The sequence below is a fragment of the Aeromicrobium sp. HA genome (genome assembly GCF_027171405.1).
GTDB lineage: Bacteria > Actinomycetota > Actinomycetes > Propionibacteriales > Nocardioidaceae > Aeromicrobium > Aeromicrobium tamlense.
On sequence record NZ_CP114372.1, the window covers coordinates 675,258 to 731,859 of the forward strand.

The 56,602-nt window shown below is 72.0% G+C and carries 52 protein-coding genes (2 of these 52 only partly in view); 33 read left to right on the forward strand and 19 right to left on the reverse strand.

Annotated features, from left to right (window positions below):
- Positions 1–713, forward strand: the 3' portion of a protein-coding gene (locus O3S82_RS03285) for a lipase family protein (protein ID WP_269305494.1). The gene continues 478 nt to the left of window position 1, outside the view; 713 of the gene's 1,191 nt are visible here — the last part of the coding sequence; the start codon falls outside the window, past its left edge; the stop codon is at positions 711–713.
- A 3-nt stretch (positions 714–716) separates the two neighbouring features.
- Here the strand turns inward: O3S82_RS03285 and O3S82_RS03290 are convergent, their stop codons facing one another.
- Complete coding sequence (locus O3S82_RS03290; RefSeq protein ID WP_269305496.1) at positions 717–1,790, reverse strand: LCP family protein; 1,074 nt, start codon at positions 1,788–1,790, stop codon at positions 717–719.
- 130 nt (positions 1,791–1,920) lie between these two features.
- On the opposite strand from O3S82_RS03290, the gene O3S82_RS03295 reads away from it, so the two are divergent.
- Together O3S82_RS03295 and O3S82_RS03300 are read left to right on the forward strand one after the other, a co-directional pair.
- Positions 1,921–3,363: an LCP family protein gene (locus tag O3S82_RS03295; RefSeq protein WP_269305499.1), complete on the forward strand. Its 1,443-nt coding sequence runs from the start codon at positions 1,921–1,923 to the stop codon at positions 3,361–3,363.
- Between the two features lie 109 nt (positions 3,364–3,472).
- Positions 3,473–4,918 (forward strand): LCP family protein, encoded by a 1,446-nt coding sequence (locus O3S82_RS03300; protein WP_269305501.1) that lies wholly within the window; start codon positions 3,473–3,475, stop codon positions 4,916–4,918.
- A 57-nt stretch (positions 4,919–4,975) separates the two neighbouring features.
- On the opposite strand, the gene O3S82_RS03305 is transcribed toward O3S82_RS03300, so the two are convergent.
- From O3S82_RS03305 to O3S82_RS03315, 3 genes are all read right to left on the reverse strand, one after another.
- Positions 4,976–5,728 (reverse strand): ABC transporter ATP-binding protein, encoded by a 753-nt coding sequence (locus tag O3S82_RS03305; protein ID WP_269305503.1) that lies wholly within the window; start codon positions 5,726–5,728, stop codon positions 4,976–4,978.
- Positions 5,729–5,732: 4 nt separating this feature from the next.
- Positions 5,733–6,596: an ABC transporter permease gene (locus tag O3S82_RS03310; RefSeq protein ID WP_179426156.1), complete on the reverse strand. Its 864-nt coding sequence runs from the start codon at positions 6,594–6,596 to the stop codon at positions 5,733–5,735.
- Positions 6,597–6,684: 88 nt separating this feature from the next.
- Positions 6,685–7,353 carry a TIGR03089 family protein gene (locus O3S82_RS03315; protein WP_269305505.1) on the reverse strand — a complete coding sequence of 223 codons (669 nt, stop codon included), beginning with the start codon at positions 7,351–7,353 and terminating at the stop codon, positions 6,685–6,687.
- 103 nt (positions 7,354–7,456) lie between these two features.
- Between O3S82_RS03315 and O3S82_RS03320 the strand changes: the two genes are divergently transcribed.
- The 3 genes from O3S82_RS03320 to O3S82_RS03330 are packed head-to-tail and all read left to right on the forward strand — an operon-like array spanning position 7,457 to position 11,890.
- Positions 7,457–7,708 (forward strand): WhiB family transcriptional regulator, encoded by a 252-nt coding sequence (locus O3S82_RS03320; RefSeq protein ID WP_179426152.1) that lies wholly within the window; start codon positions 7,457–7,459, stop codon positions 7,706–7,708.
- 55 nt (positions 7,709–7,763) lie between these two features.
- Entirely contained in the window at positions 7,764–10,571 is a 2,808-nt protein-coding gene (locus O3S82_RS03325) for a glycosyltransferase family 2 protein (protein ID WP_269305507.1), read from the forward strand.
- On the forward strand, positions 10,568–11,890 hold the full coding sequence (locus tag O3S82_RS03330) for a DUF5719 family protein (RefSeq protein WP_269305508.1): 1,323 nt from the start codon (positions 10,568–10,570) through the stop codon (positions 11,888–11,890). The genes O3S82_RS03325 and O3S82_RS03330 overlap by 4 nt, the downstream gene beginning before the upstream one ends.
- Before the next feature lie 13 nt (positions 11,891–11,903).
- Here the strand turns inward: O3S82_RS03330 and O3S82_RS03335 are convergent, their stop codons facing one another.
- Positions 11,904–12,356: a metallopeptidase family protein gene (locus O3S82_RS03335; protein WP_179426146.1), complete on the reverse strand. Its 453-nt coding sequence runs from the start codon at positions 12,354–12,356 to the stop codon at positions 11,904–11,906.
- Between the two features lie 48 nt (positions 12,357–12,404).
- Here O3S82_RS03335 and O3S82_RS03340 point away from each other — a divergent pair, with 48 nt between their 5' ends.
- The 5 genes from O3S82_RS03340 to ettA all read left to right on the forward strand — a co-directional run bounded on the left by O3S82_RS03340 (position 12,405) and on the right by ettA (position 18,150).
- The gene (locus tag O3S82_RS03340; protein WP_179426144.1) at positions 12,405–12,755 is read left to right on the forward strand and encodes a DUF3499 domain-containing protein; all 351 of its coding nucleotides are present in this window, start codon (positions 12,405–12,407) and stop codon (positions 12,753–12,755) included.
- Positions 12,752–12,928 carry a Trm112 family protein gene (locus tag O3S82_RS03345; protein WP_179426142.1) on the forward strand — a complete coding sequence of 59 codons (177 nt, stop codon included), beginning with the start codon at positions 12,752–12,754 and terminating at the stop codon, positions 12,926–12,928. Before O3S82_RS03340 ends, O3S82_RS03345 begins: the two co-directional genes overlap by 4 nt.
- A gap of 83 nt (positions 12,929–13,011) precedes the next feature.
- A complete protein-coding gene (locus O3S82_RS03350) occupies positions 13,012–14,739 on the forward strand; it encodes a dynamin family protein (protein WP_269305512.1) in 1,728 nt (575 codons plus the stop codon).
- Positions 14,740–14,818: 79 nt separating this feature from the next.
- Positions 14,819–16,417 (forward strand): GTPase, encoded by a 1,599-nt coding sequence (locus O3S82_RS03355; protein WP_269305514.1) that lies wholly within the window; start codon positions 14,819–14,821, stop codon positions 16,415–16,417.
- 50 nt (positions 16,418–16,467) lie between these two features.
- The gene (gene ettA, locus O3S82_RS03360) at positions 16,468–18,150 is read left to right on the forward strand and encodes an energy-dependent translational throttle protein EttA (RefSeq protein WP_179426130.1); all 1,683 of its coding nucleotides are present in this window, start codon (positions 16,468–16,470) and stop codon (positions 18,148–18,150) included.
- A 78-nt stretch (positions 18,151–18,228) separates the two neighbouring features.
- Here ettA and O3S82_RS03365 read toward each other — a convergent pair whose 3' ends face one another.
- Positions 18,229–18,876, reverse strand: a complete 648-nt coding sequence (locus O3S82_RS03365) for a hypothetical protein (RefSeq protein ID WP_269305517.1) — start codon at positions 18,874–18,876, stop codon at positions 18,229–18,231.
- Between the two features lie 123 nt (positions 18,877–18,999).
- Here O3S82_RS03365 and O3S82_RS03370 point away from each other — a divergent pair, with 123 nt between their 5' ends.
- On the forward strand, positions 19,000–21,099 hold the full coding sequence (locus tag O3S82_RS03370; protein WP_269305518.1) for a TolB family protein: 2,100 nt from the start codon (positions 19,000–19,002) through the stop codon (positions 21,097–21,099).
- A gap of 85 nt (positions 21,100–21,184) precedes the next feature.
- Here the strand turns inward: O3S82_RS03370 and O3S82_RS03375 are convergent, their stop codons facing one another.
- The gene (locus O3S82_RS03375; RefSeq protein WP_179426124.1) at positions 21,185–21,673 is read right to left on the reverse strand and encodes a MarR family winged helix-turn-helix transcriptional regulator; all 489 of its coding nucleotides are present in this window, start codon (positions 21,671–21,673) and stop codon (positions 21,185–21,187) included.
- A gap of 109 nt (positions 21,674–21,782) precedes the next feature.
- Here O3S82_RS03375 and O3S82_RS03380 point away from each other — a divergent pair, with 109 nt between their 5' ends.
- Together O3S82_RS03380 and O3S82_RS03385 are read left to right on the forward strand one after the other, a co-directional pair.
- Positions 21,783–22,319: a YceI family protein gene (locus tag O3S82_RS03380; RefSeq protein WP_179426122.1), complete on the forward strand. Its 537-nt coding sequence runs from the start codon at positions 21,783–21,785 to the stop codon at positions 22,317–22,319.
- A gap of 136 nt (positions 22,320–22,455) precedes the next feature.
- Positions 22,456–23,679, forward strand: coding sequence for an MFS transporter (locus O3S82_RS03385; RefSeq protein WP_269305521.1), 1,224 nt, complete (start codon positions 22,456–22,458; stop codon positions 23,677–23,679).
- A gap of 12 nt (positions 23,680–23,691) precedes the next feature.
- Here O3S82_RS03385 and O3S82_RS03390 read toward each other — a convergent pair whose 3' ends face one another.
- The gene (locus O3S82_RS03390; protein ID WP_179426118.1) at positions 23,692–24,294 is read right to left on the reverse strand and encodes a TetR/AcrR family transcriptional regulator; all 603 of its coding nucleotides are present in this window, start codon (positions 24,292–24,294) and stop codon (positions 23,692–23,694) included.
- Positions 24,295–24,383: 89 nt separating this feature from the next.
- On the opposite strand from O3S82_RS03390, the gene O3S82_RS03395 reads away from it, so the two are divergent.
- From O3S82_RS03395 to O3S82_RS03415, 5 genes are all read left to right on the forward strand, one after another.
- Positions 24,384–25,601 carry an acetyl-CoA C-acetyltransferase gene (locus tag O3S82_RS03395; RefSeq protein WP_179426116.1) on the forward strand — a complete coding sequence of 406 codons (1,218 nt, stop codon included), beginning with the start codon at positions 24,384–24,386 and terminating at the stop codon, positions 25,599–25,601.
- Positions 25,598–26,353 carry an SDR family oxidoreductase gene (locus tag O3S82_RS03400; protein WP_269305525.1) on the forward strand — a complete coding sequence of 252 codons (756 nt, stop codon included), beginning with the start codon at positions 25,598–25,600 and terminating at the stop codon, positions 26,351–26,353. The genes O3S82_RS03395 and O3S82_RS03400 overlap by 4 nt, the downstream gene beginning before the upstream one ends.
- A 272-nt stretch (positions 26,354–26,625) precedes the next feature.
- Positions 26,626–35,610, forward strand: coding sequence for a type I polyketide synthase (locus tag O3S82_RS03405; RefSeq protein WP_269305527.1), 8,985 nt, complete (start codon positions 26,626–26,628; stop codon positions 35,608–35,610).
- Positions 35,601–36,017, forward strand: a complete 417-nt coding sequence (acpS, locus tag O3S82_RS03410; RefSeq protein WP_269305528.1) for a holo-ACP synthase AcpS — start codon at positions 35,601–35,603, stop codon at positions 36,015–36,017. The genes O3S82_RS03405 and acpS overlap by 10 nt, the downstream gene beginning before the upstream one ends.
- 133 nt (positions 36,018–36,150) lie before the next feature.
- The gene (locus O3S82_RS03415; protein ID WP_269305530.1) at positions 36,151–37,116 is read left to right on the forward strand and encodes an NAD-dependent epimerase/dehydratase family protein; all 966 of its coding nucleotides are present in this window, start codon (positions 36,151–36,153) and stop codon (positions 37,114–37,116) included.
- A 78-nt stretch (positions 37,117–37,194) separates the two neighbouring features.
- Here O3S82_RS03415 and O3S82_RS03420 read toward each other — a convergent pair whose 3' ends face one another.
- From O3S82_RS03420 to fabG, 3 genes are read right to left on the reverse strand one after another with little or no spacing between them, the layout of a single operon-like run.
- A complete protein-coding gene (locus O3S82_RS03420) occupies positions 37,195–37,818 on the reverse strand; it encodes a TetR/AcrR family transcriptional regulator (RefSeq protein ID WP_269305531.1) in 624 nt (207 codons plus the stop codon).
- A gap of 20 nt (positions 37,819–37,838) precedes the next feature.
- Positions 37,839–38,876, reverse strand: a complete 1,038-nt coding sequence (locus tag O3S82_RS03425; protein WP_269305533.1) for a phosphotransferase family protein — start codon at positions 38,874–38,876, stop codon at positions 37,839–37,841.
- A gap of 1 nt (position 38,877) precedes the next feature.
- The gene (gene fabG / locus O3S82_RS03430) at positions 38,878–39,633 is read right to left on the reverse strand and encodes a 3-oxoacyl-ACP reductase FabG (protein ID WP_179426104.1); all 756 of its coding nucleotides are present in this window, start codon (positions 39,631–39,633) and stop codon (positions 38,878–38,880) included.
- A 132-nt stretch (positions 39,634–39,765) separates the two neighbouring features.
- Between fabG and O3S82_RS03435 the strand changes: the two genes are divergently transcribed.
- The 3 genes from O3S82_RS03435 to O3S82_RS03445 are packed head-to-tail and all read left to right on the forward strand — an operon-like array spanning position 39,766 to position 42,233.
- Positions 39,766–41,274, forward strand: a complete 1,509-nt coding sequence (locus O3S82_RS03435; protein WP_269305536.1) for an acyl-CoA carboxylase subunit beta — start codon at positions 39,766–39,768, stop codon at positions 41,272–41,274.
- The gene (locus O3S82_RS03440) at positions 41,271–41,498 is read left to right on the forward strand and encodes a biotin/lipoyl-binding carrier protein (protein WP_179426100.1); all 228 of its coding nucleotides are present in this window, start codon (positions 41,271–41,273) and stop codon (positions 41,496–41,498) included. Before O3S82_RS03435 ends, O3S82_RS03440 begins: the two co-directional genes overlap by 4 nt.
- 33 nt (positions 41,499–41,531) lie before the next feature.
- On the forward strand, positions 41,532–42,233 hold the full coding sequence (locus O3S82_RS03445; RefSeq protein WP_269305539.1) for a thioesterase family protein: 702 nt from the start codon (positions 41,532–41,534) through the stop codon (positions 42,231–42,233).
- Here the strand turns inward: O3S82_RS03445 and O3S82_RS03450 are convergent, their stop codons facing one another.
- Both O3S82_RS03450 and O3S82_RS03455 read right to left on the reverse strand, forming a co-directional pair.
- Positions 42,234–42,626 carry a globin gene (locus O3S82_RS03450; protein ID WP_179426096.1) on the reverse strand — a complete coding sequence of 131 codons (393 nt, stop codon included), beginning with the start codon at positions 42,624–42,626 and terminating at the stop codon, positions 42,234–42,236.
- Positions 42,623–43,525 (reverse strand): mechanosensitive ion channel family protein, encoded by a 903-nt coding sequence (locus tag O3S82_RS03455; protein WP_269305543.1) that lies wholly within the window; start codon positions 43,523–43,525, stop codon positions 42,623–42,625. The genes O3S82_RS03450 and O3S82_RS03455 overlap by 4 nt, the downstream gene beginning before the upstream one ends.
- A gap of 56 nt (positions 43,526–43,581) precedes the next feature.
- Between O3S82_RS03455 and O3S82_RS03460 the strand changes: the two genes are divergently transcribed.
- The 4 genes from O3S82_RS03460 (at position 43,582) to O3S82_RS03475 (ending at position 45,620) form a co-directional block, all read left to right on the forward strand.
- Entirely contained in the window at positions 43,582–43,908 is a 327-nt protein-coding gene (locus O3S82_RS03460; protein ID WP_179426093.1) for a hypothetical protein, read from the forward strand.
- Between the two features lie 2 nt (positions 43,909–43,910).
- Entirely contained in the window at positions 43,911–44,132 is a 222-nt protein-coding gene (locus O3S82_RS03465; protein ID WP_179426091.1) for a hypothetical protein, read from the forward strand.
- A 127-nt stretch (positions 44,133–44,259) separates the two neighbouring features.
- Positions 44,260–44,616: a histone-like nucleoid-structuring protein Lsr2 gene (locus tag O3S82_RS03470; protein ID WP_179426089.1), complete on the forward strand. Its 357-nt coding sequence runs from the start codon at positions 44,260–44,262 to the stop codon at positions 44,614–44,616.
- Between the two features lie 113 nt (positions 44,617–44,729).
- Positions 44,730–45,620, forward strand: coding sequence for a hypothetical protein (locus O3S82_RS03475; protein WP_269305545.1), 891 nt, complete (start codon positions 44,730–44,732; stop codon positions 45,618–45,620).
- Here O3S82_RS03475 and O3S82_RS03480 read toward each other — a convergent pair.
- Positions 45,610–46,641 carry an SGNH hydrolase domain-containing protein gene (locus tag O3S82_RS03480; protein WP_269305547.1) on the reverse strand — a complete coding sequence of 344 codons (1,032 nt, stop codon included), beginning with the start codon at positions 46,639–46,641 and terminating at the stop codon, positions 45,610–45,612. The two genes, O3S82_RS03475 and O3S82_RS03480, sit on opposite strands and share 11 nt — an antisense overlap.
- A 42-nt stretch (positions 46,642–46,683) precedes the next feature.
- Positions 46,684–47,298 (reverse strand): DUF2510 domain-containing protein, encoded by a 615-nt coding sequence (locus tag O3S82_RS03485; protein WP_269305549.1) that lies wholly within the window; start codon positions 47,296–47,298, stop codon positions 46,684–46,686.
- 104 nt (positions 47,299–47,402) lie between these two features.
- Between O3S82_RS03485 and O3S82_RS03490 the strand changes: the two genes are divergently transcribed.
- Both O3S82_RS03490 and phoA read left to right on the forward strand, forming a co-directional pair.
- On the forward strand, positions 47,403–47,549 hold the full coding sequence (locus tag O3S82_RS03490; RefSeq protein WP_179426083.1) for a hypothetical protein: 147 nt from the start codon (positions 47,403–47,405) through the stop codon (positions 47,547–47,549).
- Between the two features lie 74 nt (positions 47,550–47,623).
- Entirely contained in the window at positions 47,624–49,033 is a 1,410-nt protein-coding gene (phoA, locus tag O3S82_RS03495; RefSeq protein ID WP_179426082.1) for an alkaline phosphatase, read from the forward strand.
- A gap of 57 nt (positions 49,034–49,090) precedes the next feature.
- On the opposite strand, the gene O3S82_RS03500 is transcribed toward phoA, so the two are convergent.
- Positions 49,091–49,333, reverse strand: a complete 243-nt coding sequence (locus tag O3S82_RS03500) for a hypothetical protein (RefSeq protein ID WP_269305552.1) — start codon at positions 49,331–49,333, stop codon at positions 49,091–49,093.
- Positions 49,334–49,494: 161 nt separating this feature from the next.
- On the opposite strand from O3S82_RS03500, the gene prfB reads away from it, so the two are divergent.
- From prfB to O3S82_RS03525, 5 genes are all read left to right on the forward strand, one after another.
- Positions 49,495–50,607 (forward strand): peptide chain release factor 2, encoded by a 1,113-nt coding sequence (prfB, locus tag O3S82_RS03505; protein WP_179426080.1) that lies wholly within the window; start codon positions 49,495–49,497, stop codon positions 50,605–50,607.
- A gap of 8 nt (positions 50,608–50,615) precedes the next feature.
- Complete coding sequence (gene cofE, locus O3S82_RS03510; protein WP_269305554.1) at positions 50,616–51,293, forward strand: coenzyme F420-0:L-glutamate ligase; 678 nt, start codon at positions 50,616–50,618, stop codon at positions 51,291–51,293.
- Positions 51,293–52,234: a 2-phospho-L-lactate transferase gene (cofD, locus tag O3S82_RS03515; RefSeq protein WP_269305556.1), complete on the forward strand. Its 942-nt coding sequence runs from the start codon at positions 51,293–51,295 to the stop codon at positions 52,232–52,234. Before cofE ends, cofD begins: the two co-directional genes overlap by 1 nt.
- Before the next feature lie 172 nt (positions 52,235–52,406).
- Positions 52,407–52,802: a hypothetical protein gene (locus O3S82_RS03520; RefSeq protein WP_269305558.1), complete on the forward strand. Its 396-nt coding sequence runs from the start codon at positions 52,407–52,409 to the stop codon at positions 52,800–52,802.
- 99 nt (positions 52,803–52,901) lie between these two features.
- Complete coding sequence (locus tag O3S82_RS03525) at positions 52,902–53,306, forward strand: hypothetical protein (RefSeq protein WP_179426076.1); 405 nt, start codon at positions 52,902–52,904, stop codon at positions 53,304–53,306.
- Between the two features lie 3 nt (positions 53,307–53,309).
- Here the strand turns inward: O3S82_RS03525 and O3S82_RS03530 are convergent, their stop codons facing one another.
- The 3 genes in view from O3S82_RS03530 to cofG are tightly spaced (each overlapping or abutting the next) and all read right to left on the reverse strand, a layout consistent with a single transcriptional unit that may run on beyond the window.
- Complete coding sequence (locus tag O3S82_RS03530) at positions 53,310–53,897, reverse strand: NTP transferase domain-containing protein (protein ID WP_269305560.1); 588 nt, start codon at positions 53,895–53,897, stop codon at positions 53,310–53,312.
- Positions 53,890–55,329: a flavin-containing monooxygenase gene (locus O3S82_RS03535; protein ID WP_269305561.1), complete on the reverse strand. Its 1,440-nt coding sequence runs from the start codon at positions 55,327–55,329 to the stop codon at positions 53,890–53,892. The genes O3S82_RS03530 and O3S82_RS03535 overlap by 8 nt, the downstream gene beginning before the upstream one ends.
- Positions 55,326–56,602 carry the 3' portion of a 7,8-didemethyl-8-hydroxy-5-deazariboflavin synthase CofG gene (cofG, locus tag O3S82_RS03540; protein WP_269305563.1) on the reverse strand. Its footprint extends 919 nt past the window's final position, so only the last 1,277 of its 2,196 coding nucleotides appear in the window; its start codon lies off the right edge, out of view; the stop codon is at positions 55,326–55,328. The genes O3S82_RS03535 and cofG overlap by 4 nt, the downstream gene beginning before the upstream one ends.

The following is a 56,602-nucleotide window of genomic DNA, read 5'->3' on the forward strand; positions in this document are numbered from 1 at the left end:
CCCCCGGCGACCACCCGTACCTGATCGGCGCCTCGCAGGGCCGGGCCGTGCTCGACATCGTGCGCGCCGCCCGCCAGCTCGATCCCGACCTCAGCGATCGGGTGATGACCGCCGGCCACTCGCAGGGCGGTCACGCGGCGCTGTGGGCCACCTCGATGGCGCCGCACTACACGCGCGAGCTCGACGTCGTGGGCACGGTCGCCTTCGCCCCGCCCTCGCACATGTCGCTCGCGGCCGAGGTCGGCCTGTCCGGCGAGGTCGCCGTCCCCGCCGCCCTGGTCGCGATGATCCTGCGCGGCCTCGAGGTCGCCTACCCGGGCAAGATCCCGGTCGACGAGCTGCTCAACGCGAAGGGCGTGAAGCTCTACCCGCAGGTGCGCGAGGAGTGCCTCATGGACCTGCTCGGCCCCGACCGCTTCGGGCTGGCGCCGATGAACCGGTTCGCGGCCAAGAACGCCGACGCCGACCTCGTGCGTGGTCCGCTGGACGCGAACGACCCCAGCTTCCCCGAGGTGCGCGGCCCGATCCTGGTCGTGCAGGGCACCGCCGACAGCGTGGTGCCGCAGGTCCTCACCGACTCGCTCGCCAAGGCCTACCGGGCGCGCGGGCTGGACCTCACCTACACGACGTACCGCGGCGCCGAGCACACCGACGTGCTCGACCGCTCGGCGAAGCAGGTTGCGGCCTTCACGGCCGAGGCGTTCGGCGGCTGACAGCTACTTCCGCAGCCCGTCTGGGGTGCACAGGTCGCCGAGCTCGTCGGTCGTGCCGTCCTTGAGGTGCTTGAAGTACTCGACCGCGCGCTCGCGGTCCCACTGCACCGACATGTCCGCGATCGGCACGGTGCAGGAGCGACCGTCGCCGCCCATCGCCTTGCCGAGCTTCCACGCGAAGCGGCCGAACGAGAACATCGAGACGTCGTCGCCGACGGCGAGCGACTCCGCGGTCGTCGTGGCCACACGGGTGAACTTCCACGGGTTGAGGACGGTGGAGGGGGACAGGGCCGCGTCGCCGATCGCGCCGATGACCTCGCGCTGGTTCTGGCCGCGCGCGATGTCGCCGCTGGCGAACGCCTTGCGGGAGCGCGAGTACGCCAAGGCGGTCTTGCCGTCGACCTCCTGGCAGCCCTCCTTGATGTTCAGCTTCGCGTCCTTGTCCTTGATGTCGTCCTTCGGGCAGACCTCGATGCCGCCGAGCGCGTCGACGACGTCCTCGAGCCCGGTGAAGCCGATCTCGACGTAGCCGTCGACGCCCAGGCCGGTCTCGCTCTCGATCGTCTCGACGAGCAGCGGCGGGCCGCCGAACGCGTACGCGGCGTTGATCTTGGTCCGGCCGTTGCCGGGGATGTCGACGATCGAGTCGCGCGGGATCGACGTCAGCACCGAGGGGCCTCCACCGCCGTACGTCAGCAGCAGGATGGTGTCGGTGCGGCCCCGGGACTTGTCCTTGGGGCGCTTGTCGGTGCCGGCGAGGACCCACGTGGTGGTCTCGTCCTGGGGGCGCTCGCCGTCGGGCGTGGCGTCGACCTTGGTGATCTTCGACCAGGCGACCACCGGCACGAGCACGAGGAACACGATCCAGGCCACGAGGACCAGCCACAGCAGCCGCAGTCGACCGCGCGGCTTGCGCTCCTTCGGGGGCTTCGCGCCGCGCTTGCCGGAGCCCGGCGGGGGCAGGTTCGGCGGCGGGATCGAGGAGCCGGACGCCGCGGGGCGCGCCGAGGACCGACCGGGCTGATCGTCGTACAGCCAGTCGTATCCGTCCGGATCCTTGGGACCTGAGGGGGGCATGGGGTGAAGGTACCCCGTCGGACCTCGCTCCGATTCCCTTGCCCGGCCTCCGGCGCGTCATCCCGAGGGATCGGGAGCGGCGCTCGATACTGAGGGAACCTTCGGACTCTTCCCCACCGTGAGGACAGCGATGCACGACGACCGCACGAGCGCTCTGGGCGGCACCTACGCCGACCCGGCCAGCGCCACCGCCCGGATCCGCTTCCGGCGCGCCCTGACCCTGGCCGCCATGACCCTCGTGATGCCGGGCTCCGCCCAGCTGGTCCAGGGCAACAAGCGCGTGGGTCGCATCGCGATCCGGATCTGGCTGGGCGTGCTCGCGCTCGTCGCCGCCCTCGTCCTGCTGGCGCTGCTCGACCGCCAGCTCGTCTTCGGCCTGGCCACCAACGCCGCCCTGCTGACCCTCGGCCGCTGGGTCCTCGTGGGCCTCGCGATCGGCTGGGTCGCCCTCATCGTCGACGCCTGGCGGCTCGGCCGCCCGCGCGAGCTCGCCCGTCCGCACCTGGCGATCTCCACCGCGCTGCACGCCGGTCTCGTGGTCGCCACGGCCGCGGTCCTGTTCTTCGCCGCGCACACCGTCTCGGTGATGAACGGCTTCACCGACACGGTCTTCGCCTCCAACACGGTCTCCAAGCCGCACGAGGGTCGCTACAACGTGCTGCTCCTGGGCACCGACTCCGGCAAGGACCGCAGCGGCATGCGCCCCGACTCGATCAACGTCGCCAGCATCGACGCCGAGACCGGCAAGGCCGTCATCATCGGCCTGCCGCGCAACCTGGAGAACGTGCCCTTCCCGAAGGGCTCGGTCATGCGCGAGCAGTTCCCGAACGGCTTCGACTGCGACGGCTGCTACCTCAACGCCGTGAACACCTGGGCTAACGACCACGCGCAGCTCTTCGACGCCAAGGAGCCCGGCATCGACGCCACGATGGACGCGGTCGAGGAGATCACGGGGCTGAAGCTCAACTACTACGCGCTGGTCAACATGAAGGGCTTCTCGAAGCTCATCGACGCGGTCGGCGGCGTTCGCCTCAACGTGCGCGAGCGCACCGCGATCGGCGGCATCGGCTCGCCGATCCGCGGCTACATCGAGGCCGGCGAGCAGAAGCTCTCGGGCGACAAGGCCCTCTGGTACGCCCGCTCACGCGTGGAGAACGACGACTGGTCGCGCATGGGCCGCCAGAAGTGCGTGATGAACGCGATGGTGCGCCAGCTCAACCCGCAGAAGGTCCTCATGAACATGCAGGACATCGCGAACTCGAGCTCGGCGATGCTGCACACGAGCATCCCGCGCCAGGACCTCAACGTCTTCATGGACCTCGCGCTCAAGACGAAGTCGCAGCCGATCTCGTCGGTCTCGCTCGTGCCGCCGGTGATCTACACGGGCAACCCGGACTTCGACAAGGTGCGCCGCCTGGTCTCCAGCGCCGTCGGCAGCTCCGAGGCCCGCGAGGAGGTCCAGAAGTCCGCCCTCGTCACCGCGAAGCTCCCGCTGCTCGAGCTCGGCGGGGAGGCGCAGAAGAAGGACCCGCGCAAGGCCAACCGCAGCGCCGACCTCAACGAGAGCTGCTGAGCCGACCCGCCCGACCGGCGCTGGTTCGTCGGCGTTGGGAACCGGAGGGTTTAATGGGGCGTCGGTCGCGCACGGACGATCGGCCACGGCAGGCAGGAGAGGTGGCGGGGTGAGCGGTCTGGGAGCCCGACCCACGCGGGTCGCGCAGCGCGGTGGGCTGCGCCGTGCACTGGTGCTGATCCTCGGCACGGTCGTCTGGCCCGGCATCGCGCAGTTCCTGGCCGGCGCGCGCCGCCTCGGCGCGGTCGTCATGGTCGCCTGGGTGGCCGTGCTGACGGCTCTGCTGGTGGTCTGGTTCCGCTTCCGCCCCGATCGCGCCCAGGTCATCGACTGGCTCACCGACCCGTCCGTGCTCCAGACCGCGCGCGTCGCCGCCCTCGTCCTGGCGATCGGCTGGATGCTGCTGTTCGTCGACGCCTGGCGGCTCGCCCTCGTGCGCAGCCTGGGCTGGTGGCGACTCGGCATCATCTCGGTCGTCAACGTCACGATCGTCGCGCTGGTCACCTCCACGACGTACCTGAGCTGGAACACCGTCTCGGCCTCCAAGGAGGTCGTGGAGCAGGTCTTCCACGAGACCGAGGTCAAGTCGCCGCTTCAGGGCCGCTACAACATCCTGCTGCTCGGCGCCGACTCCGCCGACGACCGCACCGGCCTGCGCCCCGACTCGATCAACCTCGTCAGCATCGACGCCGAGACCGGCGTGCCGATCATGGTGTCGCTGCCGCGCAACCTGCAGAACGTGCCGTTCCCCGAGGACTCGCCGATGCGGACGGTCTACCCCTACGGCTACAACTGCGGCTCCGAGTGCCTGCTGAACGCGGTGCACACCGCCGCGGCCGACCGGTCCGACCTCTACCCGAAGAGCAAGGACCCGGGCCTGGACGCCACGCTCGAGGCCGTCGAGGGCGTCACCGGCCTGAAGGTCAACTACTACGTCCTCGTGAACATGAAGGGCTTCTCCAGCCTCGTCGACGCCACCGGCGGCGTGACGATGGACATCAAGGAGCCCATCGCGATGTTCGGCAAGGACGACGCCTGGAAGCAGGTGTACATCCAGCCGGGCAAGCAGAAGCTCAACGGCAAGGAGGCGCTCTGGTACGGGCGCAGCCGCGTGCAGTCCGACGACTACACGCGCATGGGCCGTCAGAAGTGCCTCATGCAAGCCATGCTCCAGCAGCTCAGCCCCGAGCAGGTCGTGCTGAACGCGGGCAAGATCGCCAAGAGCTCGGCGCAGATGCTCAGCACCGACATCCCCGCCTCCGAGCTGGGCGCGTTCGGCGACCTGGCCCTCAAGGCCAAGGACCAGCAGATCGCGACGCTGTCGGTCGTGCCGCCGGAGTACAGCACCGTCACGCCGAACTTCGAGCAGATCCGCGCCGACGTCGCGGCCCTGGTCAAGAAGAGCGAGCGTCAGCAGAAGAAGGCCGCGCAGCCGAAGCCCACGGACTCCACGGCGACCACGCAGGCCCCCGAGACGCAGCAGACGCCCGAGGCGCCGAAGACCGAGTCGCCGTCAGCCGCGAACAACACCGACGACCTCGCCGCCACCTGCTGATCCCGGCCCCGGCGCCGAGCCGACCGGGAAGCGGTGGCGGGGCGGGGAGCGCTGGGGTCAGCGGCTCTCCTCGTAGGCCGCGATGACCTCGTCGGGATCGCCGTCCATCATGAGCTCGCCCTTCTCGATCCAGATGACGCGATTGCACGTGTCGCGGATCGACTGCATCGAGTGGCTCACCAGGAACACCGTTCCGGCGTTGTCGCGGATCTCGCGGATGCGCTTCTCCGAGCGCTTGCGGAACTTGCGGTCGCCGACGGCCAGGGCCTCGTCGACGATGAGGATCTCGTGGTCGCGGATCGTGGCGATCGCGAACTTCAGGCGGGCGGTCATGCCCGAGGAGTACGTGCGCATCGGCAGGTCGATGAACGGGCGGATCCCGGCGAAGTCGACGATCTCGTCGTAGCGCTCCTCGATCTCGGCCTTGGAGAAGCCCAAGGCCAGGCCACCGAGGATGACGTTGCGCTGGCCGGACAGCTGCTTGATGAGGGCCGCGCCCACACCGAGCATGCTGGGCCGCGAGCTGGCGTAGATCGAGCCGCGGGTGGCGGGGGTCAGACCCGTGATGGCGCGCATCAGGGTGGACTTGCCCGAGCCGTTGGAGCCGATGACGCCGATGCTGTCGTTCTCGTACGCGGTGAACGAGATGCCCTTGAGGGCGTGCACCGTGCGGGTGCGCTTGGCGCGGCGCAGCACGCCGCCGCGGTCGGCCTCGGTGGCGCGCTTGCCGGTGGCGAAGACGCGGTACTCGACGTGCAGGTCCTGCACGACGACGACGGGTCGGCGCTGCTCGGTGTCCGCCGTCTCCACGGACTCAGTCGACGCGACCATAACGCTCCTCCGCGGCCCAGAAGAACACGACGCCGATCAGGAACAGCCCGATCGACCAGACGGCGATGATGGGCCAGAACTGCAGGCGCACGTCGTAGAGCGGGTCGGAGTCGAGCAGCAGCTCGCGCGACAGGCTCAGGAAGGCGTAGACCGGCTGGTACTGGACGATCTCGAGCAGCTTCGGGTTGCCCTCGAAGCGGATGTCGAAGCTGAAGAAGATGCCGGTCGTGTAGAAGAAGAACCGCGTGATGAACGGCAGCAGGTTCGTGAGGTCGGGCAGGTGCACCGTGAGGCGCGCGGTGATGAACGCGACGCCCATGCAGAACAGGAAGTACAGGCCGATCAGGGGCACCATCAGCAGCCAGTTCCAGTTCGGCACGTGCCCCATGAGGAGCAGGAAGACCATGAGCAGGCCGACCGTGGGGATCAGCTGCATGAACTTCTGCACGACCACCGAGATCGGCAGCGACATGCGGGGGAACGCCAGACTCTGCACGAGCGCCTGGTTCGACGTGATCGACTTCGAGCCGCTGCCCATGCACGCCGAGAAGAACTCGAACATGAACACGCCGATGATCAGGAACGGCACGAAGTCGGGGACCGACTTCGTGCTGGCCATGAGGATGCCGAAGACGATGCCGAACACCGCGGCGTTGAGGATGGGCTTGAGGACGATCCACAGCATGCCCAGGCGCTGACGCTGGTTCTCGGCCTCGATGCGGAACTTCGCCAGCGAGACGATGAAGTCCTTGCGTTGCGCGACTCCCCGCAGGTATTCCGTCAGCGGGGGTCGGCCGCCCACCCGGGTCAGGCCGTGGGCCTGCGGGTCGTCGACCGTTGGGGTCATGCGTGGTTCCTGTCGTGATGTCTCGGGGGCATCGGCCGTCGGCCCGGATGCCCCGTCGAGTCTAGGGCACCCACCATCGCGGATCGGCTCAACGTCCCGGCCCGTCGAGCCGTGCGTGCTCCTGCGCGGCGATGCGCACGAGGTCGTCGGGTCCGCCGCCGGCGACCATCACCAGCGAGCCGCCGCCGGTGAGGGCCGCCGCGAGGTCGGCGGCGTCGTCGGCCACGGACCCCGGCTCGCGCACGACCCGGTCGGTCAGGGCGGGCGCGGCGAGCAGCTCGGCGTGCGTGGCGCGGCGCCCCGCGACGTCGAGGGCGAGGTCGTCCGGCGCCGGGGGGTCGAGGTCGATGAACACGTCCGGGCTCGCGGGCACGTGCACCGCGATGTCATGGAAGCCGTCGGGCTCGGCGGGGAAGCGGCCGCCGAGAGGACGCAGCGACGCCGCCAGCCGGATCTGCTCGGCGGCCTCGAGCTCGGGGCCCGACAGGCCGATCTGCGCGTCGGAGTCGGCCACCACGGCCCCGACGCGCCAGGCGCCCAGGATCCACACGTAGCGCAGCCAGTGGCTGGGCAGGCCGATCCGCACGCGGGTGCCACGCTCGGCGTCGAGCTCGTCGACGAGGAAGTTCGCGACCTTCGACACCCAGTTCGCCAGCGTCACGCCGCTGAGCTCGACGCGCTCGCCGGTCGCGACGTCGTAGTACGTGACGACGGGGGAGGGCGTGGGGGTCAGGACGGCGGCGAGGGTGGTGGTCACGCCTCGACGCTAGCGCGGAGCCCGGAGGCGCGACACGCCGAGGATCGCCGGACATTTGCTATTCGGCTTGACGTTTGGCAGGCATCCGACTGTAATTACAGGCATGTCATTAGTCGGTTGGATCGAGGGCGACGACCCCGAGCTCATGTGGCAGGAGCGTGCTCTGTGCGCTCAGACCGACCCCGAGTCGTTCTTCCCCGAGAAGGGCGGCTCCACGCGCGAAGCCAAGCGCGTGTGCCTGAGCTGCGACGTCAAGACCGAGTGCCTCGAGTACGCACTGGCCCACGACGAGCGCTTCGGCATCTGGGGTGGCCTGTCCGAGCGAGAGCGTCGCAAGCTCAAGAAGCGCGCCTGACCTCCCCGCGCCGCTGACACCTGACGGTTGGTCGCAACCGCCTAAGGTGGCGATCATGCACGACGACGACCTCGAGGACGAATCCGTCCCGGCGTGGCGTGCCAGCCCTCCCTCCGTCCTCGCCGTTCTCGTCGCCCATCGCGGATCGCGATGGCTGCCCCAGACCCTCGCTGCCCTCGACCGGCTGCACCACCGGCCCGACCACCTCGTGCTCGTCCACGACGACAGCGACCCGGCCACGCGCGACCTCCTCGAGGGACATGCGCACGCCTCGCGCATCGTCACCGCCCCCGCCCGTCGCGGGTTCGGCGGCCAGGTCGCGGTGGCGGTGGAGTCGCAGACCGAGGCCTACGACTGGATCTGGCTGCTCCACGACGACCAGATCTGCGATCCCGACGCGCTCTCCGGCCTCCTCGACGAGGCCACGCGCGACCCCGACATCGGCATCGTCGGCCCCAAGGTCCGCGAGTGGCCGTCGCTCCGGCGGCTCCTCGAGGTCGGCCTCACGGTCACCGGCACGGGCCAGCGCGAGACGATGCTGGAGTCCGGCGAGCCCGACGCCGGCCAGCACGACCGGCCGCAGGACGTCCTGGCGGTCGGCTCCGCCGGCATGCTGGTCCGCCGCGACGTGTGGGAGCGCCTCGGCGGCACCGATCCGCGGCTGCCGCTGTTCTTCGACGACATCGACCTCGGCTGGCGCGCCAACCGCGCCGGCTACCGCGTGCGCACGGCGCCGCGCTCGATCGTGTTCCACGCCGAGGCCACGGCCAACCGGCGTCGCGTGCGCCGCAAGGGCGTCCGCGAGCACGCGGGCGAGCGCCGTGCCGCCGCGCTGCACACGATGCTGGCCAACAGCGACCCGCTGCGGTTCCTGCCGCTGAGCATCCGTCTGTTCGTGGGCTCGCTGCTGAGGTTCGTCGGCTTCCTTTTCGGCAAGGACCTGCGGTCGGCCCGCGGCGAGATCATGGCGATGGTCACGGTCTTCGCCAATCCCGGGCCGATGATCGCGGCGCGCCGCCGACGCAAGCCGAACGTCGTGCGCCGCAACCGCGAGCTGAAGGACCTGTTCGCCCCGTTCTGGATGCCGTACCAGCACGGACTCGACGTCGCCGCCACCACCGTGCAGGCCGTCGTCCGCCCCGAGTCGGTGGACTCACTCGGCCTGCGGTCGATCGGCGTCGCGGAGGAGGACGAGGAGGACCCGGTCGTCGTCGACCAGCCGCCGTGGTGGCGCCGTCGTCCGTGGCTGACCTGGGTGCTGGTGCTGCTCGTGGGCTCGCTCGTCGCGGCGCGCTCCGTGGCCGCGGGTCACCTGTTCAGCCCGGTCCTGCCCGCGTCGCCCGACGCGGTCTCGTCGTGGTGGCGGCTGCTGTTCGAGCGGTCGCACGCGGTCGGCCTCGGCAGCGCCGACGTCGCGCCGGCCTACGTGGTCCCGCTCGCGTTCGTCGGGCTGCTGGTGTGGTTCGCGCCGGGACTCATCTCCTGGATCCTCACGGTGCTGGCGGTGCCGTTCGCGGCGCTCACCGCCCACCGCTTCGGCCGCCTCGTCAGCGACGACCGTGCCGTCCGGATGACGTGGGCCGTGTCGTACGGCCTCGTCGTCGGCGTCACCGGCGCGATCGCCGGCGGCCGCCTGGGCACGGTGGTCACCCTCGTCGTGGCGCCCCTGTTCGCCAACGTCCTCCTGCGCCTCGTGCTCGAGCCCACGTGGACCCGTGCCGCCCTCGTCGGCCTGTGGATCGCGCTGGTCGCGGCGTTCGCGCCGGTCGCCTGGGCGCTGGGCATCGTCGCGCTCGTCGTCAGCGCGCTGCTGGTGCGGTCGTCCGCGCGCTACCTCGCGCTCAGCGGCGTGATCGGCACGGTGCTGCTGGGTCCGTGGCTGCTCGACCGTGTCCTGTCCGGGCGGATCTGGTGGGAGGTCGGCAACCCCGTCGACGCGCCCGCCTCCGCCTGGGACGTGGTCACCGGCACCGGCGGCGGGCCCGGATCGGCGCCGTGGTGGATCGCGGTCCCGCTCATCGTGCTCGCCGCCGCGGCCCTCGTCCCCGAGGCGACCCGTCGCGCCGTCGCCGGCGCCTGGATCGTCGCGGTCGCCGGTCTGGCCACGGGCCTGCTGGCCTCGATCTCGACCTACGTGCCGTTCCCCGGCGCTCCGGAGGTCAGGGCGTGGTCCGGGCTCGGCGCGGGCATCTGGCTCGGCGGCCTGCTGACCGCGGTGCTGTTCGCCTGGCCCGCCCTGCGCACGCGCAAGCACCGCCGCTGGCGACGCCCGGCGATCGCCCTGCTGGCAGCGTTCCCGATCCTCGCCGGCGGCTGGCTCGTCGTGCGCGGCATCGACGACCCGCTCGAGTCCGGTGACGCCCGCGTCGTACCCGCCTTCCTCGCGGCCCGACCCGGCACCACCGTCGTGCTGACCGGCGACTCCGAGTCCGGCATCGTCGCCGACGCCGTCGTGGGCCCCGGCCCCTACCTCGGGGCCGAGGCGCTGCGCACCACTGCCGAGCGCGAGGACCGCCTGCGCGACACCGTCACCTCGCTGGTCACCACGCCCACACGCGACGACGTCGACGAGCTGGCGCGACTCGGCGTCGACAGCATCTACGCGCCCGACGTCGACCTCGACCTCGCGCGACGGATCGACGCGGCGCCCGGGCTGGCCCAGAAGGGCAGCGACTCGCCCGACTCGCGCGTCTGGTCGGTGACCTCCGAGGTCGAGGCCGAGCCCGCGCCCGAGGCCGGACCCGCCCGCCCCTGGATCGCAGGCGTGTGGGTGCTGGCCTGGGTCGGCGCGTTCGTGGGTGCCCTGCCGGTGCGCCGCAACGCGGCCTCCGGGCCGGATCCGGACGAGGAGGACGACGCATGAGCAGCCGGTTCCCCGCCCGTTACGTCCTCCCCCTCGTGGCGGCGCTGCTCGTCGCCGCGATCTCGTTCGTGCCCGAGCCCGAGCCGCCCGTCGTGGCCGGCGGCAGCCAGACCGTCGAGGTCCGCCAGACCACGTGGGCCTGCCCCGTCGAGTCCGGGTGGACCGTCGCGGCGGGTCAGGTGGCGCCGGGCGACGAGGCCGTGGCTCGCCCCATCCCCGAGGAGGCGGCGGCCGACCCGGTGTGGGCGCGGGCCGACCGCTGGCGCACCGCCGAGCCGGGCGGCGACGCCCTCGTGCTCGAGCAGTCCGGCGAGGGCTCCGGATCGGTCGGCTACGTCGCCGGCCGACTGAAGGGCGACGCGGTGCTGGCGGCCTGCCCGCCCGTCGTCGACGAGGCCTGGTTCGCGGGCCTGGGCGACCGCGGCCGCTCCGACGCCACGATCACCCTGGTCAACCTTGGCGAGAACCGCGCCGTGGCCGACCTCAGCTGGTGGGGCGCCAACGGCCCGATCCAGTCGCTGGACACGTCGGGCCTCGTGGTGGAGCCGGGTCAGCGGCGCCAGATCTCGGTCGACGACGTCGCCGCGGGGGAGGGAGCCGTCTCGGCCCACGTCTCGCGCCGCCGCGGCTCGCTCACGGCGATCGCGCTCGACGCCGGCACCGGCGGTGCCGACCTGCTCGCCCCCGCGCCGGGCCCCGCCACCGAGCAGGTGCTGGCCGGCCTGCCCGAGGGCGACGGCACGCGCCTCGCGCTGGCGAACCCGGGCACGTCCACCGCGCACGTCGCGGTGTCGGTCCGCGGTCCGGGTGGCGCCTTCGCCGCCGAGGGCCTCGAGGACGTCTCGGTCGAGCCCGAGTCCACGCGGGTCGTCGCGGTCCCGGGTTCGGTCGACCTGCGACGCGCGTCCCTCGCGATCACGTCCGACCTGCCCGTCGTGGCCTCCGCCTCGACCGAGACCGACGACGACGTCGCCCGAGTGACGCCGTCGGCCGCCATCGAGGGTCCCGCGGTCGTGCCCGTCCGGCTCGCCGGCGGCGCCGTGCGCACGGTCGTCACGGCCAAGGAGGCCGCCGTGGTCGAGGTCGAGTCCTTCTCGGCGTCGATGGAGTCGCTCGGCACGAGCCGGGTGAGCGTCGGTGCAGGGGCCTCGGCCCTCGTCCCCGCGCCGAAGGACGACGCCGCCTATCTCGTGCTGACCCCGCAGGAGGGCCGTCGCGTCATGGCCGGTCTCTGGAAGTCCGGGGGAGGCAGGATCGCCGCCACGGCGGTGCGTCCCGCGCCCGTCTCGGTGGTCGCTCCCGGCGTCTCCGTGCGCTGACCGGTGCCGCTGCTCAGGCGCGCGGGTCGAGGTCCTCGGGGTCGTGGTGCCAGACCTCGCCGAGCCGCGTGAGCAGCACGGTCCAGACCAGCTCCTCGAGGTCGACGGCCGAGCGTGCCCGTCCCACGATCGGCAGGCGGTAGACCACGATCCGGTACCCGCCCGGCGCCGGGTTGACGATGCTGCGGGGCACCGGCTCGTCCCAGCCGGGCGGCAGCATCGGCGCCTCCTCGACGGCGACCTCGACGTGGTCGGGCTCGCGCGCGAAGTGGTGGTCGAGCCGCGTGAGGATCTCGGCGACGAGGTCGTCGAACGCCTCGCGCGGGGTGCGGTGGACCGGAGCGCCCTGCGGCGAGAGGGGCCCCGGGAGCGACATCACGCCGCGCGGTCCGCGCCCGCGACGGTCGCGGGCGGAGCCCGGACGCGGACCGTGGACGCCGATGCGGGATCCCGGTTCGCTGGCCATCCGGTGAGCCTACTGCGGAGCGCTGGGGTCGCGGGCTAACCTCGCCCCGTGGGACTGCAACGTCGATGCTCGCGCGCAGGCTGCCCGAACTCCGCGGTGGCCACGCTGACGTACGTGTACGCCGACTCGGTCGCCGTCCTGGGCCCGCTGGCCACCTACGCCGAGCCCCACGCGTACGACCTGTGCTCGCGTCACGCCGAGCGCCTGTCGGCGCCGCAGGGCTGGAGCGTGGTGCGACTGGCCCCGGAGTTCACCGAGCCCGAGCCCACGCACGACGACCTCGTGGCACTGGCCGAGGCCGTCCGCGAGGCGGGCCGTCCGGCGCCCGAGCAGCCCTCCGACGACGGCTCGCCGGTGCTGCGGCTCGTGCGCGACGACTCGGCTACGGTGGTGCCGTGAACCTCGATCCAGCGCTCGTCGAGATCCTGGTGTGCCCCCAGTGCCGCTCCGGCCTGTTCGTGGACGCCGAGGCCGACGAGCTCGTGTGCAACGGCTGCGCCCTCGCGTACCCCGTCCGCCGCGACATCCCGGTCATGCTGGTCGACGAGGCCCGCTCGCTCGACGCCTCCTGACCCCACTTCTGCGGATCTGGGGCTGGTGTGACGAATGGGACTCCGGGGTGTGTCCACTGCACTACCATTCGTAGTGATCTGAGATGACTGAGCCTGCCGCAATTCCCCAGCGCGAGGCCATGGTCGAGGACGGTCTGCTCCAGGGCCTGTCAGGACTGGCGGCAGCGGTCGTCGCCATGCCCTTGGAACTCGACATACCCGGGGTCGAGCAGGACCGCGCGCTCCAGCGCGAGATCGCCGAGCAGCTGGGGGACTACGTCGTCCCCCGACTCGAGAATCTCGGCGCCCCGCTGCTGGTCGTGGTCGGCGGCTCCACCGGCGCGGGCAAGTCCACGCTGGTGAACTCGATCGTCGGCCGCCGTGTGTCGGCCACAGGAGTGCTGCGACCCACCACGCGCACCCCGGTGCTGGTCCACCACCCCGCCGACACCGAGTGGTTCCGCTCGGGCCGTGTCCTGCCCGACGTCGTCCGCACCGGCTCCAACAGCCGGCGCGCCAACACGATCCGCCAGGTGGCCTGCTCCACGCTGTGGCCGGGCGTGGCCGTGCTCGACGCCCCCGACTTCGACTCGATCGACGAGACCAACCGTGAGATGGCCGAGCAGCTGCTCGGGGCCGCCGACCTGTGGCTGTTCGTCACCTCGGCCGCGCGCTACGCCGACCAGGTGCCGTGGGACTACCTGCGCCGGGCCGCCGACCGCAACGCCTCGATCGCGGTCGTGCTCGACCGCACCTCTCCCGAGGCCCTGGGCGAGGTCCGGCGTCACCTGGCCCGGATGCTCAGCGAGCACGGCCTCTCCGACGTGGCGCTGTTCTCGGTGCCCGAGTCCACGCCCGACTCCGAGGGCGTCCTGCCGACGGGCGACGTCGCGCAGGTCGTGTCGTGGCTGCGGCACCTCGCCGACGACGAGGCCCAGCGCCGCGAGATCGTGCTGCGCACCCTGCAGGGCGCCATCACGCACGACGTGCAGGAGTCGCGCCGGCTGGAGAGTGCGCTGACCCGTCAGGTCGACGCCGCGGCCCAGCTGCGCCAGGACGTCGCGTCGGTCTACTGGAGCGCGCACGCCGATCTCATGACCGCCGCCACCGACGGCACCATGCTGCGCGGCGAGGTGCTCGCGCGCTGGCAGGACTTCGTGGGCTCGGGCGAGATCTTCCGCAAGCTCGAGCGCACCGTGGGCTCGTGGCGCGACAAGCTGTTCCGTCGCAAGCCCACCACGCCCGAGGAGGTCGAGGAGGCCGCCGTCTCGGGCCTGCACCTGCTGATCCTCGACCGCGCCGAGCGCGCCGCCGAGGAGGTCGCCCGCGCCTGGGACTCCACGCAGGCCGGTCGCACCCTGCTCGACAGCCAGCGAGGGCTGGACCGTGCCTCGCGCGACGTCCGGGTGCGCGCCGAGCGCATCGCGCGCGAGTGGCGCGAGGCCGTGTTCGAGCTCGTCGCCGAGCAGGGCTCCGACAAGAAGACCAAGGCCCGTGCGCTGTCGCTGGGCGTCAACGCCGCGGGCGTCACCCTCATGGTCGTGGTGTTCGCCGGCACGGCCGGTCTCACGGGCGCCGAGCTCGGCATCGCCGGCGGCACCGCCGCCGCGGGTCAGGCCGTCCTCAACGCCGTCTTCGGCGACCAGGCCGTCCGCGACCTCGCCGACCAGGCCGGCAAGGACCTCGCGCGCCGTCTCGAGGACCTGCTGGAGTCCGAGGCGGAGCGCTACCTCGACCTGCTGCCCGACGAGGTGGCCCTCGAGTCCGCGCACTGGCAGCTCGAGGCCGCGATCGCGTCCGTCGCCCCTCCGCGCGGGAGGCGGTCGCGATGAGCGAGCGCCAGCGAGCGAACGATTCCACGCATCGAATCGCGGCACCGTCCTACCGTGCCCTTCTTCAGGCGGTGACGCGATGAGTGCATTGGACGAGCGGGTCACAGCCCTGCAGTCGGCGATCGAGGCCGCGGGCGACGTCATCGACCCCGACGTCGTCGCGCCTGCCGAGGCCACCTTCAGCCACGCGCAGGAGCGCCTCGAGCTCTCCACGCAGCACACGGTCGTGGTGCTCGCGGGCGCCACGGGCTCGGGCAAGTCGTCGCTGTTCAACCGCCTCGCGGGCCTGGACCTGGCCGAGGTCGGCTACCTGCGGCCCACCACCTCCACACCGCTGGCGTGTGCGTGGGGCCCCGCCGGCGCCACCGAGCTGCTCAACTGGATCGGCGTCGCCCGCCGCGACCAGATCGCCCGGCGCAGCATCCTCGACGCGCCGCAGGACGACGCGTTCGAGGGCCTCGTGCTGCTCGACCTGCCCGACCACGACTCGGTCGTCACCCAGAACCAGGAGGTCGTCGACCACGTCGCGCGCTACGCCGACCTGTTCGTGTGGGTGCTCGACCCGCAGAAGTACGCCGACGCCGCGATCCACGCGCGCTACCTCCAGCCGCTGGCGACGCACGCGGAGTCGTCGGTCGTGGTGCTCAACCAGGCCGATCGGCTCAGCGAGACCGACCTCAAGATCGCGGTCGACGACCTCGAGCTGATTCTCGAGCGTGAGGGCTTCCGCGGCGTGCCCGTGATCGCCACCAGCGCCACCAGCGGCAAGGGACTGCCCGAGCTGCGGGCCGAGATCGGTCGCCGGATCACCTCCAAGCGGGCCTCGCAGGCACGTCTGGTCGCCGACGTGCGCCAGGTGGCGCGCCGCCTCGCCGACGCCGGGGGAGTGGAGCCCGTGCCGGGCCTCGACCGCCCGGTCCGCGACGCCCTCGTCGAGACGTTCGTCCAGTGCGCCGGCGTGCCGCAGATCGCCGACGCGGTCGAGGAGTCCATGGCCCGACGCGCCGTGGTCGCCACCGACTGGCCGCTGATCGGCTGGGTGGGTCGGCTGCGCCACGACCCGCTGCGCGAGCTCGGCTTCGGCCGGTCGGCGCGCGACGCCGTGGCCGAGGTCATGCCGATCTCGCCGTCCGTGCAGCGCGCCCGCGCCGACCTGGCGCTGCGCGAGGCCACCGAGGTCGCCACCGAGGGCATGTCCCGCCCGTGGCGGGCCTCCGTCGTCGACGCGGTCGCCGGCGAGAGCGCGCGCGACGTCATCGACGAGCTCGACGAGGCCGTCGCCGGCGTCGACCTCGGGCTCAAGCAGCGTCCGCTGTGGTGGACCGCCGTCGGAGCCCTGCAGTGGCTCACGTTCCTGGCCGTCGTCGGCGGGCTCGCGTGGTCCGTCGCGGCCGCCTTCGGCCTCGTGGACCCCGATCCCTGGACCGGTGCGCCCCGGCCGCTCGGCATGAGCCTGCCGCTCGTGCTGATCGCCGGAGGCCTGCTGTTCGGCATCGCGCTCACGCTGTTCTCGCGCTGGCTCGGCGGGGTCGGCGCGCGGCGGGCCGGGGCCAGAGCGGAGAAGAAGCTCACCGAGGCGATCAACCGCACCACCGAGCGGATCGTGGTGGCGCGCCTGCGCAGCGAGCTCGACCGCTACGACCGCTGGCGCAACGGCCTGTCCACCGCCGGTCGCTGAGCGCTGCCGGTCGGCCGTCGTTCCGGCGTTCTCGCTAGGCTGGGGCCATCATGGCTGACTACGTTCTCTCTCTGCGCAACGTCCGCAAGGCCCACGGCGACAAGGTCGTCCTCGACAACGTCTCCCTCTCGTTCCTGCACGGGGCGAAGATCGGCGTGGTGGGTCCGAACGGCATGGGCAAGTCCACCCTGCTCAAGCTGATGGCCGGGCTCGACCAGCCGAACAACGGCGACCTCGTCCGCGATCCCGACGCGTCGGTCGGCATGCTGCAGCAGGAGCCGCCGCTGACCGAGGGCAAGACGGTGCTCGAGAACGTCGAGGAGGCCGTGTCCGAGATCAAGGGCAAGATGAAGCGCCTCGAGGAGGCGTACGCCGAGATGGGCGAGCCCGACGCCGACTACGACGCCCTCATGGCCGAGACCGGCGACCTGCAGACCTACCTGGACAACACCAACGCGTGGGACGTCGACAGCCGCCTCGAGCAGGCGATGGACGCGCTGCGCTGCCCGCCGTCCGACGCGCTCGTCGACAACCTCTCCGGTGGTGAGCGCCGCCGCGTCGCGCTGTGCAAGCTGCTGCTCCAGCAGCCCGATCTGCTGCTGCTCGACGAGCCCACCAACCACCTGGACGCCGAGAGCGTGCAGTGGCTCGAGGGTCACCTCAAGAGCTACCCGGGCGCCGTCCTGGCCGTCACCCACGACCGCTACTTCCTCGACAACGTCGCCGAGTGGATCGCCGAGGTCGACCGTGGCCAGATCCACGGCTACGAGGGCAACTACTCGACGTACCTCGAGACGAAGAAGGAGCGCCTCAAGATCGAGGGCCAGAAGGACGCCAAGCGCGCCAAGATGCTCGAGCGCGAGCTCGAGTGGGTCCGCTCCAACGCCAAGGGCCGCCAGACCAAGAGCAAGTCGCGTCTGGCCCGCTACGAGGAGCTCGCCGCCGAGGCCGAGAAGGCCCGCAAGATCGACACCACCGACATCAACATCCCGGCCGGTCCGCGCCTGGGCGACGTCGTCCTCGACGCGAAGAGCCTCACGAAGGCGTTCGACGGCCGCACGCTGTGGGACGACATCAGCTTCTCGCTGCCGCGCGCCGGCATCGTCGGCGTCGTCGGCCCGAACGGCGTCGGCAAGACCACGCTGTTCCGCATGATCACGGGCAACGAGGAGCCGGACTCCGGCGAGCTCGAGGTCGGCAAGACGGTCAAGATCAGCTACGTCGACCAGAACCGCGCCAACATCGACCCGAACAAGAACGTCTGGGAGGTCGTCTCCGACGGCCTGGACTTCATCAAGGTCGCGAACTTCGAGATGAACAGCCGCGCCTACGTGGCCTCGTTCGGCTTCAAGGGCTCGGACCAGCAGAAGAAGGCCGGCGTGCTCTCCGGTGGTGAGCGCAACCGCCTCAACCTGGCGCTGACGCTCAAGCAGGGCGGCAACATGCTGCTGCTCGACGAGCCCACCAACGACCTCGACGTCGAGACCCTGTCCTCGCTCGAGGACGCGCTGCTGGACTTCCCGGGCTGTGCCGTCGTCACGTCGCACGACCGCTGGTTCCTCGACCGCATCGCCACGCACATCCTGGCGTGGGAGGGCACCGAGGAGAACCCGGGCAACTGGTTCTGGTTCGAGGGCAACTTCGCGTCCTACGAGGCCAACAAGATCGAGCGCCTCGGCGAGGAGGCGGCTCGCCCGCACCGCGTCACCCACCGCCGCCTCACCCGCGACTGAAGTCCCGCCCGGGCAAGATTTGCTCCGATTTCCACCTTTCAGCACGGCTGAAAAGTGGAAATCGGAGCATTTCTCGTGTCAGGAGTCGCCGAGGTCCTCGTCGCAGTCGATGGGACCGGAATGCACGAGGCCGATGCCTGCGCCGGTGGCGGCGATGACGTGGCTGCGGCCGAGCACCCGGATGGTGGCTCGAGGCGAGTCAGGCACCGACGACATCCCGGCGTCGTTGCAGCTGGCGTTGAACACGGCTCGGATCGTGAAGGGCGTGCGCTCGTCATCGTAGAGCTCTCTGAAGCCGTCCATGTCGAAGACCGCATCGATGCTGTCCCTCGCGCTGAAGCTGTCGGCGTCCTTCACGAGCCCGGGCTCGCCTCCGACAGCCCACCCGGCGCGGACGCCCATGCCGGTGGCCGGACCCATGTACGGCCACTCCAGGAACTCGACCTCGACGGGCACGGAGGCATCGCTGACGACCATGGTGCGCAGGACGCAGTCGAGCCGTCGATCGACGCTGATCGCGCGGAGGGGACCGGTGTGATCGAGCGGATCCTCGATCCCCTCGGGCAGGGGGACGATCGAGCGCGGGTCCTTGCACTCGACCAGCTCGGCAGCGGTGATCGACACCTTCGAGGCCTGCCAGGCCGAGGCGCCGACCCACGCGGCGTAGCCGCCGACGAGCAGGACGACGAAGGCGATCGCGATCGACCAGCGCAGGCGTGTGGACACGGACGCAACCTAGGCACCGGGCTCGCGTCCGGGCGGGATCGACGAATCAGGTCCGTGACGTCGCCGACACGTGTGAGACTGTCGCGACGACCGCGGACGGGCGGTCCGGGCACGGGAGGGTCCATGCGTTCTCGGGGGTTGCCGCGCATCGTGGTGATGACCGTGCTCGTGTCCCTGCTGGGTCTGACCGCGCCGGCGCAGGCGCGACCGGCGACTCGGCTGACCGTCGAGGGGCCGACGCGGTCGACGATCGACTCCGGCACCGCCATCGTGATGCGGGGCAGGCTCGCTCGAGCCCGCGGGGGCGAGAGCGTGCGCCTGCAGTTCTGGAACGGCTCCCGCTGGCACACGCAGGCCGTGAGCCGCGTGACGAAGCGCCGGGCCTACCGGTTGAGCCTCGTTCCACCCGTGGGCGAACGCCGCTGGCGCGTGCGCTTCGCCGGTGACGAGCGTCTGAAGCCTGCCACGTCCCGCACGGTCCGGGTCCGCGTGCGCCCTGCCCTCGACATCACGTCCGTGATCCCCGGCGAGCGGGCGATTCTCTCGGGGATCGTGCCGGGGCACCGCCGTCGCCCCGTGCAGCTGCAGCAGTGGTCAGGCGCCGCGTGGCGCACGATCGATCGAGGCACCTCCCGGGCGGACGGGCTGGCACGATTCCCGGTGCGGGTGATGGCGACAGCCGGGGAGGGCCGGTACCGCCTCCACGCGCCGCGATCGGGTCGGCTCGGCGCCGTGTCCAGCCCGTCTCGTACCGCGATGAGGTCCCAGACCGCGCAAGTGCTGGCGCCGGACACCGCGTACCTCGAGGAGAGGGTCCACGTGACAGCGGTCTTCACGCCCGCGCGTGCCGATCGCCGGGTGGACGTGCAGAGCCTCGTGAACGGAGCGTGGGTGACCGTCGCATCGGGCTGGCAGGACGCCCGAGGCCAGGCGAGGCTCTCGGTCGAGGCGTCGAGTCTCGGTTCGATGCGGCTACGTGCGGTGGCGCTGCGCACGTCCGGCGGCGGACTGAGCGTGATCTCGCCGGCGCGCACGGTCGTCGTGACCGAGGGTCCCGTCCCGCCGCCCACGCTGATCAGCCGTCCCGCGGACGGCACGGCGACGGACCATGAGTCCTGGGCACCTTCCGTGTCCGCCGACGGCGGGTCCGTGGCGTTCTCCTCGTTCGTCCCCCACCTCACGGTCGACGACGCGAACGACGCGGCCGACGTGTTCGTCCGCGACGTCGGATCGGGGCGGGTGGTCCGCGCGTCGCTCGCGTCTGACGGTGCGGAGCTGGCGGAGTCGTCCGCGCAGTCATCGATCTCCGGTGACGGCTCGAGGGTCGCGTTCGTGACCGGGGCGTCTGCCGTTCCGGAGGATCTCAACGGCCGCCAGGACGTCTATCTCCGTGACCTGGACCGGGGGACCACCGTGCTGGTGAGCGCGTCCGAGGGCGGTGGCGCCGGTTCGGGACCCTCGGGCAGGCCCCGTCTCGCCTCCGACGGAAGCGTCGTCGTGTTCACCTCCGGTGCGGACGATCTCGTTCAGGGCGACACCAACGGCGTCACCGACGTGTTCGTGCGGGACATCGCTTCCGGTCGCACGACCCGCGTGAGTCAGGCGCCCGACGGCTCGGAGCTGGCGTCGCCTTCCACGGCGCCGGCCCTCTCGAGCGATGGTCGCCACGTCGCCTTCACCGTTCGGCCCGAGGGTGCTGCCCCTCAGCTTCTCCTGCACGACGTCCGGCTCGGCACCACCGTCAACACGGGGGTGGCGCCGTGTGGAGTCGCGGCACCGACGGTGTCCGACGGCGGACGATTCATCGCGTACGTCTCGTGCGACGACGGCCCCGGCGACGGGAACGGGCTGCCGGATGTGCTGGTGCACGACCTCGCGACGGGCTTCACCGAGGTGATCAGCCGTTCACCCCACGGTGCCGTGGGCGTCGCAGGAGCGCCGACGATGTCGGCCGACGGCCGGTTCATCGCCTTTGCCTCCGACTCCCCGGAGCTCGTGGCGGGGGACGCCAACGTCGCGCGCGACGTCTTCGTGCGTGACCGCGTGACCGGCTCCGTGACGCGGGCGAGCGTGGGTCGCAACGGCCGCGAGGCGTCGGGCGGCTCGGACGAGCCGGCCATCTCCGCAGACGGTCGCGCGGTCGCGTTCTCGTCGTTCGCGAGGCTCCACGCCGAGGATCTCGATCGCGGGCAGGACGTGTACCTGAGGCACCTGTCCCGCTAAGCCCCCGCCTGCGCCGAGATTTGCTCCTTTTTCGACGTCTCAGCACGTCTGAAAGGTCGAAGATGGAGCACATCTCGGGGCCGGGTCAGAAGCGGCGGCCGCCGATGGCCTCCTGGACCGCCTCCATGACGCGGCGCACGGCGGCGAGGTCCTCGTCGGAGCACTGGTCGATGAGGTAGTCGCGGACGCCGCGCACGTGGGTGTGGGCGGCGGTGGCCAGCAGCGCGAAGCCCTTGTCGGTCAGCACGGCGGTGACGCCGCGGCCGTCGGTGTCGCACTGCATGCGCAGCACGATGCCGTCGCGCTCCAGGCGGCCGATCGTGTGGGTGATGCGGCTGCGGGAGTGGGAGAGGGCGGCCGCGAGGTCGGCCATGCGGATCGACCGGTCGGGCGCCTCGGACAGGCGGACCAGGATCTCGTACTCGGACATCGACAGGCCGTGCTCGCTGCGCAGGTCGCGGTCGAGGCGGTCCATCAGCACGGTGGATCCGCCCAGGAACGCGCGCCAGGCGCGCTGCTGCGACTCGTCGAGCCAGCGGGTGTCGTTCACCGAAGCGATGGGCAGGTCAGTCATGTGAACTAGTTTACATCTTCAACGACTTGATTGAAAGTTCAATCATGTGTATCGTCGATCATGTTGAACGATCAACGACTCGACGACACAGACTGACACAGGAGCAGCAATGAGCGACATCACCCCCGGTACTTGGCAGCTCGATCCCACGCACACCGAGATCGGCTTCACCGTCCGCCACATCATGAGCAAGGTGCGCGGCAAGTTCGAGAAGTTCGAGGGCACGATCGTCACCGCCGAAGACGTCACCGCCTCCAGTGCCACCGCCACGATCGACCTCTCCTCGATCAACACCGGCACCGCCGACCGCGACAACCACCTGCGCTCGGGTGACTTCTTCAACGTCGAGAGCACGCCGACCATGACCTTCGTGTCCACCGGCGTCGTCCGCAAGAGCGACACCGACTTCGTCGTCACCGGCGACCTCACCATCAAGGACGTCACCAAGCCGATCGAGCTCGACGTCGAGTTCCTGGGCGAGGGCAAGGACCCGTGGGGCGGCACCCGCGTGGGCGTCGAGGCCAAGGGCCAGCTGAGCCGCAAGGAGTTCGGCATCGACTTCAACATCCCCCTCGAGGGCGACAAGGTCATGATCGGCGACAAGATCACGCTGCTCATCACCGCGGAGGCCGTGCTGCAGGCCTGACCCGCACACCCCCTGTCTCGGAGGGGCTCGCGACGCACACCCCCCGGCGTCGCGGGCCCCTTCGTCATGTCCGGACCGCGCGATCGGACCCGACGAGTTCGGTGAAGTTGAAGTCGAACTCAAGTAGGGTGCGGTGATGGAGCGCGCCGGGTCGAGACCGATGGAGGTCCGCGGCCCGGAGACGAGGCAGATCCTCGGCCTGCCGGCCACGGCCGTCAGGACGCTGGTCCTCGGCTTCCTCGCGAGGGTCCCGGCGGGCGCCCTCGGCCTGGTGATCGTCCTGCACGGACTGACGCTCGGGCAGACCTACACCGTCAGCGGGCTGATGGCGGCGGCCTACGCCCTCGGCATCGCGGTCGGGGCCCCCGTCGTCGGTCGAGGCATCGACCGCTGGGGCCAGACGATGCCGCTGTTCGCCGTCACGGTCGTCGCTGCGGCCATGATGGTCGGACTGTCCGCGCTGCCGCACGGCATCGCTCCGGCCGTGCCCGTGGCCCTGGCCGCGGTGACGGGCCTGACCCAGCCGCCGCTGGCGGTCTGCGCGCGGGCGATCTGGAACGAGCGGCTCGGTCCGGTGGACCTCAGCCGGATGCTGTCCCTGGACGCGTCACTGCAGGAGGTGACGTTCATCCTCGGTCCCCTGACCGTGGTGTCCTGGGCGACGGTGCGGGGGACTCACGAGGCACTGGGCCTGGCGGCGGGTCTCGTCCTGGTGCTCACGACGGTGTTCGCGCTGACGCCGGAGTCCCGGACGGCCTCGCGCCGGTCGAGCCGCCCGGTGATGGGGACCCCGAGCCGATTCCCGGCGACCGTCTGGATCCTCGTCGCCGTGACGTTCACCGTCGGCATCGCGATCGGCATCCTCGAGGTCGCGGTGGTGCGCCGCTCCGCCCAGCTCGACGCGTCCCACCTGATCGGCGTCTTCTACGGGCTCTGGGCGACGGGCAGTCTGGTGGGCGGGCTCGTCAACCTCCGAGCCGCGGGCCGGGGCCGACTCGCCGGTCGCCTGATCGTCTTCCTCGCCGCGCTCGCACTCACCCATCTGATCGTCGCGGCGGCGACCACGTCGCTCGTCCTGGGTCTGACCCTCCTCCTGGCGGGGCTGCCCGCGGCTCCGATGTTCGCCGCGTTCTACGAGCTGCTGGGGAGGTCGGCGCCCGAGGGCCGGGTCACGGAGGTCTTCGCCTGGGGCTCGACCGGCAGCATGGCCGGAGTGGCACTGGGCACCGCGACGGGCGGTGTCCTCGCCGACGCGATCAGCAGTCGCGGGAACATCGTCGTCTGCGCGGCGGTGCTGGGTCTGGCCTCGCTGTTCGCGCTCGTCTGCCGGGCTCCGCTGACGCGCGTCGAGCGTCGCTGAGGTCGGCGACGCTCAGGCGGCGCCGACCATCCGCAGGGCCAGCTCGCCGTGCAGGGTCGCGATCTCGTCGGGCGTGGTGGGCCCGTCCGGGTGATACCAGCGCACCAGGTCGATGCTGAGGGAGAGCAGCGCGAGCGCCGTGCCCTTGAGGTCGGCCACGGTCATGACCTCCGCCTCGACGCCGGCCTCGAGGGCCTCGCGCATGAGCGCCTCGATCGCGCGGCGGTACTCGGCGATCTCGGCGCGGTGCTCGGGGGTCAGGGCGTCGAACTCGTACTGCACGATCCGGCCGACGCGGCTGTTGACCGCGTGCCATCGGCTGAACTCGGCGACCATCGTGCGAGTGCGCTCGGCCGGGTCGGACGCCGACTGCGAGGCCTTCTCGATGATCTCGACGGCGCTGCGGTGGCCGCGCCGGGAGATCTCGAAGAGGAGCTCCTCCTTGGTGGCGTGGTGCACGTAGACCGCCGCCGGGCTCATGCCCGCACGGGACGCGATGTCGCGAGTCGTGGTGCCGGCGAAGCCCGAGGTGGCGAACGCCTCGACGGCCGCCGCAAGGAGGCGCTCGCGCGTCGTGGCGGATCGATCGCGACCGTTCGCGGCGTCGGTGGTCATGGTGGACAGCATGACGCAGGAATGTCACACTAAGCAAGCGCTTAGTCATCGGCGGGTCGCCCCGTCGACACATTCGAAAGGCCTACATCATGCCCGAAGCAGTCATCGTCTCCACCGCGCGCTCTCCCATCGGCCGCGCCGGCAAGGGATCCCTCAAGGACATGCGTCCGGACGACCTGACCGTCCAGATGATCGAGGCCGCGCTGGCCAAGGTGCCGGGCCTGGACCGTCGTGACATCACCGACCTGCACCTCGGTGTCGGCCAGCCCGCGGGCGAGGCCGGCCACAACCTGGCGCGCGCCGTCGCCGTGCTGTCGGGCATGGACCACCTGCCGGGCGTGACGGTCAACCGCTACTGCTCCTCCTCGCTGCAGACCACCCGCATGGCCTTCCACGCGATCAAGGCCGGCGAGGGCGACGCGTTCATCTCCGCCGGCGTCGAGACCGTCAGCCGCTTCGGCAACGGCTTCGCCGACATTCCGGGCACCGAGAACCCGCTGTTCGCCGAGGCCATCGCCCGCACCGCCAAGCGCGCCGAGGGCGGCGCCGACACGTGGGTCGACCCCCGCGGCAACAGCGAGCTGCCCGACCTCTACATCGCGATGGGCCAGACGGCCGAGAACGTCGCGCAGCACCTGGGCATGAGCCGCCAGGAGCAGGACGAGTTCGCCGTCCGCAGCCAGAACCTCACCGAGCAGCGCATCGAGGAGGGCTTCTGGGCCAAGGACATCACCGAGGTCACGCTGCCCGACGGCACGACCGTGAACAAGGACGACGGTCCGCGCGCCGGCACCACGCTGGAGGCCGTCAGCAGCCTCAAGCCGGTGTTCCGCCCCGACGGCACCGTCACCGCCGGCAACGCCTGCCCGCTCAACGACGGCGCCGCCGCCGTGGTGATCATGTCCGACACCAAGGCCAAGGAGCTGGGCCTGACCCCGCTCGCGCGCATCGTGTCCACGGCCGTCACCGGCCTGTCGCCCGAGATCATGGGCCTCGGCCCGGTCGAGGCGATCCCCGCCGCGCTGAAGCACGCCGGCATGGGCATCGACGACATCGACCTGTACGAGATCAACGAGGCCTTCGCGGTCCAGGCGTGGGGCTCGGCGCGTGAGCTCGGCATCCCGATGGACAAGCTCAACGTCAACGGCGGCGCCATCGCGGTCGGCCACCCGTTCGGCATGACCGGCGCCCGCATCACGTCCACGCTGATCAACTCGCTGCAGTGGCACGACAAGCAGTTCGGCGTCGAGTCCATGTGCGTCGGCGGTGGCATGGGCATGGCCATGGTGCTGGAGCGTCTTTCGTGACCGAGGGTCGCTTCGCCGGCAAGGTCGCGATCGTGACGGGCGCGTCGCGCGGCATCGGCCTCGGGGTCGCGCAGCGCCTCGTGGCCGACGGCGCGAAGGTCGTCATCACGGCGCGCAAGACCGAGGCCCTCGAGGCCGCGGTCGCCGAGCTCGGTCCCGACAACGCGGCGTACGTCGCGGGTGCGGCCGACGACGCCGCGCACCAGGACGAGACCATCGCGAAGGCCGTGGAGCAGTTCGGCGGGCTGGACTTCCTGGTGAACAACACCGGAATCAACCCGACCTACGGCCCCATGATCGAGATGGACCTCAACGCGGGTCGCAAGATCTTCGAGGTCAACGTGCTCGCCGCGGTGTCGTGGGCGCAGAAGGCGTACAACGCCTCGCTGAAGGACCACGGTGGCGCGATCGTCAACATCGCGTCGGTGGCCGGTCTCAAGCCCGCGCCGATGATCGGCATGTACGGCGCGTCGAAGGCCGCGGTCATCCACGTCACGCAGGAGCTCTCGCTCGAGCTGGCTCCGAACGTGCGCGTGAACGCGGTCGCTCCCGCGGTCGTGAAGACCCGGTTCGCCGGTGCGCTCTACGAGGGTCGCGAGGAGGAGGTCGCCGCGGCGTACCCCCTCAAGCGCCTCGGCCTGCCCGAGGACATCGCGGGCGTCACGACGTTCCTGCTCTCGCAGGACGCGGCCTGGGTGACCGGCCAGTGCCTCACGGTGGACGGCGGACTGCTGCTCACCGGCGGCGTCTGACCACCGATTGAGACGAAGGGCCCCGGGACTTCGGTCCCGGGGCCCTTCGCCGTCGATTTGCGAAATCCTGCACATAACCGCTCTCAGATGACGGTCTGGCGGAGATCTTGTCCCCACATGTGAACAATCCTGTGTGCAACTAGCAGTTACACGTCGCCTGAACCTCTCGCGCCACACCCGCCACGCACCACGGGCCGCGATGTGATCTAAAACATGAGGAAACCCTCGGGTCAAAGATGAGGAAAGCCTCATGTTTGTGTCACGATAGGGGAATGACGACGCTCGACACCTCCGTGTTCCACGCGCCCTCCACGCGCGACCGCCGCACCGACAGCCTCCTCGACGACCTCCGCTCCGGCACGCCGTGGGCCCTGGTCCTCGGAGGGCAGGGCGGCGACTGGCTGACGCCGCTCGCCGACCTCGTCCGCGACTTCGCGCTCGACGCGGAGGTCGCCGACCTCGTCCGCCGCTCCGACGGCCTCCTCGCGCCCGTCGCCGCCGAGCTCGCCCGGGCCGGCGTCGCCTTCGATCCCGTCGCGTGGGTCGACGTCCTGGCGGTCGGGGAGTCCGCCGAGGACGACGACGCGCCCGGCCTGCCCGCGGGCGCCGACGTCGCCGCGCCGGCCGCCTCGGTCCCCGGCATCACGCTGGCCCAGCTGGCCGGCCTCCACGCCCTCGCCCGCCAGGGCCTCGACGTCACCGCGCACCCGCCGGTCGCCGTCGCCGGTCACTCGCAGGGCGTGCTCGCCGCCGAGGCGCTCGCCGGCGTGCCCGAGGTGGAGGTGCTCGCGCTGGCCCGCCTCATCGGCACCGCCGCCCAGCTCGTCGGCCGTCGCCGCGGCCTGCTCGGCCGCACGATGCTCGCCGTCTCGGGAGTCGTCCCCGAGCGCGTCGCCGAGCTCGTGGAGGGTACGGGCGCCGTCTGCCACATCCGCAACGGCCGTCGCGCCGTGGTCCTGTCGGGTCCCGCCGCCGCCCTCGACGCGGCCACCGCCCGCCTCGAGCAGGAGGCCGCCCGCGAGAAGGACGAGCGCGACCGCAAGGTCACCGGAGGCGCCCCGTTCTCGCCCGTGATCGAGCCGGTCGAGTCCTCGCTCGCGTTCCACCACCCCGACCTCGCCGAGACCACCGAGCTGGTGGCCGGCTGGGCCGCCCGCATCGGCATCGACGCCGAGCACGCCCGCAGCGCCACGCAGCGCGCGATCGTCGACCCGGTCGACTGGGTCGCCTCGATCACCTCCGCACTGGACGCCGGCGCCGAGTGGGTCCTCGACCTCGGCCCCGCCGACCTCGCCTCGCGCCTGAGCGCCACCGAGACGAAGGTGCGCGGTGCCGGACTCGTCGCCCCCACGACCCGTCGCGGCCACCGCGAGCTCACCATCTCCGGCGCCAAGCCGGCGCGCCCCGTGGCGTGGTCGGCGTTCGCGCCGCGCCTGGTGACCCTGCCCGACGGCTCGACCGCCGTCGAGACCGGCTTCACCCGTGCCACCGGCAAGTCGCCGATCCTGCTCGCCGGCATGACGCCGACGACGGTGGACGCCCCGATCGTCGCCGCGGCGGCCAACGCCGGCTTCTGGGCAGAGCTCGCCGGCGGTGGCCAGGTGACCGAGGAGATCTTCGAGGCCCGCGTCGCCGAGCTCGAGGAGCTGCTCGACGAGGGTGCGACCTACCAGTTCAACTCGCTCTTCCTCGACCCCTACCTGTGGCGCCTGCAGCTGGGCCAGAACCGCCTCGTGCAGCGCGCCCGCGCCGCCGGAGCCCCCATCGACGCCGTCATCGTCACGGCCGGCATCCCCGAGCTCGACGAGGCCGTCGCGCTGGTCGACGAGCTGACCGAGGCCGGCATCGAGCACGTCGTGTTCAAGCCCGGCACGATCCGCCAGATCCGCGAGGTCCTCGCGATCGCCAAGAAGGTCGACCGCACCGTGATCGTGCAGGTCGAGGGCGGCCGCGCCGGCGGTCACCACTCGTGGGAGGACCTGGACGACCTGATCCTGGCCACCTACGGCGAGCTGCGCGCGCAGTCGAACGTCGTCCTGTGCGTCGGCGGCGGCATCGGCACCGCCGAGGCCTCGGCCGCGTGGCTGACCGGCACGTGGGCCCAGCGCCACGGCTTCCCCGACATGCCCGTCGACGGCATCCTCGTCGGCACCGCCGCCATGGCGACCCTGGAGGCCACGACGGCCCCCGAGGTCAAGCAGCTGCTCGTCGAGACGCGCGGCACCGGCGCCTGGGTGGGCGCGGGCACCGCGAAGAACGGCATGGCCTCGGGCCGCAGCCAGCTCGGCGCCGACATCCACGAGATCGACAACACCGCCTCGCGCACCGGCCGTCTCCTCGACGAGGTCGCCGGCGACGCCGAGGCCGTGGCCGCCCGCCGTGACGAGATCGTCGAGGCGCTCGACCGCACCGCGAAGCCGTACTTCGGCGACGTCGCCACGATGACGTACGCCCAGTGGCTGGGCCGTTTCGTCGAGCTCTCCGGCACCGCCGCCGACGGCTCGGCGCAGTGGCTGGACGTGTCGCTGCGCGACCGCTTCCACGCGATGCTCCAGCGGGCCGAGGCCCGTCTGGCCACGCAGGACCGCGGCGAGATCGCGACGCTGTTCCCCGAGGCCTCCGACGTCGAGGACGGCCCCGCCGCCCTCGCGCGCCTGCTCGAGGCGCACGCCGACGCCGCGTCCGTGACGCTGCACCCGGCCGACGAGGCCTTCTTCGTCGAGGTCTGCCGCCGCGCCGGCAAGCCCGTCAACTTCGTGCCCGTCATCGACGCCGACGTGCGCCGCTGGTGGCGCTCGGACTCGCTGTGGCAGGCGCACGACCCGCGCTACGGCGCCGACGAGGTCTGCATCATCCCCGGCACCGCGAGCGTCGCCGGCATCACGCGGGTGGACGAGCCCGTCGCCGAGCTGCTCCAGCGCTTCGAGGACGCCGCCGTCGACGCCCTGCTCGCCTCGGGCCGCGCGCCCCAGCGGGTGCCCGGCCGTCGCCGTGAGGGCGACGCGCACCTGTCCTCGCCGCTCGCGGTCGTCCTGGCCGCGCCCGACGTGGCGTGGGCCGGCCGCACGGTCACGAACCCCGTCCAGCGCCTCGGCGCCGAGTGGGTGCTGACCGACGCCGACACCGCCGAGCAGGCCGCCACCGGCGCGCGCCTGTCCACCGCGGGCGACTCGGCCGTCGACCTGACCGTGCCGCTGGGCCAGGGCCGCGACCTGACCCTGCGCATCGAGGTCCCGTCCAGTGCCTCGCGCGGCCACGCCCCGGTCGTCTCCACCGACGCCGCCGTCGCCGCCATGGCGCAGATCGTCAGCGGCGCCGTCGCCGGCGAGCTGCCCGAGGTTTCCGACGGCGTCGCCCACCTCGACGTCGACTGGGATCCGGACCTCGCCGCCGACCACGCCGCCGTCAGCGCGGGCCCGCTCGTGCTGGGCCGCCACCGCGTGCCCGACGTGCTCGTGGGGCTCGCCTGGCCGGCCGTGTTCGCCGTCATCGGCGCCGCCCGCAACGCCGACGGCCTGCCGGTCGTCGAGGGCATGCTCGACCTGGTCCACCTCGACCACGCGATCACCACGCAGGTCCTCCCCACCGAGCGCACCCCGCTCGCGGTCCGCGCCGCGCTCGTGGACGTGGAGGAGTCGCAGTACGGTCGCGTCGTCACCGTCGACGTCACCGTCGGCGACGTCGCCACGATGCGCGAGCGGTTCGCCATCCGCGGCCGCACGGGCGCGGCGGCCCTCGCCGACCCGGCGCGCGCCGGCGGCGCCCTGGGCGACGACGAGCTCAAGGACACCCCGCGTCGCACGCGTGCCAAGGTGACCGTGACCGCCCCGTCCGACCTCGGCTCCTTCGCCGCGGTCACGGGCGACCACAACCCGATCCACACGAGCGTCGCCGCCGCCCGCCTCGCGGGCCTGGGCGAGCCGATCGTCCACGGCATGTGGACCTCGGCCGCCGCGCAGCACGCCGTGGCCGACGAGACCGGCCGACGTATCGCCGGCTGGACGACGCGCTTCATGGCGCCCGTCCGCCCCGGTGCCGACGTCGAGATCCGCGCCGACCGCGTGGGCCTCTCGCACGGCCGCGAGGTGCTCGACGTGACCGTGCGCGCCGATGGTGAGATCGTCATGGCCGCCTCGGCCGTGCTCGACGCGCCCCGCACCGCGTACGCGTTCCCCGGCCAGGGCATCCAGAGCCCCGGCATGGGCATGGCCGGCTACCAGCGCTGCCCCGCGGCGCGCGAGGTCTGGGACCGCGCCGACAAGCACACGCGGGCGGCGCTCGGCTTCTCGATCCTCACGGTCGTGCGCGACAACCCGACCGAGTTGACCGTCCGCGGCGTCACGCACCACCACCCCGAGGGCGTGCTCTACCTGACGCAGTTCACGCAGGTCGCGATGGCCGTGCTGGGCGCCGCCCAGATGGCCGAGCTGCGCGAGGGCGGCGCGTTCGTCGACGGCGCGGTGCTGGCCGGCCACTCGGTGGGCGAGTACAACGCGCTCGCCGCGGTCTCGGGCGTCATCAGCCTCGAGGCCGTCGTGGAGGTCGTCTTCCAGCGCGGCTCGGTCATGCACACGCTGGTCCCGCGCGACGAGAAGGGCCGCAGCGACTACCGTCTCGCGGCCATCCGTCCCTCGCAGATCGGCCTGGCCGACGACGAGGTCAAGGACTACGTCGAGGGCGTGGGTGAGGCGTCGGGCGAGTTCCTGCAGATCGTGAACTACAACCTGCGCGGCTCGCAGTACGCGATCGCCGGCACGGTGCGTGGACTCGAGGCGCTGGAGAAGGACGTGGCCGAGCGCCGCGACCGCTTCGGCGGCAAGGCCGCGTTCATCCTCGTGCCCGGCATCGACGTGCCGTTCCACAGCCGCGTGCTGCACGGCGGCGTGCCGGACTTCCGCCACAAGCTGCAGGACCTGCTGCCGCCCACGATCGACCCGTCGATCCTCGAGGGCCGCTACGTGCCGAACCTCGTGCCGCGGCCGTTCAGCCTCGACGAGGAGTTCATCCGCGAGGTCGAGCAGTACGTCGGCACCACGGTCCCGCGGTCGGACGACCCGGGCCGCCTGTGCCGCGACCTGCTGATCGAGCTGCTGGCCTGGCAGTTCGCCAGCCCCGTGCGCTGGATCGAGACGCAGGACCTCATGTTCACCCCCGTCGAGGAGGGCGGACTGGGCGTCGAGCGCTTCGTCGAGGTCGGCGTCGGCTCGGCCCCGACCGTCGCGAACCTCGCCTCCGGCACCCTCAAGCTGCCCGGCTACCCGCGCGTCGAGGTGCTCAACGTCGAGCGCGACGCCGCCGCCGTCTACGGGACCGACGAGGACCCGGCGCCGGTGGAGGACGATGCCCCGGAGGCTCCTGAGGCGACCGCCACCGAGACGGCCCCGCAGGCGGCCGCCCCGGCCGCGGCTCCCGCCGGCGGACCGGTCACGCAGACCGCCGCCGACCTGCCGTTCTCGGCGGCCGACGCGACCCGCGTGCTCATCGCCTGGTGGACGAAGCTGCGTCTCGACCAGCTCGGCGCGGCCGACACGATCGAGTCGCTGACCGACGGCGCCTCCAGCCGCCGCAACCAGCTGCTGATCGACCTCGGCGGCGAGCTGTCGCTCGGCGCGATCGACGGCGCCGCGGAGGCCGACCTCACCACCCTCGGTGGCCAGGTCGACGCCCTCGCGCGCACCTACAAGCCCTTCGGCCCCGTCCTGGGCGAGGCCTTCGGCGACCACCTCAAGAAGGTGCTCGGCCCGACGGGTCGCAAGCAGTCGGCGGTCGCCGAGCGCGTCACGGGTGCGTGGCAGCTCGGCGCCGGCTGGGCGTCGCACGTCCTGGCCGAGCTGGCCATGGTCACCCGTGAGGGCCAGAGCGTCCGCGGTGGCGCGTTCGGCGAGGCGACCATCGCCTCGGCCGGCGACGTCGACGCGGCGATCGACGCCGCGGTCCAGGCGGTGGCCGCGCGCCACGGCGTGACGGTGCAGATGCCGTCGGCCGGCGGCGGAGACGGCGCCACGATCGACGCGGCGGCGCTCGGCGAGTTCACGGCGGCCATCACCGGTCGCGACGGCGTGCTCGCCTCGGCCGCGCGCCTCGTGCTCGAGCACCTCGACCTGGTCGACGTGCCCGAGGCCGTCGAGCCCGACGAGCAGGCGGCCGCGGTCGTCGAGCGCGTCGAGGCCGAGCTGGGCTCGGACTGGATCAAGGCCACGGCGGGCGTCTTCGACGCCGAGCACGCCGTCGTCCTGGACGACCGCTGGGCGTCGGCACGCGAGGACCTCGCGCGCCTGGCCCACGGCGACGAGGTCACGGGCTCCTTCGCGGGCACCGGCGAGGTCGTCGCCAAGCAGGCCGAGCACTGGCTCGCGCGGACCGGCGACGAGCGCTTCGCCCGCATCGCCGAGGACGCCCGCGACACCACGCCGGGAGCGTTCGCCGGCGAGGTCGCGGTCGTGACCGGTGCCGCCGACGGCTCCATCGCGGGGTCCGTCGTGGGCGAGCTGCTCGCCGGCGGCGCCACGGTCGTGGCGACCACCTCGTCGCTCGCGCCGCGGAAGCTCGCGTTCTTCAAGGACCTCTACCGCCGCTCGGCCCGCGCCGGCGCGACGCTGTGGGTCGTCCCCGCCAACCTGGCGTCGTTCGCCGACGTGGACGCGCTGGTCGAGTGGATCGGGGCCGAGCAGTCCCGCACCGCCGCCGGTGTCACGACGGTGTCCAAGCCGTCGCTGACCCCGACCCTGCTGGTGCCGTTCGCGGCCGGCCGGGTCATGGGCGACGCGACCGAGGCCGGCCCGCGCGCCGAGCTCGAGATGCGCATCCTGCTGTGGTCGGTCGAGCGACTCGTCGGCGCGCTGTCGTCGTCGGTCACCGACCGCAACCTCGACGCCCGCCTGCACGTGCTGCTGCCGGGCTCGCCCAACCGCGGCATGTTCGGCGGCGACGGTGCCTACGGCGAGGCCAAGGCCGCGCTCGACGCGCTCGTCACGAAGTGGGGCTCGGAGAAGCGCTGGGCCGACAAGGTCACGCTGGCCCACGCCATCATCGGCTGGGTCCGCGGCACGGGCCTCATGGGCGGCAACGACCCGCTGGTCGAGGCCGTCGAGGCCGCCGGCGTCCGCACCTGGTCGCCCGACGAGATGGCCGCCGCGCTGCTCGAGGCCTGCACGCCCGAGGCCCGCGTCCGCGCGACCGAGGGTCCGCTGACGCTCGACCTCACCGGCGGTCTCGGCGAGGCCGACCTCGACATGAAGGCCCTCGCCGGTCAGGTCGTGCTCGAGAAGGACGAGCCCTCGTCCGACGACACCGCGACGATCCCGGCGCTGCCCGCGCCGCCGTCGCGCCTCGACCGGGTCGAGACGCCCGAGTGGGCCGAGGTCACCGCCCGCCCCGAGGACCTCGTGGTCATCGTCGGCGCCGGCGAGCTGGGCCCGTACGGCTCGGCGCGCACGCGCTTCGAGATGGAGGTCGAGGACACCCTCTCGGCCGCCGGCGTGCTCGAGCTGGCGTGGTCCACGGGCCTGCTCAGCTGGGACGCGACGAACCGCGGCTGGTACGACGCCGAGTCCGGCGAGGCCGTGCCCGAGCACGAGATCGCCGACCGCTACGAGGACGCCGTCCGTGAGCGGGTCGGCGTGCGCCGGTACGCCGACGACGGCGACATGGTCGACAACAGCGCCCCGCTGCTGGCGTCGGTCTACCTCGACCAGGACCTGACCTTCACGGTCTCGGGACAGGCGGAGGCGCAGGCCATGCGCGACGCCGACCCCGAGCACACCGTGATCGCGCAGGACGCCGAGGGCGAGTGGACCGTCACCCGCAAGGCGGGCACGCAGGTCCGCGTGCCGCGCAAGATGAAGCTGACCCGCACGGTCGGCGGCCAGATCCCGACGGGCTTCGACCCGACGGTGTGGGGCGTGCCGGCCGAGATGGTCGAGGCCGTCGACCGCGTGGCGCTGTGGAACCTCGTCTGCACCGTGGACGCGTTCCTCTCGTCGGGCTTCACCCCGTCCGAGCTGATGCGCTGGACCCACCCGACGCTGGTCGCCAACACCCAGGGCACCGGCATGGGCGGCATGACGTCGATGCACTCGCTGTACATCGACACGCTGCTGGGCGAGGCGAAGCCGAACGACATCCTGCAGGAGGCGCTGCCGAACGTCATCGCCGCGCACGTGGTGCAGTCCTACGTGGGCAGCTACGGCGCGATGGTGCACCCGGTGGCCGCCTGCGCCACGACCGCCGTGTCGGTCGAGGAGGGCGTCGACAAGATCCGCCTGAACAAGGCCGAGTTCGTCGTGGCCGGTGGCTTCGACGACCTCTCGGTCGAGGGCATCGTGGGCTTCGGCGACATGTCGGCCACCGCGGACTCTGCGGCGATGGCCGCCAAGGGCCTCGAGGACCGCTACTTCAGCCGGGCCAACGACCGCCGCTACGGCGGGTTCGTCGAGTCGCAGGGCGGCGGCACGATCCTGCTGGCCCGCGGCGACCTGGCCGCGCGGATGGGCCTGCCGGTGCTGGGCGTCGTCGCCTACGCGGCGTCGTTCGCCGACGGCGTGCACACCTCGATCCCGGCGCCGGGCCTCGGTGCCCTGGCCGCGGGCCGCGGTGGGCGCGAGTCGCAGCTGGCCCGGTCGCTGTCCGCGCTGGGCGTGGGAGCCGACGACATCGGCGTGCTGTCCAAGCACGACACGTCGACGGGCGTCAACGAGCGCAACGAGTCCGAGCTGCACGAGCGGCTCGCGGCGGCGCTGGGTCGCTCTGACGGCAACCCGCTGTACGTCATGAGCCAGAAGACGCTCACGGGCCACGCGAAGGGCGGCGCCGCGGCGTTCCAGCTCATCGGCCTGTGCCAGGTGCTGGAGGGCGGCGTCGTGCCGCCGAACCGGAGCCTGGACTGCGTCATGGACGACCTGGCCGAGCACGAGCACCTCGTGTGGCTGCGCGAGCCGCTGGCGACCGGTCCGCTCAAGGCGGGCCTGCTGACCAGCCTCGGCTTCGGCCACGTGGCCGGCCTCATCGCCGTGGTGCACGCGCAGGCGTTCGTGGAGTCGCTCGCGGCCGACGAGCGCGACCGCTACCTCGAGGCGGCGGAGCGTCGCCGCATCGAGGGTCGCACGCGCCTCGTGGACGCGATGTACGGAGGCGACGCGCTGTACCGGCGCCCGGCGGACCGCCGCCTGGGCGACTCGGGCGTGCGGGAGCGCGAGGCCGCGCTGCTGCTCGACGACAGCGGTCGCCTCGGCGAGGACGGGGTGTACGCGTGCCGGTGATCGGCACGGGGATCGACCTCGTGGACGTGCCCGGATTCGCCGAGCAGCATCGGCAGCCGGGTACCCGCGCGGGCAGCGCCTTCACTGCTGCCGAGCGCCGCGACGCCCGGAGCTCTCCTTCTGGCTCCGGGCGTCGCACCCCCGATCAGGAGATGGCGTCCCTGGCGGCCCGCTGGGCCGCCAAGGAGGCGTTCATCAAGGCCTGGTCGGAGTCGCTGTGGGGGAGTCCGCCGCCGGTCGGCGAGCACGTGCACGACCAGATCGAGATCATCCGCGATGCCTGGGGTAGGCCCCGCATCCGCCTCCTCGGCGAGGTCGCGAAGCACCTCGAGGACGTCACGGTGCACGTCAGCCTCAGCCACGACGGCCCGGCCGCGATCGCCATGGTGACGCTGTCCCGCCCCTAGCGAGATGTGCTCCGATTTCCACCTTTCAGCACGTCTGAGACGTCGATAAGGGAGCACGTCTCGGGGCCGGCGGGGATGGTGCCGTCGGCGAACAGGGCTTCCCACCGCCCGGCGGCGGGGGTTGGCTGGGGCGATGGAGCTCCTCGTGCTGGGCGGTACCGCGTTCCTCGGTCGTGAGATCGCGCGGACGGCGCTCGCGCGCGGGCACCGCGTCACGTGCGTGGCTCGAGGCTCGTCCGCGCCTCCCGACGGCGCCGCCTTCGTCCGCGTGGACCGCGACGAGGAGGACGGCCTCGCGCCGCTCGCCGGCCGTCGCTGGGACGGCGTGATCGACGTGGCGCGCCAGCCCGGCCACGTGCGGCGTGCGGTGCGCGACGTCGAGGCCGACCACCGCGTCCTCGTCTCCAGCGGCAACGCGTACGCCGACTTCTCCTCGATCGAGCAGTCGGAGGACGCCGCCACGCTGCCGCCGCTCGAGGCCGACACGATGGCCTCGGACGAGGACTACGGCGCCGCGAAGGTGGCATGCGAGCAGGCCGTGCTGGCGGCGGGCCCCGCGGCCGTGGTGCGCTCGGGCCTCATCGCCGGACCGGGGGACTGGTCGGGCCGCACGGGCTACTGGCCGTGGAGGCTCGCGCACCCCGTCGGCCCGGAGGTCGTCGTGCCGGACGAGCTCGACTTCCCCTGCGCGATGGTCGACGTCCGCGACCTCGCGGTCTGGATCGTCGACCTCGCGGAGCGGCAGGTCGAGGGCGTCTTCAACGCCACGGGCCCGACGACCGACCTGGGATCGGTGCTCGACGTGGCGGCGCGCGTGGCAGGTTCGGCGGCGACCCGGCGGCGCGTGCCGGTCGAGCGACTGCGCGAGCTGGGGATCGGCCACTGGATGGGGCCCGCGTCGCTGCCGCTGTGGATCGACGACCCGAAGTGGCGCGGCTTCGCCACCCTGGACACGCGGCGCGCCCGCGCCGAGGGCCTGGTCACCCGGCCGCTCGAGGACACGCTCGCCGACACGCTCGCGTGGGAGGAGACCCGCACCGAGCCGCGCCGGTGCGGCCTCACCGACGACGAGGAGCGCCGCGTCCTGGCCGCCCTCTGACGAGATGTGCTCCTGTTTCCACCTTTCAGCACGGCTGAAAGGTGGAAACCGGAGCACATCTCGGGAGGGGCGGTCGGCTCAGGTGGCGCCGGCCTCGGCGGCCAGCAGGTAGGTGCCCAGGAGGCGCTTGAGCTCGATGATGGCCTCGGCGTGCTCCTGCAGGTCGCGCACCGAGAAGTTGAGCATCGAGTAGGACATGTGCACGAGGACCTCGGCCATGATCTTGCGGCGCTCGCGCGGGGTGCCGGGGGTCAGCGGCGCGAGCACGTGGGCGACGCGGGCCGCAAGCTGCTGCTCGGTGACCTCGGCCGTCGCGCGGGTGATCGGCGTGGACTGCACGGCGTACCAGACGGCGCTGCGTGACGGGTCGTTCAGCCACAGCGCAGCCATGTGGTCGACCAGTCGGTCGAGCAGCACGAGCCAGTCGAGCGTGGGCAGCTCGGACGCCAGCTTGTCCAGCTCGGACTGGATCGCGACGGCGTTCTGGCGGTCGAGCTCGCACACGATCACGTACTTGTTCGCGAAGAACTGGTACAGGGTGCCGATGGGCAGTCCGGCGCGCTGAGCCACCTCCTCGCACGTGAACGACTCGAAGCCTGCTTCGAGCAGCACGTCGCGCGACGCCTGGAGCAGGCTGTCGAACTTGACCTTGCTGCGCTCCTGCGTGGGACGCCGGCGAGGTTCGAGGATCTGGGCCGTCACGCGCGCCAGACTACCCTTACTTACTTGGAAGTAGCCGCAAGTCCGTGCTGGACGAGCGGATCGATCATGGCGCCGATCCCGTCGAAGCCCGAGCCGACCGTCTGGCCGGCCGAGTGGCGGAAGTGGATGCCCTCGAGGATCACGGCCAGCTTGAAGTAGGCCAGACCCAGGTGGAACCCGAGCTCGCTGACGTCGCGGCCCGAGCGCTTCGCGTAGCGCTCGACCGACTCGTCGGGGGAGAGGTAGCCGGGCGCCTGCGGGGCGTCGGTGACCTGACCGCTCGACGGTCCGGCGTCCAGGGCCAGGTGCTGGTAGGCCAGCATCACGGCCACGTCGGTGAGCGGATCGCCGAGCGTGCTCATCTCCCAGTCCAGGACCGTGGTGATGCGGTCGCCGTCCTCGGTGTCCACCAGCACGTTGTCGAGGCGGTAGTCGCCATGGACGATCGTGCTCTCGCCGGTCTCGGGGACCGAAGCGGTCAGGCGGTCGGCCAGCTCGTCGATGCCGTCGATCTGGCGCGATCGCGAGGAGTCGAGCTGCTTCTTCCACCGCGCGACCTGGCGGGTGAGGTAGCCGTCGGGGCGACCGAAGTCGCCCAGGCCGACCGCCTGGTAGTCCACCGCGTGCAGGTCGGCGAGGGTGTCGACGAGGCGCTCGGTGACGGCGCGGGTGCGCTCGGCTCCGATCACCTCGAGGTCGGACGCCCGCTGGAAGGCGGTGCCCGACATGCGCTCCATGACGTAGAACGTGGCGCCGATGACCGACTCGTCGGTGCACTCGGCGATCATCCGCGGGACGGGCACGGAGGTGCCGGCCAGCGCCGCCATCACGCGGTGCTCACGGCCCATGTCGTGGGCGGTGGCCAGCACGTGGCCCAGCGGCGGACGGCGCACGATCACGTCACGCTCGCCGTTGGTGACGGCGTACGTGAGGTTGGACTTGCCACCGGTGATCAGGCTGGCGCTGAGCGCCCCCGGGAGCTCCCCGGGGGCCTCGGCGTCCAGCCACGTGCGCAGTGCCTCGAGGTCGAGGCCCTTGACGACGTCAGGAGCGGTCACGTCAGTCCTTCGGTCCGCCGGCGACGTAGATGACCTGGCCCGACACGAAGCCGGCGGCCTCGCCGCACAGGAACGCCGCGGTGTTCGCGATGTCCTCGGGCTGGCCGACGCGCTGCACCGGGATCTCCTTCGAGGCGTACTCGATGAAGTCGTCGAACGGCACGCCGATGCGCTCGGCGGTCGCGGCGGTCATGTCGGTCTGGATGAAGCCCGGGGCGATCGCGTTGGCGGTCACGCCGTACTTGCCCAGCTCGATGGCGAGGGTCTTGGTGAAGCCCTGCAGGCCGGCCTTGGCGGCCGAGTAGTTGGCCTGGCCGCGGTTGCCCAGCGCCGAGGTGCTGGACAGGTTCACGATGCGGCCGTACTTGGCCTCGGTCATGTGCTTCTGGACGGCCTTCGTCATGAGGAACGAGCCCTTGAGGTGCACGTCCATGACCAGGTCCCAGTCGTCGGTGGTCATCTTGAACAGCAGGTTGTCGCGGATGACACCGGCGTTGTTGACCAGCACGGTCGGCGCGCCGAGCTCCTCGGCGACCTTGCTCACGGCCGCCTCGACGGCGTCGGCGTCGGCCACGTTGGCGCCGACGGCGAGGGCCTGGCCACCGTTCGCGACGATCTCGTCGACGACGGTCTGGCAGGCGGCCTCGTCGAGGTCGAGGACGGCGACCTTGAAGCCGTCGGCGGCGAATCGCTTGGCGATGCCGGCGCCGATGCCACGGGCGGCTCCGGTGATGATGGCGGTACGGGGTTCGGACACGTAGGTCTCCTCGGTTGTCTAAGCGCTTGCTTAGTCGTCACCGTATCGCACGCCCCTCTGGTGCGAAAGGTCACATCGAAAACACGCCGAACGAATATGAGGGAATCCTCACGTTTGGTCTATAGTCGAGGAATGCCTCATGTTTCGGACGACCGGCTGACGACCCAGACGACCGCCCCGGAGTCGGCCCCGCGCGCCGGCCTCGACACCCGACGCCGCGAGCGCTTCGCTCGCGTCGAGCCCCGCGGAGCCCGCGTGCACACCGCACGCGAGCGCGCCGAGCTCCTCCTCGACGAGGGCACCTTCGTCGAGCTCGCCCCGCTGCGCGCCGCCACCCCCGGCGCCGGCAGCGGCGTGGTGACCGGATGGGGCCTGGTCGACGGCCGCCCCGTCGTCGTGGCCTGCCACGACGCCGCCATCGCCTCCGGTGCCATCGGCGCCGTGATGGCCGAGGCGATCTGCCGCGCCCAGCGGTTCGCGATCGATCGCGGCTTCCCGATCGTCTACGTCAACGACTCCGGCGGAGCCCGCGTGCCCGACGGCATCCTCGCCCTCCACGGCTGCGGCGAGATCTTCGCGCTCAACGTGGAGGCCCAGCAGCGCATCCCGCAGATCTCGGTGATCCTCGGCCCGTGCGCCGGCGCCGCGGCCTACTCGCCCGCGCTGACCGACTGGACCGTCATGGTCAAGGGTCACGGCCACATGTTCCTCACCGGCCCCGACATCGTCCGCGCCGCGACCGGCGAGGACGCCACCGCCGACGAGATCGGCGGCTCGGGCATGCACACCCGCACGAGCGGTGTCGCGCACCTCGAGGTCGAGACCGAGGTCGAGGCCCTGCAGTCGGTCCGCCACCTGCTGTCCTACGTGCCCTCGAACGCCGACGCGCCGCTGCCGGTGACCGCCCCCGTGCCGGTCAACCCGATCGCGGCGGAGGCGCTGCCGACCGTGGTGCCCGAGAAGGCCAGCGTCGTCTTCGACATGCACCAGGTCATCGACGGCGTGCTCGACAACGGCGCCCGCCTCGAGCTGTCGCCGGAGTACTGCGGGAGCGCGCTGACGCTGTTCGGCCGGATCGACGGCCGCCCCGTGGGCGTCGTCGCCAACCAGCCCGCCGTCCGCGGCGGCATCCTCGACTCGAAGAACTCGGTCAAGATCGCCCGCTTCGTCGAGTTCTGCGGCCGCTTCGGCATCCCGATCGTCACGCTCGTCGACGTGCCCGGCTTCCTGCCCGGCACGGTCGAGGAGGGGCGCGGCATCATCACGCAGGGCGCGAAGGTGCTCAAGGCGTACGTCGAGGCCAAGAAGTCGATGCGCCTGACCGTCGTGGTGCGCAAGGCCTACGGCGGCGCGTACATCGCGATGGGCTCGACCTCGCTCGGCGCGGACCACGCGTGGGCCTGGTCCAACGCCGAGATCGCCGTGATGGGCCCCGGCGGCGCCGTGGCGCTGCTGCACCGTCGCGCGCTCGCCGCCGCGGAGGACCCCGCCGCGCTGCGCGACGAGCTGGCCGCCGACTACCGCGAGAACGTCGCCCGTCCGTTCGTCGCGGCCGAGAACGGCATCATCGAGGACGTCATCCACCCCGAGGAGACGCGTGAGCGCCTCGCCGCCTCGCTGCGCCTGCTGGAGCACGCGTGATCGACGCCAAGGCCGAGATCGTCGGCAACGTGTGGAAGATCCTCGCCCGCGAGGGCGACCAGGTCGGTCCCGGCGACACGCTCGTCATCATCGAGTCGATGAAGATGGAGATCCCCGTCGTCGCGCCAGCCCACGGCCACGTCGCGAGCATCCTCGTCGCGGAGGGCCAGATCGTCCAGGAGGGCGACTCCGTCGTCGAGATCGACGACACGCTCGGCGCCTGAGCATCACTCCGGGCGCCGTGACAGGATGCGCGGGTGACCGAGTACCGACACGAGATCCCGATGCGGTGGGCCGACCTCGACTCGCTCAACCACGTCAACAACGTCGTCTACCTCAAGTACGCCGAGAACGCGCGGGCTGCGATCCCGGAGCTGCCGGCGGGCCCGATCGGCGCGATGAACATCCAGTTCAAGCGCCCGATGCTGCTGGGGAGGCGCCCCGTCGTGGTCACCAGCCGCGTCGAGGGTGACCGCGTGCAGCAGATCATCGGGGTCGAGGGCTCGGACGACGAGTTCGCGGTCGTCGACGTCACCTACGGCGCCCTCGCGCCCGAGGAGCGGCTCAACGCCGCGGCCCAGCCCGGCTCGATCGCGCTACGGCACACCGACCTCGACGCCACCGGCCTCGTCAACGAGGCGCAGGTCTTCGAGCTCTTCCAGGAGACCCGCGTGCCGTTCATCAACGGCGTCCTCACGCGGCTCACGCCGGGCAACTTCGTGGTCGCCAGCGTGGAGGCGCGCTACCACCGCCCGATCCCGGCGCAGGCGCGCCTGGAGTCCACGGCGCGCGTGGGTCGCGTCGGCAACGCCTCGTTCACGATCGAGGCCCAGCTCGGCGACGAGGGCGTCGCGTTCGCCTCGTCGCTGGCGGTGCTGGTGGGCTTCGACGCCGCGACCCAGTCGTCGCGCCCGTTCAGCGACCGCGAGAAGGAGTCGCTCGCGGCCGCGATGTCCTGATCAGCTCGGCGAGTTGATCATGAAGTTGGCGGCGTGCTGCGCGTACGCCCAGAACTGGGCGTCGTGCTCGGGATCGAGCCGCGCCGCGTCGAGTCCCTCGCGGAAGTGCTTCAGCCAGCGGTCACGCGCGTCCTCGGTGACGGCGTAGGGCGCGTGCCGCATCCGCAGGCGCGGGTGACCGCGACGCTGCGAGTACTCGGTGGGGCCGCCCCAGTACTGCTCGAGGAACATCGTGAGCCGCTCGGCCGCGGGACCGAGGTCCTCCTCGGGGTACATCGGCTTGAGCACCTCGTCCTGCGCGACGCCCTGGTAGAAGACGTCCACGATCAGCTCGATCGTGGCGCGGCCGCCGATGGCCTCGTAGAACGTCTCCTGCGCGGGTGATTCGGTCATGCGGTGCCTCCCGAGGGCGGAAGTGTGGTCGAGGGGATGCGGATGCCGTTCTCGTCGAAGCGGCGCAGGACGCGGCTGCGCAGCGCGCGACCCACGTCGGCCTGGTGCAGGGGAGCGGTCTTGAGGACCGTGCGCACGACCGCGCCGTCCTTGTCGAACCGCTCGACGCCCCACACCTCGGGCTCCTCGATGATGACGGCGGACAGGGTGGAGTCGGTGAACAGCCCGTGCGCCTCCTCGCGCAGGATCTGCTGCACGAGCTCGAGGTCGGAGTCGTAGGCGACCGTCACGTCGAGCACGGTGCGCGCCCACTCCTGGCTGTGGTTGCCGACGCGCAGGATCTCGCCGTTGCGGACGTACCAGACGGTGCCGTTCACGTCGCGCAGCCGCGTGACCCGCAGGCCCACCGCCTCGACCGTGCCGACGGCCTCGCCCACGTCGACCGCGTCGCCGACGCCGTACTGGTCCTCGAGGATCATGAAGATGCCCGAGAGGAAGTCCTTCACCAGCGTCTGCGCGCCGAAGCCGAGGGCCACGCCCGCGACGCCGGCGCCGGTGAGCAGCGGGGCGATCGGCAGGCCGAAGACGCCGAGCACCATGACGAACGCGATGCTCCAGATGACGCCCGAGGCGATGCTGCGCAGCAGCGATCCCATCGTCTCGGCGCGCTGGCGACGGCGCTCGCTCGAGCCGTTGCGCAGGTCGGCCAGGAAGACGCCGGCCTTCGAGTTCGCCAGGACTCCCGGCACGGCGCCCTTCGCGGCGCGACCGGTCAGTCGGTTGATGAAGCGGTGCGCCAGCCACCGCATGGCGATGGCGATGAGCACGATGAGCAGGGCTCGCCCGGGCACGTCGAGCAGCCACGCCACGACGTCCTCAGGGGTCCATGTCCATTCCACCCCTCAACCCTACGGGTGAGCGGTCAGGCCCAGACGGTGGCCGATACCATGGCCCCATGAGCCTCGCCCGAGTGATCACCGCCGTCACCGCAGCCCTGCTCGCCGTCGTCGCCGCCGCGACCCCGGCCATGGCCAGCACCGTCCCCGACTCGGACTCCTGGCCGGTCGACGAGAACGCCCTGTCCACGATCGAGTGGATCGGCCTGTTCATCGGCGGCACCGCGCTGGTGTACGTCGTCATCTGGATCCTCGCGATGGCCGTCAACGCCAAGAGCAAGCACCACGTCCCGGTGATCCCGCCGGAGACCGCCACGGACGGCCACGACATCGAGGCCACGCAGCGCATGCCGCTTCCCGCCGCCGAGGGCACCCCGAAGCACTGATCGTGGTCGAGGACGCCCGCGACCGGTTCGCCGAGGACGTCTTCACCCATCGCGTCACGAAGGACGGCACGGTCCTCATCGACTGGCAGGGCCGCACCGTGACCACCGTGTCCGGCCGCGCCGCCGAACGGCTCGCCGCGCGACTCGCGTCGGCTGACCGTCGCCAGGTCCAGCACCTGCTCGCGCGGGCCACGGGGAACTTCAAGCGCGGCAACGAGCGCTGAATTCTCTTTTTCTCGAGATATCGATATCGACGGGACGACTTTCTCGTGTTCTCTGTCGATAAGGTGAATTCGACGGCGGAATGACAATTCTCGCCGAATAGGGAATTCACGGCGAAAGGCAGAAACCATGGCGCAGCGCGTGGTCACCATTCTCTCCAGCGACATTTCCGGCAAGGAGATCGAGGACGGCAAGGGTGAGACCGTCTCCTTCGCGCTCGACGGCACCGCCTACGAGATCGACCTGACGACGAAGGAGGCCGACGAGCTGCGGTCCGCCCTCGCCACCTACATCAAGGCCGGGCGCAGGACGACGACCCGCTCGTCGGCGTCCTCCTCCCGCCGCGGCAGCACCGGCAGCGGCTCGGGCCGGTCGCCCGAGGAGCTCGCCCACGTGCGTGCGTGGGCCAAGGAGAACGGCCACCAGGTGAACGAGCGCGGCCGGATCAAGAAGGAGATCCTCGAGGCGTTCGACGCCGCCAACTGAGCCCTGCGCGCGACACGCCCTTGTCAGCCGCGGGACCGCGGGATCATGCTGGAGCCGGAGGACCGGTCTCGGGAATCGACTCCCGCTGAACGGCTCCTCCGGTCGGGGGCGACATGGCGGGCCGGGGCGAGCGCACGGGTCGATCCGCCGCGCGCGCCGGACGGTCGATCCGCGATGCCGGGGCCGTCTCGTGGCTGACGCAGCGCTCGAAGGTGATCGCCGCGGGGCTCGCGTCCATCGTGGCCGCCTGGGCGGTCTCCTACTTCGGACCCGGTCTGTGGTCGTCGGTCCGTGACGCCACCGGGCGTGACCCGCTCCAGGTCACCGTGCTGGCCACGGACGAGTTCGACTCCATGGTGGAGGCCGAGCACCGCGACGAGCACGTGTGGCCGCCCGGCGCGCCCGACGTCCGGCAGCACGCCCAGGAGCACATCGCGGGCGAGGGCGGCGAGGCCGCGATGGAGCAGGAGGACGCCGCGGGCGCCTTCGACGCCGGCACCACGATGTTCCGCCTCCAGCTGCGTGCCGCGACGGACGACCCGGTGACGATCCACCAGTTCACGGTCCGGGTCAGCGAGCGGGACCGGCCCCTCGCCGGCTACTGGTTCACCGGCGACAAGGGCGGCGTCGCCGACGTCTCCTACCTGAGCGTGTCGCTGGACGAGGAGCGCGTGGCCTGGCGCGATCCCGTCTCCGGGGCCGAGACTGAGCCGAAGACCCTCGAGGTGACCAGCTCCGACCTCGAGTTCGTCGACGTCCTGGCGTCGGCGCGCGACTGCGCGTGCTCGTGGCAGTTGGACCTCGCCTACAGCACGGCGGACGGCGAACGGGGCCACGTCGTCGTCGGTCCCGGGACCGCGGAGGGTGAGGAGGCGGACGTGTTCCGGACGACGGGCCTCGGCGCGGCCGCCGTCGTTCACTCTCCGTACGGGTGCACGCCTCCCACGGCCGCTCCCGATCTCTGCGAGGGCCTGACGCTGTACGAGTCGGGGGTCAGCGGATGATCCGCATCGCCCGGAACTTGCCGGTGATGACGGGGGCGAGCGTCTTGGAGTAGGTCACGGTGATGTGCGTGTGGTCGCGGTAGACGTTCGCGCCGCCGATCACCGCTGGGCAGAAGCCCTTCTTGCAGAACCGGGGACGCAGGTCGAGCGCGGTGGCGCCCCGCGTCTTCTTCGCGGTGAGCAGGAACGGGTCGCGGTGGAGCCCGGCCTTCGTCGAGACGCCGCACTTCCTCGCGCCGCGCGTCGCGCCGTGCTTCACGAGGCACTTCTGCGGCTCGCGCCTGAGTCGCGGGTTGTCGCTGATCGCGATCACGCGCACGCCGCGCTTGATGACCGGTCGCCACAGGTCGCGCATCTTGATGACCTGCGACTTCGCGCTGCCCGAGACCTGGCGTGCATAGCCGGTGGTCACGACGACGTCGGTGGTGCGCGCCTGCCTGAGCAGCCACCGCTGCAGGTTCTTCCGGTAGAGCGTGCACGGTCGGATGCGGGACTTGTCGGGGTGGTTGACGCGGGAGGTCGTCCACGAGCACGAGCCGCGCACCTGCGCCTCCAGCGAGATGTGGCCGGCCTCGGCCATCTCCACGAACGCGGGCATCAGGGCCCTCGCGTGCGAGTCGCCGACGAGGATCACGTGAGGCCGCCCCGCGGCGCGGGTGCCGAACGTGCAGCCGCGGTTGAGGCGGATCTGCTGAACGCCCGACTGGTAGCACTCCTTGCCCGGGTACCGGGCCGTCTCGCGCCTGGCGATGCTCGGCCTCGGGATCAGCCGTCCCTTGAGCGCCGGGTTGTGGCACCGCTTCCTGGCCATCGACGCGGCGCCGAAGCAGCGCGGCGTGGCGGCGGCGACCCGGACGGCCGCGGGGGCTGGAGCGATGACCGTCGCCGCCACGGGCGCGGTGGCCGTCGTGCCGGATGACCTCCGCTGCTCGGTGGACTCGGAGACGGCGAGCAGGGCGCCGGCGCCCAGCACGGCCGACGCGACCAGCGCGATTCGGATCCGGCGGCGCCCCCACACCATGTGACCACCATCACCCGGACGGGCGCGAGGGGCAAGTCCGGATCAGTCGCTCGCGTCCAGCTTCCAGCGGCCGTCCTGGCGGATCAGCGTGTAGGTCTCCACCGAGGAGACCCGCTGACGCTCGCCGTCCAGGCCGACCCAGCCCGAGTCGTCCACCAGCAGGATCCCCACAGGCCCGAGGCGCATGCCCCACACCGGATCACCGCCCTGCATCACCGGCGGGCGCGAGGCGAGGAGGGCACACGTGAACGGCTCGTCGTACAGGTCGTCGCGGAAGCTGCGGGTCGTGACCTCCTCGAGCGCGGCACAGTCGCGCGTCTGCTCGGCGCGCACGAAGTCCGCGTAGGTCCGCTCCAGCGGGTCGGCGTCGAAGCCGCCCGCGTTCCAGGCCGCCACGGCCGACAGGGCGCCCACGAGTGCCGCGATCACGAACACGATGGGCAGGATCCAGACGAGCTTCGAGCGCTTGACCTGGACGAGGTCCTCCCGTCGGACCTGCTGGCGCGGAGGCGCGACGGGCTGCTGGGGCACCCGCGGAGGACCGGCCTGCGGCAGGGGAGCGGTGTGCTGGGTCCACTGCGAGCCGTCGTACCAGCGCAGCTGCCCGTGACCGTCGTCGTACCAGCCGGGCGGGGTGATCGGCCTGGGAGCGTCCATGACCCCATCATGCCGCGCGAGGGGCCACGGGTGGCCGACCGATCGCCGCGCACTCTTCCAGCCGGGTTCACCACGGGTTCACCCCGATCGGCTGCGCTGGTGTCATGAACCGCATCACGTGGCAACAGGCCAGGCGCACCGCGCTCGTGCTCTCGTGCGCGACGTTCTTCACGACTTTCACGGTCATCGGCCAGGTCGCCGACCCCGGCCCGGCTCCCGATCCCACCCACCGACTCGCCCAGGCGCGCTGACGCGTGCCCGACTGGACCGCCGGACTTCCCCCGCGGTTCACCCGGTCGTCACCGCAGGGCGCTGGGCTGAGGCCATGAACCTACGCACCAGCACCCGCAGCGTGCTCGTCCTCGGCACCGCCTCACTGCTTCTCGGGGGAGCAGTGGTCGGATCGGTGGCGACGGCCGAGCGCGACCTCAGTCGCCACGGCGGCGCGGCCCGCCTCTCCGGCGACCAGACCCAGGCCGTGAAGAAGGCCATCGACGGCGGTCGACCGGACAACGTCATCCTCATCATCGGCGACGGCATGGGCGACTCGGAGATCACCAGTGCGCGCAACTACGTCCACGGCGCCGCCGGCCGGTTCCCCGGGATCGACGCCCTGCCCCTCACGGGTCAGTACACGACGTACTCGCTCACCAAGGACGGCAAGCCCGACTACGTGCCCGACTCGGCCGCCACCGGATCGGCCTGGGCGACGGGCACCAAGACGTACGACAACGCGGTGAGCGTCGACATCCACGGCAAGCCTCAGCGGACCCTGCTCGAGCTGGCGAAGCGGGCCGGGTACAAGACCGGCAACGTCTCCACCGCCGAGCTCCAGGACGCGACTCCGGCGGTGCAGGTCGCGCACGTCACCGCGCGCAGCTGCTACGGCCCGACCGCGACCACCAAGACCTGCCCGACCAACGCCAAGGAGAACGGTGGCGCCGGCAGCATCACGGAGCAGCTGCTCGACACGCGTCCGGACGTCAGCCTCGGCGGCGGCGCGACCACGTTCGCCGAGACCGCCACCGCCGGTCGCTGGCAGGGCCGCACGCTGCGCGAGCAGGCTCAGCAGCGGGGCTACCGCGTCGTCGACGACCTCGCCGCGCTGTCGAAGGTCAAGAAGGCCGACCAGGACGAGCCGCTGCTCGGCCTCTTCGCGCCGGGCAACTTCCCGGTGCGGTGGACCGGCCCGGCCGCCACGGCCGACGGCGGCACGAAGGCCCCGGTCTCCTGCACCGAGAACCCCGCGCGCACGGCCTCGCTGCCGAGCCTGGCCGACATGACGGAGAAGTCGATCGAGCTGCTCGATCGCAAGGGCCGCAAGGGCTTCTTCCTCCAGGTGGAGGGCGCGAGCATCGACAAGCGCAACCACTCGTCGGACGCCTGCGGCCAGATCGGCGAGACGCTCGACCTCGACGAGGCCGTGAAGGTCGCGCTGGACTACGCGAAGAAGGACAAGAACACGACGGTGATCGTGACCGCCGACCACGCCCACACCAGCCAGATCGTGGAGGCGGGCTCGACGACTCCCGGTGCCACGGTGAACCTGCTGACGCGCGACGGCCAGCCGATGACGATCAACTACGCGACGAGCGCCGCGGCCGGCTCGCAGCAGCACACCGGCTCGCAGCTGCGCATCGCCGGGTACGGGCCGCGCGCCGCGAACGTGGTGGGGCTGACCGACCAGACCGACGTGTTCTTCACGATCCGCGACGCGCTGCGCCTGGGGAGGTAGGGCGTCGGACGAAGCAGCGGCGGGTCGCCTCCCTCGAGACGGCCCGCCGCTGGCGTGTCAGGCGGACAGGTCGGCGAGTGACAGGTCCCACGTGGGGTCCAGTGCCACCTCGCGCCACGGATCGTCCGCCCCGCATGCGGCGATCACCAGTCGGGCGGCCACGGCGGTGACCGCCGCCGAGACGACGAGCATCACGAGACTCCCCAGCGGTCCGAGTGTCTCGGCGTGCGGCACGAGCCCGAAGGCGAGGAATCCCAGCTCGCCGCCCGCAGCAGTGGCGGCGATGCGCTCGTTCGTCATGGCGTCTCCGATTCGGTGATCGACTCCCTCGGTCGATGATCATGCCGGTCACCCTCGGGTGATGTGACGTGAATCACTGAAGATACCGACGGTTTCTGGAACGACGGCCCGCGACGGCGGTCGAGGACACCGTGCTTCGCCCGCAGCGGTAACCTCGACAGGTGGCCACCACGGACCTGAACGACCGGATCAAACAGCTCGGCGCGACGCTGACGTCGATCGAGCGCGTGCTCGACCTGCCCAAGATGGAGGCCGAGATCGCCGACCTCCAGGAGCAGGTGGGCGCCCCCGACCTCTGGGACGACCAGGCCAACGCCCAGCGCGTCACCGGGCGGCTGTCGGCGCTCCAGGCCGAGAGCGAGCGCGTCTCCAACCTGCGCCAGCGGCTCGAGGACGTCGAGGTCCTGCTCGAGCTCGGTGCCGAGGAGGGCGACGCCGACTCCCTCGCCGAGGCCGAGGCCGAGGTCAACCGCCTGGCCAACTCCATCGACAGCCTCGAGGTGCGCACGCTGCTCTCGGGCGAGTACGACGAGCGCGAGGCCCTCGTGACGATCCGCTCCGGCGCCGGCGGCGTCGACGCCGCGGACTTCGCCGAGATGCTCCAGCGCATGTACATCCGCTGGTCCGAGCGCCACAAGTACCCGGTCGAGATCTACGACACCAGCTACGCCGAGGAGGCGGGGCTCAAGTCCACGACCTTCGCGATCCGGGCTCCCTACGCCTACGGCACGCTGTCGGTCGAGGCCGGCACCCACCGCCTCGTGCGCATCAGCCCGTTCGACAACCAGGGCCGCCGCCAGACCTCGTTCGCCGCGGTCGAGGTCGTCCCGGTGCTCGAGGAGACCGACAACATCGAGATCCCCGAGGACGAGGTGCGCGTCGACGTCTACCGCTCCAGCGGCCCCGGCGGCCAGAGCGTCAACACCACCGACTCGGCGGTGCGCCTGACCCACATCCCCACCGGCGTGGTCGTCAGCTGCCAGAACGAGAAGAGCCAGCTGCAGAACAAGGCCAGCGCGATGGTGATCCTGAAGGCGAAGCTGCTCGCGCTGAAGAAGGCCGAGGAGCGCGCCCACCTCGACGAGCTCCGCGGCGACGTGCAGGCGTCCTGGGGCGACCAGATGCGCAACTACGTGCTCAACCCGTACCAGCTGGTCAAGGACCTGCGCACCGAGTACGAGACCGGCAACACCCAGGCGGTCCTCGACGGCGAGATCGACGACTTCATCGAGGCCGGCATCCGCTGGCGCCGGAACCAGTCCACCGCGGCCTGACCGTCCCGATGCTGACCGTCCTCGGGATCTCCGGGCTGCCCGAGATCCGTCCCGGCGACGACCTCGCCGCCCTGATCCGCGAGCACGCGGAGCTGCAGGACGGCGACATCGTCGTGGTGACCTCGAAGGTCGTCAGCAAGGCCGAGGGGCGCTTCGTCCCCGCGGCTGACCGCGAGGCCGCGATCGCCGCCGAGACGGTGCGCGTGGTGGCCGAACGGGGTCCGGTGCGGATCGTCGAGAACCGCCTCGGCATCGTCGCGGCCGCCGCGGGCATCGACGCGAGCAACGTGCCCGAGGGTCAGGTGCTGCTGCTGCCCGAGGACCCCGACGCCTCGGCGCGGGCCCTCGCCGAGGACCTGCGGCGCGAGACGTACGTCGGCGTGCTGGTCTCGGACACCCTGGGCCGACCGTGGCGGCTGGGTCAGACCGACGTCGCGATCGGTGCCGCTGGTGTGCGGCTGTTCGAGCGGCCCGACCGGGACGCCGACGGCCGGCCGCTGGCCGTCACCCTGCCGTGCGTCGGCGACGAGCTGTGCTCGGCGGCCGAGCTGGTCAAGCCCAAGGACGGACACGTGCCGGTCGCGGTCGTGCGCGGTCGGTCCGACCTCGTGGGCGACCTCGACCTGCCGGGCGCGCGCAGCATCCTGCGTCCGCTCGAGGACGACCTCTTCCGGACGGGCGGCTGATGCGCGTCACCGTGCTGGCCGGCGGGGTCGGCGGCGCCCGCTTCGTCAAGGGCCTGCGCGGCGCGGTCGAGGACGCCGACGAGATCACGGTCGTGGTCAACACGGGCGACGACCTGTGGCTCTCCGGCGTGCGCCTGCAGCCCGACATCGACTCGATCCTCTACGCGCTGGCCGGCGTGAACGACACCGAGCGCGGCTGGGGCCGGGCGGGGGAGAGCGAACGCGTCAGCGCCGAGCTCCAGGCGTGGGGCGCCGGCTGGCCGTGGTTCACCCTCGGCGACCTCGACCTCGGCACCCACCTGGCTCGCACGGGCTGGCTGCGCGACGGGCTGGCTCCGTCGCAGGTCGCCGAGCGGCTGGGCGCGCGGTGGCCGATCGGCGTGCGGCTGCTGCCCATGACCGACACCGAGGTCGACACCCACGTGGTCGTGGAGGACGGCACCCGGATGCACTTCCAGGAGTGGTGGACGCGGCACCGGGCCTCCCTGCGGGCGACCGCGTTCGAGAGCCCCGGGATCGCCGACGCCCGTCCCGCGCCCGGGGTGGTCGAGGCGATCGAGGAGGCCGACGTCGTCGTGCTCGCGCCGTCGAACCCCGTCGTGTCGATCGGCCCGATCCTCGCGGTGCCGGGCGTGCGCGAGGCGCTGGGCCGCGCGCGCCGGGTCGTGGGCGTCTCGCCGATCATCGGCGGCAAGGTCGTGCGCGGGATGGCCGACGCCTGCCTCGCCGCGATCGGCGTGGAGACCGCGGCCGACGCCGTGGCGCGCCACTACGGACGCCGCGCCGAGGGCGGCGTGCTCGACACCTGGCTCGTGGCCGAGGAGGATGCCGCGCTCGCCCCCGGGCTCGAGGCCGAGGGCTGGGACGTGCGCGTCGAGCCGCTCTGGATGACCGACCCCGAGAGGTCCGCCACCCTCGCCCGCGCCGCCCTCCGCCCCTGACGCGCCGGGGTGGCGGTGAGTCCTCAACCCCTCCCGCAGAGAGGCGGTGAGCTGTCAACCGAATGGACCCCCTGAGCGGTTGACCACCCACCGCCCCCAAACGGGAAGGGTTGAGGACTCACCGCCCACCGCGCGCATCGACCAGTCTCAGGGCGGTCGCTAGCGTGGGCGCATGCGCCTCCTCGCTGCACTCCTGCTCGCGCTCGCCCTGCTGACCGGGTGCTCGGCCGGCTCCGACCCCGCATCGGACCCGGGCACCTCGCCGGGGGAGGAGCAGCCGGAGGACACGTTGCCCGTGCTGGGCCGCTGGACGTCCGAGCCGCTCGAGTCGGGCCAGACCGTCATCCTCACGCTCTCCGACGACAACACCTACGTCGCCGAGAACGAGTGCCTCGAGCTGACCGGGCGCTGGGAGCTGACGGGAGGCGAGGTCGTGCTGACGCCCGACGACGGCGGGACCCAGTGCGGCGAGGACGTGGGCGCGCCGGTGGAGCTGCCGCCGGCCCTCACGGTGGACGGCGACCAGCTCGTTCCTCAGGGCGTCGGGCCGACCTTCACGAAGGACTGAGGGGCCAGAGCGACTGCTGTGAAGGATGCTCGCATTCCAGCCTGAAATCCATCCCTCAGAGGTGCTGACCGCGGCGCGGGCCGGGTCTACCTTGTGGCCATGCGCACCCTGTCGGCCCTCGTCCTGGCGGTCCTCGTGCTGGCCGGCTGTGCGGGCGAGACGCCCGAGGGCTACCCCGCGCAGACCTCGTCGGCGGGCGTCGGTGAGCCCGAGGACACGCTGCCCGTGCTGGGTGCCTGGGTCTCCCAGCCGGTGCCCGAGACCGGCCGCCGGCTCATCCTCACGCTCCTGGACGACGACACCTACGTCATCACCGACACGTGCTCGGAGATGCCCGGTCGCTGGGACCTGCGCGGAGGCCAGGTGCTGCTGACGCCCGACGAGCGCGGGGTGGTCCACTGCGGTGACGACGAGGACCCGCCGGCCGAGCTGCCCGCGGCGCTCACCGTGGACGGTGGCCGGCTGGTGCCCGAGGGCACGGGCCCCGTCTTCAGCAGGAACTGACCCTCAGACCACGCGCCGCAGCACTGCCGAGGTGCGCGGGCCGAGGGTGCCGACGAGGTGGTCGGCCCGGTCGACGTCACGGCGCATCGTGGACGAGACGGGGACGGGCAGCTCGACGAAGCCGGCCTCGCGGTGGCGCTGCCACGACCCCGGCCCGAACGCGGCCGGCAGGTCGCCCTCGCGCGCGCTGACCAGCGTGGTGCCCTGACGCTCCTCGTCGGGCACGGCTCCGAGCCGGACGTCCTCGGCCAGCTCCAGCGCGAGCGCGAGGTCGTCGGGACGCAGGCCCGGCAGGTCGCCGAGCAGCACGGCCCGACGTCCGTGGGCTGCGACCGCCAGGCCGTCGGTGACGGCGGCGGCGATGCCGCGCGGCTCGGGCTCCAGTACGACCTCCACGCCGGGAGCGCCGATCATCGGGTCGGCCGTGACGACGACGACCCGGGCCACTTCGGCGGCCGCCTCGATCGTGTCGAGGGCGATCGCGCGGGCGAGCTCGACCCGGTCGATCCCGGGCAGGTCGAGACGGGACTTGCCCAGGTGCGGGGGCTTCACCGGGATCACGACCGTCCAGGCACCCCGCCGGTCAGGCACCCGCGGACTCCGAGGGGTCGAGGTGCGCCAGTCCGAACGGCTCGGGCTCGAAGTACCCGAAGCGGTCGCGGAACTCCTGGGCCTTGCCCGGCCACAGCAGCACCTGGCGGCCCGACTGCTCGTCGACGTACCAGTTTCTGCAGCCCGAGGTCCACACGCCGCTGCGCCCCTGGATCTCGTCGATGTAGGCCTGCTCGGCCTCCACCGACACCTCGAGCGGGCCGTGCGCGGTCCACGGGATCGCGGACATGGCGTAGTCGGCCTGGGCCTCGATCATCAGCACGGCCGAGTTGTGGGCGAGCGTGGCGTTGGGGCCGTCGAGCACGAACAGGTTGGGGAATCCGTGCACCGCGGTGGAGGCGTAGGCGCGCATGCCCTGTGACCAGTACTGGTCGAGCGAGATCCCGTCGCGCCCGGTGACGAGCTCGGCGTAGGGCTGGCGCGTGCTGTGGAACCCCGTGGCCGTGACGACGACGTCGACCTCGTGGCGCGAGCCGTCGGCCGCCAGCACGGCGCCGGGCTCGTAGCCGGTCAGGGCGCCGGGGACGAGCCGCACGTGGGGGAGTCGCAGGGCGGCGAAGTAGTCGTCGCTGAACAGGACGCGCTTGCAGCCGAACTCGTGGTCGGGCGTCAATGCCGCACGCAGGACGGGGTCGGGCACCTGGTCGGCGAGGTGGCCGAGGGCCCGGGCGCGCGCCTCGGCCCGGCCGTCCCCGGCGCGCTGGTCGAAGACCTCCTCGGTCTCGCGCATGAGCGCGCCACGCAGGTCGGCGAGCCGCTCGGGCTGCTGCTCGAACAGGGTGATCTCGGCGTCGGCATACGCGCGATCGCCCTTGGGCAGGATGTACGGCGCGCTGCGCTGCAGCACCACGACGGACTCGGCACGCCGCGCGAGCTCGGGGACCACTTGGACACCGGAGGCGCCGGTGCCGACGACGGCGACCCGCAGGCCCTCGAGGTCGAGCTCGTCGTCCCAGCGCGCCGTGTGCACGACGGGGCCGTCGAAGGTGCCCGGCACGTCGGGCAGGCGCGGCTCGGTGAGTCGGCCCGCAGCCATCACGAGGACCTCGGCCTCGAGCGCGCCACGCGAGGTGGCGAGCTGCCAGTGGGTGCCGTCCCACCGCGCGTCGTCGAGCCGCGTGGACAGCATGATGCGGTCGGCGACGGGAGCGGCGGCGTCCTCGAGGTACTCGCGGATCTCGGCGCCGGGCGCGAACACCCGGCTGAAGCCCGGGTGGGCGATGTCGGAGTAGCCGTACAGGTGCGCGGGCACGTCGCAGGCGACGCCGGGGTAGCGGTTGTCGTGCCACGTGCCGCCGATGCCCGGACGTCGTTCGAGCACGACGAACGACTCGCCTGCTGCGGCGAGACGGCGGGCCATGGCGACCCCGGCGAAGCCGGCGCCGACGACCGCGACGCGGACGCGGGTCATCGCGCGACGCCGTAGGTGGTGGTGCGCAGGCGCAGCTGGCGGCCGAGGGAGCGGGCGATGCGCTCGGCGGCCTCGACGGTGAGCTCGCGGCCGAACTCGACACCGTCCTCGGGCAGGACCCGGCCGTCGTACAGGGTGCCGCCGAGGTCGTCGGCGCCCGAACGCAGGACGACCGTGGCGCCGTCGACGCCCAGACGCGTCCAGGCGGCCTGCACGTGGCTGATGCTGCCGTGCAGCAGGAGCCGGGCCACGGCGTGCACGGCGCGGTGCTGGTCTTCGTCGTGGTCGCCGCCGGGGAAGGCCATCGGCACGAGCTCGTTGAAGCCTCCGGTGTCGGACTGGATCGCGCGGAGGCGGCGCAGGTGGCGCACGCGCTGCAGGGGCGACTCGCCGTGACCGTAGAACAGCACCGAGGTGGACCGTAGGCCGAGCCCGTGGGCCGCGCGGATCGCCTGCTCCCAGTCGTCGACCGGCAGGTCGGCGGGGAAGTGCCGGGCGCGGTGCTCCTCGTCGAGGACCTTCACGCCCGTGCCGGGCACGGTGTCGACGCCGGCGGCGGCCAGCGCGGCGTACTGCTCGGCCACCGTGCGGCCCGTACGGCGCGCGCCGTCGATGACGTCGGCAGGGCGGAAGGCGTGCAGGTGCAGGCCCGGCGCGGCGGAGCGGGCGGCGCGCAGCATCTGCTCGTAGACGTCGTCCGGCGTGCCGGCCGGCGCGGTGCCCTGGATGCACAGCTCGGTGGCCCCCAGGTCGACGGCGTCGGCCGCGACCTGCGCGACGAGGTCGGGGTCGGTGACCCGGTCGGACCCGAGGTTGCGGTTCTGCACCAGCGAGACGGTGGCCCCGGCGACCGAGCGCCGCAGCTCGTCGGCCAGCCCGGCGAGCCGATCGAGGTCGCGACCGGTGGAGGTCATCAGCCGGACGTACTCGTCGTCGGAGAGCCCGGCCGGGTCGTCCTCGATCCGCACCCGCTGGGCGTGACGTCTGCGGGGCGTCTCGGCCGATTCCGCCCCGGGAACGTCACTGCCAGCGCTTCCCCGGGCCAGGCCGTCGTCGTCGGCGAGCGCGAGCACGGCGTCGTGCAGAGCGGGGTCGATCCACGTGTCGCGGTCGCGGATGTAGTGCGCGTGCACGGTGAGGCGCTCGCGCAGCTCGAACCCGGCGGCGCGGGTGAGCTCGGCCAGCTGGTCGACCTGGGGCCACGGGCGCTCGGGGTTCACGTGGTCGGCGGTGAGCGGGCTGACGCCGCCCCAGTCGTCGATGCCGGCCGCGA

What these genes read in the sequence shown, in the direction of transcription:
- O3S82_RS03290 (WP_269305496.1), bottom strand. Translation starts at nt 1,790, where the DNA reads ATGCCCCCCTCAGGTCCCAAGGATCCGGACGGATACGACTGGCTGTAC.
- O3S82_RS03295 (WP_269305499.1), top strand. Translation starts at nt 1,921, where the DNA reads ATGCACGACGACCGCACGAGCGCTCTGGGCGGCACCTACGCCGACCCG.
- O3S82_RS03310 (WP_179426156.1), bottom strand. Translation starts at nt 6,596, where the DNA reads ATGACCCCAACGGTCGACGACCCGCAGGCCCACGGCCTGACCCGGGTG.
- O3S82_RS03320 (WP_179426152.1), top strand. Translation starts at nt 7,457, where the DNA reads ATGTCATTAGTCGGTTGGATCGAGGGCGACGACCCCGAGCTCATGTGG.
- O3S82_RS03325 (WP_269305507.1), top strand. Translation starts at nt 7,764, where the DNA reads ATGCACGACGACGACCTCGAGGACGAATCCGTCCCGGCGTGGCGTGCC.
- O3S82_RS03330 (WP_269305508.1), top strand. Translation starts at nt 10,568, where the DNA reads ATGAGCAGCCGGTTCCCCGCCCGTTACGTCCTCCCCCTCGTGGCGGCG.
- O3S82_RS03335 (WP_179426146.1), bottom strand. Translation starts at nt 12,356, where the DNA reads ATGGCCAGCGAACCGGGATCCCGCATCGGCGTCCACGGTCCGCGTCCG.
- O3S82_RS03350 (WP_269305512.1), top strand. Translation starts at nt 13,012, where the DNA reads ATGACTGAGCCTGCCGCAATTCCCCAGCGCGAGGCCATGGTCGAGGAC.
- O3S82_RS03355 (WP_269305514.1), top strand. Translation starts at nt 14,819, where the DNA reads ATGAGTGCATTGGACGAGCGGGTCACAGCCCTGCAGTCGGCGATCGAG.
- ettA (WP_179426130.1), top strand. Translation starts at nt 16,468, where the DNA reads ATGGCTGACTACGTTCTCTCTCTGCGCAACGTCCGCAAGGCCCACGGC.
- O3S82_RS03370 (WP_269305518.1), top strand. Translation starts at nt 19,000, where the DNA reads ATGCGTTCTCGGGGGTTGCCGCGCATCGTGGTGATGACCGTGCTCGTG.
- O3S82_RS03375 (WP_179426124.1), bottom strand. Translation starts at nt 21,673, where the DNA reads ATGACTGACCTGCCCATCGCTTCGGTGAACGACACCCGCTGGCTCGAC.
- O3S82_RS03380 (WP_179426122.1), top strand. Translation starts at nt 21,783, where the DNA reads ATGAGCGACATCACCCCCGGTACTTGGCAGCTCGATCCCACGCACACC.
- O3S82_RS03385 (WP_269305521.1), top strand. Translation starts at nt 22,456, where the DNA reads ATGGAGCGCGCCGGGTCGAGACCGATGGAGGTCCGCGGCCCGGAGACG.
- O3S82_RS03390 (WP_179426118.1), bottom strand. Translation starts at nt 24,294, where the DNA reads ATGACCACCGACGCCGCGAACGGTCGCGATCGATCCGCCACGACGCGC.
- O3S82_RS03395 (WP_179426116.1), top strand. Translation starts at nt 24,384, where the DNA reads ATGCCCGAAGCAGTCATCGTCTCCACCGCGCGCTCTCCCATCGGCCGC.
- O3S82_RS03405 (WP_269305527.1), top strand. Translation starts at nt 26,626, where the DNA reads ATGACGACGCTCGACACCTCCGTGTTCCACGCGCCCTCCACGCGCGAC.
- O3S82_RS03415 (WP_269305530.1), top strand. Translation starts at nt 36,151, where the DNA reads ATGGAGCTCCTCGTGCTGGGCGGTACCGCGTTCCTCGGTCGTGAGATC.
- O3S82_RS03435 (WP_269305536.1), top strand. Translation starts at nt 39,766, where the DNA reads ATGCCTCATGTTTCGGACGACCGGCTGACGACCCAGACGACCGCCCCG.
- O3S82_RS03450 (WP_179426096.1), bottom strand. Translation starts at nt 42,626, where the DNA reads ATGACCGAATCACCCGCGCAGGAGACGTTCTACGAGGCCATCGGCGGC.
- O3S82_RS03460 (WP_179426093.1), top strand. Translation starts at nt 43,582, where the DNA reads ATGAGCCTCGCCCGAGTGATCACCGCCGTCACCGCAGCCCTGCTCGCC.
- O3S82_RS03470 (WP_179426089.1), top strand. Translation starts at nt 44,260, where the DNA reads ATGGCGCAGCGCGTGGTCACCATTCTCTCCAGCGACATTTCCGGCAAG.
- O3S82_RS03475 (WP_269305545.1), top strand. Translation starts at nt 44,730, where the DNA reads ATGGCGGGCCGGGGCGAGCGCACGGGTCGATCCGCCGCGCGCGCCGGA.
- O3S82_RS03480 (WP_269305547.1), bottom strand. Translation starts at nt 46,641, where the DNA reads ATGGTGTGGGGGCGCCGCCGGATCCGAATCGCGCTGGTCGCGTCGGCC.
- O3S82_RS03485 (WP_269305549.1), bottom strand. Translation starts at nt 47,298, where the DNA reads ATGGACGCTCCCAGGCCGATCACCCCGCCCGGCTGGTACGACGACGGT.
- O3S82_RS03490 (WP_179426083.1), top strand. Translation starts at nt 47,403, where the DNA reads ATGAACCGCATCACGTGGCAACAGGCCAGGCGCACCGCGCTCGTGCTC.
- phoA (WP_179426082.1), top strand. Translation starts at nt 47,624, where the DNA reads ATGAACCTACGCACCAGCACCCGCAGCGTGCTCGTCCTCGGCACCGCC.
- O3S82_RS03500 (WP_269305552.1), bottom strand. Translation starts at nt 49,333, where the DNA reads ATGACGAACGAGCGCATCGCCGCCACTGCTGCGGGCGGCGAGCTGGGA.
- cofE (WP_269305554.1), top strand. Translation starts at nt 50,616, where the DNA reads ATGCTGACCGTCCTCGGGATCTCCGGGCTGCCCGAGATCCGTCCCGGC.
- cofD (WP_269305556.1), top strand. Translation starts at nt 51,293, where the DNA reads ATGCGCGTCACCGTGCTGGCCGGCGGGGTCGGCGGCGCCCGCTTCGTC.
- O3S82_RS03520 (WP_269305558.1), top strand. Translation starts at nt 52,407, where the DNA reads ATGCGCCTCCTCGCTGCACTCCTGCTCGCGCTCGCCCTGCTGACCGGG.
- O3S82_RS03525 (WP_179426076.1), top strand. Translation starts at nt 52,902, where the DNA reads ATGCGCACCCTGTCGGCCCTCGTCCTGGCGGTCCTCGTGCTGGCCGGC.
- O3S82_RS03535 (WP_269305561.1), bottom strand. Translation starts at nt 55,329, where the DNA reads ATGACCCGCGTCCGCGTCGCGGTCGTCGGCGCCGGCTTCGCCGGGGTC.